Here is a 57,671-nt window from a genome sequence, read left to right on the forward strand (position 1 = left end):
ATTATTATTACTGCGGAACTTTATTCTACATTCAAATACCATATGAAAATCAGGGAGACTATTAGGTGTTGTTCATTTTTTCTAAGAACACATCTAAAAAATTTCCTCTAAGATTTCGATAATTGAGTTTAATATTCAAATTAAATGATGTATAATAGTAACTCCTTCGCGCGAAGCTGAGAAAGACTATCAAGGATATTTCAATTCACCTCCCCACAAGAAGAACCATATTGCTACAACGATGATTAACACCGTACTCTTCAAGATTTCAACTCACATCTTCACGAGGAGGATGACGGCAACTTGCACCAACACGACCGTATCCAACATCATTTCAACTCACATCCTCACGAAGAGGATGACTTTACCGTTGTTTTTACAGTTTCATCCGGTCTGTATTTCAACTCACATCCTCACGAAGAGGATGACATAGGTAATTACAATCATAATACTTTTCCACGTGTATTTCAACTCACATCCTCACGAAGAGGATGACATCACAGAGAAAGGAGAGATCACACATGGCAACAATTTCAACTCACATCCTCACGAAGAGGATGACAGCAATTTTAAACAAAAATAATCTGTTTAAAATCGCATATTATATCAGCAATAAACATTTTATATCTATTGTTGATATCTTTTTTCATTTTCACATATATTTTTAAGCCTAGTTTTCTCCTTTTTTGGTGCGAATGTCCTAGGAAATTTATGTGCACTTATCATTCGCACTAGAATATCAACGTATCCTTAACATCAAAACCAGGCTTAGCACCAATGTGCTCTACTTTATTTTTATATTTTTCACCCAGATAATAAAATCTAAGGCTATCTACCTCTTTATCTATAATGTTCTCTAAAATATTTTTTACTTGTCTACATTTGGTTGCATCCATTTGACATTCAAATACCGAATTCTGTACTCTCTGTCCATAATTAGTACATTCTTTTGCAACTTTTCTCAATCGTTTTCTTCCCGCTGCTGTTTGAGTATTTACATCATATGTAATCAAAACTAACATCTTTCCACCTACTTCCAGAAAAACGGAGGGTATTCATCTAAATCTCCTCTTAAATACCTGGCTAATAACATACTCTGCACATAAGGAGCCATTCCCCACTCTATTTTTTCATCTAAAAATGGATGTTTAATGGTTTCCTGCTTCTTAGATTGCCACGCTGACAAGAAATCCTTTCTTCCTTCATCTGTCATAATAACCGCACCATTTTCTTTTTTTATGAAATATTTTTCTTTCATAATCTTTTTATTAATCAGTGTCAGTACAAATCTATCTACCATAACGCTTCGGAATTCTTCCATAAGATCTAGTGCCAATGACATTCGACCGGGACGGTCTGTATGGAAAAAACCTACATATGAGTCCAATCCTACTGCTTCCAATGCACCTCCGCACATTCCAGCCAATAGAGAATATCCGAATGATAGCATCGCATTTACATTATCCAATGGCGGTCTTTTATTTCTCCCATGGAAATAAAAATTGTCTTTTTGCTGCAAAATCAAATCGTCAAATACCGAAAAATATACTGAAGCTGCTTCTCCTTCTAGTCCAAGTAGTTCCTCTGCATTTTCACATTCTCTTATTTTTCCCATGCTCTGAGCTAAAAACACTGACTTTTTCTTTATCGTTTCCACATCTAAACGCAGCGCATAATCTCTTGCAGCTCTCTCCAGAATCCACCTTGAATTATATACTTTTCCAAGAATAAAATTTCTTGCTATATGTACACTTTCATCCCGATTATCACTGATTCTATATTGTTGTTTTCTTAATGTAACATTCCCTTTTACTTCACCTGTAACTCGGGCTAGAAATCTTCCATTTCCAGACATAAAAGACAAATCAATATTCCTCTGTGCACATACTCCCATAAGCGCCGGACTCGCTCCTGTATAGCCAAATGTAATTATCGCTTGTAAATTATGTAATGGAATTCTTCCGATTTCTTTTTGATCTTCCAATACCACAACATTTTCTCCATCTAAGGACAAATATTTATTTCCAGATGTCACATACAACGTATTTAAAAGTCTTTTCATTCTTTTTCCTCTTCTGAAATAATTTTATCAATATATCCGGAAACTGACTTTTTCTTATTTAGAACAGGTAGACAAATGTCTTTTAATGAGCATGCATTGCATTTTTTACTTATTTTCACTTTTGGAGTATAACATTGCTCATAATACTTATGCATTTCCGCAAACATTTTTCTGACTTTTTCTCGTATTTCATCCGTAAATTCTACTTTTGTACGATGCCTCGTTTCTCCATAATAAATATAGCCATGTGGTATTGTGCAACACAACATTTCTTCTAAACATAATGCCTGTGCCGTTACTTGAAGGATATCGGAATCATCTGTTTTTGGTTTTCCTCTTTTATATTCTATCGGAACTACTTTATAAAACCCTTCTTTTCCAGACAAACTGATTCCATCCTGCACTTTATGAAATTCTACCACATCACATTCACCGCTCACTCCCATTTCCCGGGAGTGAATCGGCATTGCTCTCACAACTATCAAATCGCCTCTTTTTTCTTTAATACTTGCATCGTGAGCATTTTCATGAAGAATCTTACCTTCCACTGTTCTGACATTTTCTTGCCACTGTAGTTCTATATACGCTAGTGCCCATTGTCTCCTGCAAAATTCAAAATGCTGAATTCCTGATAATTGAAGAAAGTCTTCTTCCTTATACAAATTAAAATTCCTCCGGTTGTTTGCATCCTTCTACATCCCATGAAATCTCATAATCCTCGAATTCTCTCGGATGTTCTTTTTTTGCTTTAATAGTGAATCCTCTTTGAATTTTACCACTGGAAACTGCCGGTGTTTTTTCATCATGCTGCCACCAGTACATTTTGCAAACTTCCATACTTCCTTCCGGTCTTGCAGAAGACGCATCATTCTCAAATAATGTCTTTAATGCTTCTTTTAATACTTCCGCATCTTCCTGACTAAAACCTGTTTTTTCAGCAAGTTGTACATTTACACTTCCCATTACCTTATATACAGCAAATCCAACTCTGTGTTTTGTTCCCATCGTATCAGATGCTTTACTTTCTTTTCCAGATTCACTATTCACACTTTTTGTAATCTGCATACTGATAATATCGATTGGTGATAAACTTACTGCCTGATGAATAGAAACAGGTCCCCGTACCCCGAAAGACACCGGAATTCCTTTAAATGCAAAGACTTGTCCAAAAGCTCTTACATCTAACCATTCTTTGCATGCAATTGCTGCACAAGCATCACGATTTGCATTTTTCTTATTTCCCATCTCTGCTTTTAATTCCTCACAGCTATCTGCTCGGTCTTTTAAACTGGTATAAGCATCATCTGTTCTATCATCTGACTGAACAAAAATCTTTTGTCCTAAATCCTGAAAACGATTTCTAATTTTTCTCTTAATACATACATCTGAAATTTCTCCAAAACCATCCATATTAATTCGCGGACGGTTTCCGTTTAATGGATCTCCGTTTGGGTTGGCATTGTTTGCACTGATAAATAATGTGAAATCAATTTTTCCTTTTAATTCGCTCATGGTCTACTCCTCCTCTTTTTACTCTTCTGAACTTTCTTCTTTTTCTTCAGACTTCTCTTTCTTTAATTTCAAATCATATGCCTGATTATGGAAACCAAGTAGATATAAACCTTCTAATCTACTGTTATCAGTAAATGTGCTTTTATCAAACAGCTCATCAATTTCATGCAATAGATTTTCGTAAAATGTCCTTTTTGCAATATCTAGCTTGTTCAAATATGGTCGAATATTTTCCTCTATAACTTTCCACGTTTCATATGGTCTTTGAGAGAAAGTGCTCATATATCTTTTTGCATTTGTAACTCTTCCATTATCTTTCTCGTCATATGTCAAATATTCAATTCGATCTGCAACTGCCAGCAGTCTTCCATACAGATAATTTCTATCTGTTTCCTTTTTATCTAATGCCACGTTCCATTCCTCCTTATATCTATCCTTTTTATCCTTTTTTACAAACGAACATGCTAATGTCAAAACTCTTTCCCAATTTCTTCGTTCCTTATATGCTAATGGATTGGATGCCTTTGATACTGCAAGCATCACGTAATCATACGGAACCCTAGTACCATTCCATATACATGGAAGCAATCTTTGAGCTACTTGTGCATAGAGTTTTTTACCATTGGCATCCACTATAGACACCGTTCCCTTATTCTCAATACCATATAAAATATCTGCAATATCTTTAACACCAATCATTCCCGCAAATTGTATTCTTTCTCCATCTTTCCATTTTGTATGAATCCAGTTACAATCGTTATGCCATTTTTCTATATTTTTCAGATATCTGACAGAATTCAGCTCTTGATTTTCAATCAACGCTAATCTTCCCGGTGTTGCTGCATCAAAAGCAAGCAAAATCATATTCGAGGTATTATCTATCTTTTTTCCATAGCCTCTTAGTGCTTATAGAACTTATCGGCGGTGATTGGATTTCCATCGGATACAATCTCCCCTGTAGACCAGTCATCTTCCCAATCATCCTCAGCATTTCCAACATGTTCCCTTTCATACTCAGATACAATTGCCTCTGTATCCCTCTCCCATTTTGGCATGCTTAATTGATTTGACTCCCATGTCACAATTGTCATAGTATCGAAAAAAGTGCCTTGTTTTCGAATAATCCACTTCAAAGCATTGTGCGCTTTTTGCGAGGTCTCATTTCCTACTGCAAATGCCTCTTCCTTACTTGTAAAACGTCCTCGATAGGTGAAATTTTGACTGTCATTTGCAGAAATCAGCTTTGCTCCATCACCTTCATTTCTAATTTTCTTTGAATGAAGATAAGAAATAGATTCCATATTTCCTGTCAAATAACATATACCTTTTTCTTTTTCCTGTGACCTAACATATTCTATATAACATTCCTGTAAGGTTCTGTCTTTCCAACATTCATCCGGAGTTTCCTGATATATTTTCTCATCAAAAGACCGTATAATAAATCTTACAAAAGCTTTTGGTTGTGGAATTCCTTGAATATTTTCTTTCTCATCTATTTGATTTTCTTCATTAAGTTTTATAATTTTATGTGCAACTAAATCTTGAATTAATGTCGATTTTTTCAAATACTCATAAACTGCTCTGACCTTTTCATGACAATAATCGGATTCTACCCATTTTTCAAGCTGTGAAATATATAGCTTGCTACATACTCCATCGTCTTTATAATATTTTTTATAGTCACCGGCAAGATATCTCAAATTATCACATAATGGATGTGGCTCTTTTCCGGCTGTACGACTTCCCGATTTTTCTGTAACTGGTATAATCGTCAATTTGTCGTTCTGATCCACCTGTTCTGCACGAACAAAATTACCGTCTTGGTCTATCGTTACCGTTATCTGTGCTGTTACAGTTGTATGAAATGTTGGAAGAAGTACATAAGGGATATCTCCTCGATATTCGATAACTCCAATCTTATCGCTATTTTTCTCGTATAAATCAATCAGTTCATTTATCCAACTCAATCTTCCACCTCCTCATCTGTAAACTCTTCTAATCCCACAAAATTATTCTCTTCTTTTCCAAATACTTTTCTTTCCATTGGACGGATATGTCTTTTCTCCGTACAATCCTCCGGTCTGGTAAATTCTATAATTCCACCCTTTTTCATTACCGGCCTCCAGAAACGCACTGTCATTTGGTCTTTATCTTCATCCAGAATTGCCTCTTCCGCATAAGTAATCCCATGATACATAAATCCATAACCCACTTCTCCCGGCATTGTATCGTAATAACTCTCGCCTTCGCCAAATACACATGGTTCCACAAACGCCTGACATTCCCTTGTTCCCAAGAAAATATCTCTGCGGCCACCTCGTTTTACCATCCTTTTTGCAATATTATGATGCTTGTTTTCATTTCTATCCTGCTTAAGTTCCGTATGATTGAGGTTCATCTCAAAATGTGCCCGCACCTGATATCTCACATCTTTTAAATAGGTATAATATGCCAGTTCATTTCCACCATTATATGCAATTGGTCGAATTCCTTTTGTCTCAGTCTGAATTGGATTCATTACTCTTACCGCGTCAATGATCCAAATAATCGTAGGCTTCCAGTAAATACTTTCCGTAATTCCTTTTAATGCTTCATAAGTCGGAATATGATAGCTTGTCTTTTCTCCTCCCACTCTCATAACCGGATCTGAAAAAAGTGCATGTGTTCCATACACTTCAAACTCTATTGTATTTCTGTATCTTTTCAAAAATCTCACCTCCCTCTATAACATTTGCAATTCCATATTAGGTTCATCCACAACACCTACTTCCTTGTTATAATATCCATCACACAATACCAATATCTCTCCATTGCAAATTTCATATATAGCATTTCCGAGTTTTTCTTTTCTTTTTTCAGAAATTCCCACTGTATATCTCTGCAATTTTCTTAAAATCTTTCTCTGCTCTTCTATCTCGAGATAATCCTGCGATAATTTATCCAATAATTCTCTCTCTTCATCATTATATGGAACTACAACACTAACTTTATAATCATTAGAAATAACTTCAAACGCCTCTCCTGCGGTCAAAAAAGCCTGCGGTAATTTTGTCTTTACTTTTTCTCCATTTCTTCTGATATATTGTAATTGTCCTACTTTATTTTCTCCCAATAACTCTATAATCGTGGTTGTTTGTTTATCTATCAAAAATTTCGTTTCATTTGTTCTAAGTTGGGAATAGTAATTTAAATAATATGCTTTTATTGCCTCTTCTGAATCCAATGTATCTCTGAATTTTAAAGAATTATTTTTATAATCTTCCAATACTTTTTGTAATGCTGCCTGCGCATTTCTAATTTCCTGCAAATGACTTAATTTCTCTGCTTTTTCGGACATCTGTACAATGAAAACAGTTCCCATTCTTCCTAATTCCTTATGTCTATTGCATCGTCCTGCTGCCTGAATTATATTATCCAAACCTGCTTTAGACCTCACAACACACCCGAATGAAAAATTCACTCCTGCTTCAACAACCTGTGTACTTACACATATAATCTTTTTCGATTGTTCATTCAAAATTTGTTTTATAGATTTTAATGTATCTAATTTATGTTGTGGACACATATTATTGCTCAAATGAAAAAGTTCATATTCTTGTGGACATATCGCTTTTAATTGTTGAAATGTATTCATTGCACAAGCCGTAGTATTCAAAATAATCAATGTACTTTGATATTGTTCTGTTTTTTCCCTCACAAATTCACTTAAATCTTCTATCTCCATACCGCCAGGATATAATTCTGTTACATCTTTAATATCTGTCCTTTTAAAAGCATCTGCATACTTTTCCGGTCTTCCCGCCATTTCCATACATTCACAAATGTTATTCTCTTTTATTGATGCCAATGTTGGCTGCGTTGCTGAACACAACACAACTGTCGTACCACAAAATTGAGTAAGAAAATTCACAGCCAAATTGAAAAGTTCCATACATTTTATAGGAATTGCCTGCACCTCATCAAATATGATAATACTGTTACATAATGTGTGCATTCTGCGGATACAGCTTTTCTGAGCTGAAAATAATGTATTCAAAACCTGTACTGCCGTGGTCACTATAACCGGTGAATCCCAAGTTTCAGTAAGTTTACGATACCGTTCTTCTTCTCCTTCTTCGCAAACCACATTACAATGATGCTCTAACACAACATCCGCCTTTCCTATTGCTTTTCGAATCTCCTCGGCATTCTGAATCAATATAGAATTAAATGGTGCTATATAAATAATGTGTTGTTTTTTTGTCTTTTTCGCATGATACAGAGCAAAGCGCAAACTGCTAAGTGTTTTTCCTGCTCCTGTCGGTACAGTAAGTCGATAAAGATTTTGTTCTTTGTCTGCAGCTTGTCTACACAAATCCGAAATTTCTTGACGAAAAGTATTTAACACATTTCCATTCGATGGATTATTTTGAATTTCCTTCGACATATATTGTTCAAAATTCTCTATACATTCATTCCAAATCTGCTGCGTCTCCTCCAATGAAATTCTCTTTGATAACGGAATATCTTGAAAAAAACAAGCAGTATCCGTCCAGTCACCATCAATGAGTAAAGATAAAACCAATCTCAGATACATTCCCATAAAGAAATATCTATTTCCACATTTTCGTTTTGATATTTCCGATTCTTTATGAAAAATATTGATTTTTCCTTCCATGTTCTTATATGTTTGAATCGCTTTTTCACAATATTCTTCCAATATCTCTTTATCATAAATCTGAAAGAATTCTTTCTTTATCCAGTCATAATCTATTTGTTTTTCATCCCGTTGTTGCTGTAAACTTTGTCCATTATCTAGATTGATGCAATCTCCCATTCCGTGATGAAAATATATAACCGTACTGATAAATTCTGAAACACTTTTTTCCTTCAGTAACTCCCTGATTAATCTTCCGCCAGCAGTAGAATGATCCAAACCATGTTTATGAGCATCATCCCCATATTGTAGAATCTTCTCAAAATCTTTTTGATTTTCTCTTCCCAGCTTTCCTACATCATGAAACATTCCTATCAAAGTAACCAGTATCTTTAATTCTGAAGGAGAACACGTCTCCGCTGCATAGTTCGCAACATTTTCCGAATGTTCTTTCATCGTCTGATATCTACCTGATTCATAGTCTACATGCGCCAAATCTCTTTTTATTTCGATTTTATTTTCCATCTAGCCCTCTTGTGTTATCTGTGTATATTTTTCTTTATTCAGTTTTCTATTTTATATATTTTTACTATATTTTATCAAATTAAAGAATGCCATACAAGGCAGAATCCAAGAAAGCATTCGCTTTATAAAATATCAAAAGGATTCTGCCTTACCTATGTTTTATTTTCCGGATTCGTTTCACTGGGATATAAATTTCTGTTTTGTATTATATGAGCAATGCCAGTTCTACTGTTGCCGCGGGCATATGTAAGGCAAGAGCGTTCCGAATACACTTTGTTCAGTATGTTAATAAGAGCAAGAACAGGCACCACATACGGTAACTGTTCTTGCTCTTATGTTACATACTTTCAAAGGGATAAGGTAAAGCGGGCCGATGCCCGTGATAATAGTAGAACTGGCATTGCGACCATTTAAAATATAGATCCCAGTTGAAAGAATCCTAATTCAACAAATCTTACTGCACCTTCGCAATATCGATCAGTGACAGTTTCTTAATATCTGTATTCTCAAGACTTGTGATCAGTGCATATGCTGTGTCAATTGCAGTCAGTACATTCACACCTGTCTCGATTGCATTTCTACGGATTACAAATCCATCTCTTGAATGCTCTGCACCCTGTGCCGGGATATCGATAACAAGATCGATCTTATGTCCGAGGATCAGGTCAAGAAGATTCGGTGATTCCTGCTCGATCTTACGAACCGGAGTAGCCTTTACTCCTGCCTCATTCAGTGCACGTGCTGTTCCGCTTGTAGCAAAGATATGGTATCCAATCTTCTCAAATCTTCTTCCGATCTCTACTGCGTCCGCATGGTCTTCGTCACGGACTGTCATGATCATATTTTTATGCTTCGGAAGCTTGATTCCTGCTCCGATAAATGCTTTATAAAGTGCTTCATCAAATGTCTTCGCAATACCAAGACATTCTCCTGTAGACTTCATCTCTGGTCCAAGGCTGATATCAGCACCGCGGATCTTCTCAAAGGAGAATACCGGCATTTTAACTGCTACATAGTCAGCTTCCGGCTGAAGTCCCGGTGTGTAACCAAGATCTTTGATCTTCTTTCCTGTAATAACCTGTGTTGCCAAAGGAACAATCGGGATACCTGTTACTTTACTGATGTATGGCACTGTACGGCTGGAACGTGGGTTTACCTCGATAACATATACGTCATCTTCGCCGCACACAATAAACTGGATGTTGATCATACCGATAACATGGAGTGATTTTGCAAGTCTTCTTGTGTACTCAGCAATCTTTGCTTTCGCTCCTTCTGTCAGGCTCTGTGCCGGATATACGGAAATACTGTCTCCGGAGTGGATTCCTGCACGCTCGATATGTTCCATGATACCCGGGATCAGGATATCTGTTCCGTCGCATACTGCATCGACCTCAATCTCTTTTCCCTGAAGGTATTTATCTACAAGGATTGGGTGATCCTGTGCGATTCTGTTAATGATTCCGATGAATTCATCAATATCATTGTCGTTGATTGCAATCTGCATTCCCTGTCCACCCAGAACGTAAGAAGGACGAACCAATACAGGATATCCAAGTCTGTTGGCAACTTCTTTCGCTTCTTCTGCTGTGAATACTGTTCCACCTGTCGGACGTGGAATCTCGCACTCTTCAAGAATCTCATCAAAGAGCTCACGGTCTTCGGCTTTGTCTACATTCTCTGCAGATGTACCAAGGATCGGTACTCCCATCTTCATAAGTGCTTCTGTCAGCTTGATTGCTGTCTGTCCACCAAACTGTACAACTGCTCCATCCGGTTTCTCAATATCTACGATACTCTCTACATCTTCCGGTGTCAGTGGCTCGAAGTACAGCTTATCAGCAATGTCAAAGTCAGTACTTACTGTCTCCGGGTTATTATTTACAATGATTGTCTCATATCCGTCTTTTGCAAATGCCCAAGTACAATGTACAGAACAGAAGTCGAACTCGATACCCTGACCGATACGGATCGGACCGGATCCAAGAACAAGTACTTTCTTCTTATCTTTTGTCTGTTCAACTTCATTCTCGCTTCCATATACAGAGTAGTAATATGGTGTCTCTGCAGCGAACTCTGCTGCACAAGTATCTACGATCTTATATGCTGCAACGATACCGTTTGCATGACGCATATCGTGAATTTCCTGCTCTGTCTTACCTGTCAGCTGTGCGATTACATTATCCGGGAACTCGATACGTTTTGCTTCTGCAAGAAGCTCCGGTGTAAGTTCCTGTGTCTTCAGAGCTGTCTCCATCTCTGTGATGATCGCAAATTTATCGATAAACCACTCATCAACTTTTGTAATCTCGTGGATCAGATCGTAAGAGATTCCTCTTCTGCATGCTTCTGCAATTCTCCACATACGCATGTCATCTACTTTCTTCAGCTGATCGATCAGTTCATCATCTGTCAGATCTGTGAAGTCATAAGACATCAGACTGTCTACATGCTGCTCCAGAGAACGGATTGCTTTCATAAGAGCTCCCTCGAAGTTATTACAGATGCTCATAACTTCTCCGGTTGCTTTCATCTGTGTTGTCAGCGTTCTCTTTGCACTGATGAATTTATCGAATGGAAGTCTCGGGATCTTAACTACTACGTAGTCAAGCATTGGCTCAAAACTTGCATAGGTCTTCTGTGTGATTGCATTCTTGATCTCATCCAGATTGTATCCAAGTGCGATCTTCGCTGCAACCTTCGCAATCGGATATCCTGTTGCTTTGGAAGCAAGTGCAGAAGAACGGCTTACACGAGGGTTTACCTCGATTACACAATATTCAAATGTCTCTGGGTGTAATGCATACTGTACGTTACATCCACCTGTGATATTCAACTCACTGATAATGTTCAATGCGGAAGTACGTAACATCTGATATTCTTTATCGCCCAGTGTCTGAGATGGTGCAACTACAATACTGTCTCCTGTATGAACTCCAACCGGGTCAATATTTTCCATATTACATACTGTAATACAGTTTCCGGCTCCGTCACGCATTACCTCGTACTCGATCTCTTTCCATCCTGCGATGCAGCGTTCAACAAGAACCTGACCAACACGGGAAAGACGAAGACCATTCTCAAGGATCTCTACTAACTGCTGAGAATCATGTGCGATACCACCACCGCTTCCTCCCAGTGTATAAGCAGGACGAAGAACAACCGGATAGCCGATCTTATTTGCAAATGCAAGTCCGTCTTCTACATTTTCTACAACGAGAGAAGCTGCAACCGGCTCACCGATCTTCTCCATTGTCGCCTTGAACTCCAGACGGTCTTCTGCCTTTTTGATCGTCTCAGATGTTGTTCCGATCAGGCGTACATTATTCTCTTTTAAGAATCCAGCCTCTTCAAGTTCCATTGCAAGGTTCAGTCCAGCCTGTCCTCCAAGTGTTGGAAGTACACTGTCTGGTTTCTCCTTTTTGATCAGCTGCTCAACAACCTCAATTGTCAGTGGCTCGATATAAACACGATCTGCGATATCTTTGTCTGTCATGATTGTTGCAGGGTTTGAGTTGAGAAGTACAACCTCAATCCCTTCTTCTTTCAGTGAACGGCAGGCCTGAGTTCCTGCATAATCGAACTCCGCAGCCTGTCCGATGACGATCGGACCAGAACCGATAACTAATACTTTTTTGATACTATTATCTCTTGGCATTATTTCTCTCCTCCCATCATCTCAAGAAAACGATCGAACAGGTATCCTGAATCCTGTGGTCCCGGGCATGCTTCCGGATGGAACTGAACTGTAAAAATGTTCTTTCCAACATATGCAAGTCCTTCGTTTGTTCCGTCATTTACATTCTTAAATGCAGGAACTGCAACGTTTGGATCAATCTTGTCTTCATCAACAACATAGCCGTGATTCTGTGAAGAAATGTAGACTCTGCCTGTCTGAAGATCTTTCACCGGATGATTTCCACCACGGTGTCCGTATTTTAACTTGTAAGTTGTACCACCTGTTGCAAGTGCCATCAACTGATGTCCAAGGCAAATGGCAAATATTGGGATATCTGTTTCATAAAGCTTTTTGATTTCTTTGATAATTGATGTACATTCTGCCGGATCTCCAGGTCCATTGGAAAGCATAATGCCATCTGGATTAGATGCGATGATCTCCTCCGCTGTTGTATCGGCCGGATAAACGGTCACTTCGCAGCCGCGATCATTTAAAGATTTTGCGATGTTTTTCTTAGCTCCAAGATCAAGAAGTGCAACCTTCTTACCTGTTCCTTCTAAAACGTATTTCTCCTCACATGTAACTTTGGAGACAACACCTTCTACCTTATAATTCTTCAACTTAGAGATTACTTCCTCAAGATCGTAATTCTCGTTTGTTGTGATCATACCATTCATGGTACCTTTTTCTCTTAAGATTTTCGTAAGAGCACGAGTATCAACTCCTGCTATACCCGGAATATCATATTTCTTGAGGAAATCCTGAATTGTACCTTCACATCTGAAGTTACTTGGCATTCTGGATAACTCCCTCACAATATATCCATCTGGCCATGCCTTTAATGACTCCATATCCGGTGTAATTCCATAATTACCAATCAGCGGATATGTCATAACCACTGCCTGTCCCGCATAAGAAGGTCCGTCAGTACCTCAAGATATCCTGTCATTGAAGTATTAAATACGATCTCGCTGATCATATCTCTCGTCGAACCAATGCTTGTTCCTGTAAACACAGTACCGTCTTCCAAAATAAGAAACGCTTTCATCTGTTCACCCTTTCCCTTCGTAAAAATATTTTTTCTCAAAAGGAAGGCGCTCATGGAGTCTTTATTCCAGAGCGCCCTCTTTCTCAAATTGTAAAGATTATACTACAGCATGAGAGACATTTCAACATCATTTTTGATGAATAACTTAGTACTTTTATTAATATATATTGGTATTTTTTACTTATAAATGGTATTTTATGCATTTTTATGAATACCAGAAGATCATTATGATCCGCTTTCTGTCATCCACAGCATACGTATATTTCACTTCTTCCAATTGTCTGAAGTCAACAAGAAACTGCGCCGCCTGTGGAATCAAATTATCTATAATTTTCTCTTTTGCAACTTCATAAACAGCATTTTCCGAAAAACGGATGGCAAACATTTCCTGTCCCTGTTCTATCCCTGCTTTCATTTTTTCATAGATTTCATTCTCATCAAATGTTTCATAGTACAGACCGTTGATTCGATAATATTCCAGATCATTGGAATCGCACACCGGATACGGCACAAAATCATCCTGCTGATGATCTGTAAAAATTTCTTCATCTGTACAACATAGATACTCATAATTCACAAGATCATGAGGTAGCGTTTCTCCCGTCTCATTCTCCTGAAAGATCGGATCTCCGAAAGTCACATCCATCTGATAATACTTATCATCACATTTCACTATATTCCATGCATGTGCCCCCTGCTCTTTTACTGTTCCCACAACGTAAATACATTCTATTCCCATCTGTTTCAACAGATATTGAGCTGCTCTGGAATATCCTGCGCAGACGGATCTTTTTCCAACCAAAGAACTATAAATATTCTGATTATCCAATGCGTTTTGATCATAATCCACCGTATCTACAAGATATTTGAAAATGTACTTGATCTTCTCATACTCTGTCTCACATCCCTGTGCACCTGCAAGTGCCTCTTGAGCCGCATTTTCAATCTGCTCCTGTCTGGATTCTCTCTGATCCTGTGTGCAGATATAAGACGGATGAAACTCAGTATAATCTTTGTATACCGTCATTTTTGAGCTCCCGTCACACCAGAACAATTCCGACCGGTCATACATCAGATATTCGTATATCTTTCCAGCCTCATCATTCTCTCCTGCATGAAGAAGAATGGTCTCTTCCATGGAACGAACCCCCTGCAGGATCTCACGATAAACCTGTTTTTCCTGTTCCGGCAGCTGCTGATAATAAAAACCATCTGCAACGTCTTCTTCTGATACATTTAACTCCGGAAATTCTATTTTCTGACCCGAATCAGACAAAAGTATATTTCCAGACTCGCAGAATAATCCAGGTGTTGCTTTTATCATCTTTAATACACCTGCTACTCCGATTATCACAAGAAGAAGCATAAGAAACACGAATCCTTTTCTTCTTGTTTTTCTATTTCTTCGTCGTTTTTTCCTTTGTCTTCTGTCTCTTTCCATTAATTTCACTGTCTCCTGTCTGAACTGTTCCTGTACTTTATGAAAGTTCCGCTATTCTTGACACGCCAACATAAATTTCCGATATCTTATACCATGTTTTATAATCTATCTCTCCGGTTACCGGAAGACCGAATATAGATTGAAATTTCCGGACAGCCGCTTCTGTTTCAGGTCCATAGATTCCATCTTCCTCCAATTTAGGGATCTCCGGATATGCACCCGCAATTACATTCAGCTGTTCCTGTATCTGGCGCACTTTTGGGCCTTGTGAACCTTGTTCCAGTGTATATCCCGGCCAGGAGGACGGAATACCTGAAATTGCTTCTGCCGTATTGATATACATATCGTCACCATAATAATACCTTAGAATTTCAATCGGAGAAAATCCCTGTTCTCCCAGACTTTTTGACCCCCACTGTGTCAACCAGTTTGGACAACTCACTCTGCGACCATCACAATACTGTGTCAGGATTGGCTGGCGCACATTCGGCCGTGACAGATAGTCTGCAAACAGTTCATCCACAATCACTGAAATAGGCTCAAATATATTGCGCTCCGGGATCCATTTATGGTCAAATGCCGTTGATGATGTAATTGTAAAATCAAACCCTTTATTTCGATACCATTCCGTATAAACCCTGTTTAAAGTGAATGACATAATTGCCAGCACATTTGCCCTTATGGTGTCTGCCGGCCAGGTTGCATAGATTTCACTTGATGCGACATTTTTTATATAATCTTTGTACTTCACATAATAATCCTGTGCTGTAGAATCCCGCGGTGATCCATCATGTACGATAATATATTCCGGTACAACCACACGGCTCAAGACAATTTCTCCTGTTTCATTTACTGGCTTAATCTCTTCCTCTGCAATCTTCGGAGGATAATTTCCATATAAAGTATGAGCAGGGATGACGAATACCTGCTCTTCTTCCCTGCTCTGATCCTTTTGTTTCATGCGTACATTCTGGATTGCCTTTGTGTTTGCCAGGATCTCTGTTCCCGAAACACTTATCGACTCAAATCCCTCTGCTTCAATATTCAATGTATATTCTGAATATGGTTGACGTTCTTCGTTCTCATCCAGACTCCATTCTTCCGGTGGTGCATTCAGTTCAACCACTTCTGTCTGACCGGAAGAATCCGTCACCACCTGTTCTAATATACTTTCCGGAATTCCTGTATAAGAGATGGAAATCCGCGCTTCCTTTACCGGAAATGCATTCACAGAAGATGTAACATTTATCTGCAGCTGACCACGATCGGTCAGATTCTCCTGCGTTTCTTTGCTTTCAATTGAACCTTGTGACCCTTGTATCGGTTGAAAAAGTTTCATGGTTTGTCTCCCACATCTGATTCGTTTCCTTTTTCCAGTATATGCGGGAAACTCCTATTCTTTCCTGTTTTCTACACAAGTTTCAGAATGTCATTAAACATAATAACAACCATCAATGCCATCAGAAGCACAAATCCTGCAAAATGTACCATGCCTTCTTTCTCAGGCGGTACTCTTTTTCCGCGAACAGCCTCAATGATAAGGAATACAAGACGTCCACCGTCCAACGCCGGAAGCGGTAACAGATTCATTACGCCCAGATTGGCGGTCAGAAGTACTCCTATATTGAGAAGATTTAAAATCACTACTACCATGCCTGCCGGAGCTGCTTCCTGATAAACGTTATCTACCGCACTGACAATTCCAACCGGACCGGAAAGATCTTTTACTCCTACCTTTCCGCTGATCAACATTTTCAGACTGTCAACTGTATATGTGATCCAATACTTCACCGTATATGCTCCGTATCGAACTGTTCCAAACAGACCCGGACGAACCATCTCACCACCTGTAATTCCAAGCAGAGGAAAAGCATCTCCCTCGTTCTGTTTTGGTTCCAGCACAACGGTATAATCCTTACCATCACGTTCATACTTAACTTCTACACTTTTCGTCCCGGCATGCATCATATTATACAGACTGATATCATTCCAGATATGAACTGATTTCCCTCCGATTTTCTTAATTACGTCTCCCGGTTCAATGCCTTCCTCCTGCGCTGAATATCCATCTGTCACATTACTGACAATCGGTGCTCGATATCCCGTCCAGCCAATAATAATCATGCAGAGGATCCATGCAAGAATAAGATTAAACACTGGACCTGCAACAATTACTGACATTCTTGCCCAGACCGATTTGCTGTTAAAGCTCCCTTCAGACATATCATCCACATCATCTTCTCCCATCATGCAGGCTCCACCAAACGGAAGAAGCTTTAAGCTGAATTTCGTTTCTCCAAACTGTTTTCCAAAAATAGTCGGTCCAAGCCCCAGAGAGAATTCATCCACACGAATCTTATTCTTCTTTGCAAGCAGAAAGTGTCCTAATTCGTGAAAGATTACAATCGCACTGAATAGCAGAATTGCCAAGATTATGCCCATACATTACCACCTGTTTTTAATAAATTCATATGTTTCCTGTTCTGTCTTTAGTATCTCCTCAACGGTTGGAGCCGCAATATTTTTATGCGCTTCCATACACGCCTGAATAATCTCAGGAATCTGGAGATACTTAATCTTTCTGTCAAGGAACAGCGCAACTGCTTTCTCATTTGCCGCATTTAACACGGTCGGAAGGGAACCTCCTGTTCTTCCCGCTTCAAAAGCAAGCTTCAATCCATAAAATGTTTCCAGATCCGGCTGTTCAAACGTGATCTGCTGAAGTGTCGAAAAGTCCAGTCTGTCACCCGGAAGATAACGACGTTCCGGATAATAGAGTGCATACTGGATTGGAAGTTTCATATCCGGTGTTCCAAGCTGTGCGATCACTGCACCATCTTCGTATTCCACCATTGAATGAATGATACTCTGTGGCTGCACAACAACCTGAATCTGATCTACATCCACTCCAAAGAGCCATTTCGCCTCAATCACTTCAAGACCTTTGTTCACCATTGTAGATGAGTCAATTGTAATCTTGCGTCCCATTGCCCAGTTTGGATGTTTCAATGCATCCTCTACCTGGATGTTCGCCAGATCTTCCAGTTTCTTTCCTCTAAATGGTCCACCGGATGCCGTCAGGAGAATCTTATGCAGAGCCTTCTGCTGTCCTCCCTGAAGAGACTGGAAGATTGCGCTGTGCTCGCTATCCACCGGAAGAATAGAAACCCCTTTTTCCTTTGCCAGCGGCATAATGATATGTCCTGCTGTGACCAGTGTTTCTTTATTTGCCAAAGCAATATCTTTTCCTGCATTAATTGCTTCAATTGTAGGAAGAATTCCAATCATTCCGACAATTGCTGTCACAAGAATCTCTGACTCCGGCTGTCTCGCTACTTCAAGCAGTCCATCCATACCGCTTACTACTTTAACATCCAGATCATTTATTTTGTCTTTTAATTCATTTGCTCTTTCTTCTTTCCAGACTGCTGCCAGTTTCGGCTTAAATTCTCTGATCTGTTTCTCCAGAAGATCAATATTATTCCCTGCTGCAAGTGCCGTAACCTCCAGATCGCCATTTGTCCTGACAATTTCCAATGTCTGTGTTCCTATGGATCCTGTAGATCCCAAAATTGCAATTTTCTTCATCGTAACTTTTTACCTCTATTCTGCATTTATGTTACGATCCACAAAACTGTGGATCAGCAACGCATCTATCACACATGTATCTCCTTTTACAGAAACAAGGAAAGATAGAAAATAATAGGTGCTGTAAAGATTACACTGTCAAAACGGTCAAGAATTCCTCCATGTCCCGGAATCAGTTTGCCATAATCTTTAATATTGTGATATCGCTTGATTGCAGAAGCTGCCAGGTCCCCGATCTGTGAAATTGCTCCACCGACTGCACCAATGATCGCATATTGCAATAAATCTGCCGCCGCATTTCCCCAGTAATTAATTGCAAGTCCATACAATACTCCGATCAATGCCGCACCGAGGATTCCTCCGATTCCACCTTCTATTGATTTCTTCGGACTTAAAATCGGTGCCAGCTTATGCTTTCCGATCAACATACCGACACAGTATGCACAAGTATCACATCCCCAGGAGCATACAAATACAAGCCATACCGAGAAGATTCCTCCCGGAAGATTTCTTGTCTGATAAATGTAAGAGAGCATCACTGCCACATAGAACATTCCGAAAAAGCCTGCAAAAATCTGCTGTGTATTATATTTCGGATAGGCAAATACAAGAACCGCCATCTGACAGATCAAAAAAGCCATAAACAGCATAACAAACCAGTTTAAGGATCTCCCGGAAGAAGCGGTTTAAAATATAATACCCCATAATACAGGATTGCAAAAATATATCCGACAATTCCAGGTGCCTTCTTCTCTATGTGAAATACTTTATACAACTCTGTCATTCCGATCAGGCTGATTAATAACAAAACTGCAAAGAGCAGGTTTCCGCCCGTGATCACTGTGACAAGTGCGATGATCACTAATAGTATTCCACTTAGCAACCTTGTTTTAAACATCTTTATTCCGCCTCCTCTACTCCGCCGAATCTTCTATGCCTGCGGTTATATTCTTCCACCGCTTTTATAAGCTCTTCTTTCGTAAATGCCGGCCACGGAATATCTGTAAAATAAAACTCTGAATAGGCCAGCTGCCAAAGCAGATAATTCGATAATCTTTGTTCTCCGCTTGTACGGATCATCAAATCCGGATCCGGAATGTCATTTGTATCCAGATAAGAATTAAATAATGATTCATCGATCATATCCGGATTTACTTTGCCGGCCACACAATCCTTCGCAAGCTTTCTGGCTGCTCTTGTCATCTCATCACGGCTTCCATAATTCAGGGCAATTGTAAAATTAAGCCCTCCATTGTTGGCTGTTGCCTCTTCCAGTTCTCTGATCCGGCTCTTGATATCCTCATCCAGCGGTTCAATGTCACCGATCACACGGATCTTCATATCATTCTTTGCCGCTGTCTTCAGACATGTTTTCATGTAATTTCTTAAAAGTTTCATCAGTGCATCCACTTCATTCTGTGGTCTGCTCCAGTTTTCTGTAGAAAATGCATAGACTGTCAGGTACTTGATTCCCATACGCCATGCTTCTTCACAGATTTTCTCAACATTCTTGGCTCCCTGTGCATGTCCGTAATTTCTCGGCATTCCTTTTGATTTTGCCCAGCGTCCATTTCCATCTAAAATAATCGCAATATGCTGTGGTACGTTCATTTTCTCATCCTCTCTGTCGCAACTTTTTTTAAGAAGAAATGGAGGCCTTAAATAAGCCTCCATGTTCTTAAAAACTTATCTGCGTACAAATAATCTGTAAACAGTTTTTCCACATTACAATCTGACAATTCAGCTCTGCTGTTTTCGATTTAGACTGTCATGATTTCCTTGGACTTTGCCTCTACCATCTTATCAATCTTAGCAACATACTTGTCTGTGATCTTCTGAAGTTCATCTTCAAGATCTTTGATCTCATCTTCAGAAATTTCCGTTCCTTTCAGTTTCTTGAAAGCAACATTTCCATCACGACGAACATTACGTACAGCAACTTTCGCTTCCTCACCTTTTTTCTTAACATCTTTCGCAAGTTCTTTTCTGCGGTCCTCTGTCAGTTCCGGGAATACCAGGCGGATAGATGTTCCATCGTTTGTCGGGTTGATTCCGATATCAGATGTAAGAATTGCTTTCTCAATTGCCTTGAGCATGCTCTTCTCCCACGGCTGGATCTGGATCATACGTGCTTCCGGTACAGATACATTCGCTACCTGCTGGATCGGTGTTGGTGTTCCGTAGTAATCAACTGCCAGCTTATCCAGTACATGTGGATTTGCACGCCCTGCACGGATTGTAGCAAGTTCTCCATCCAGATTGTTAATTGTCTTTGTCATCTTATCATCATAGATTTTGTTTTTTTCATTCATGCTGTAATTCCTCCGCTATTCAAAATAGTTTATACAGTAACTTTTGTTCCTGTGAATTTTCCCTGCATTGTATTCACAATACTATTCTCTTCATTAAGTCCGAATACAAGCATCGGCATCTTATTCTCAAGACAGAGAATGGATGCTGTCAGATCAACTGCTGCAAGTTTCTGATTGATCACTTCTTGAATAGAAATTTCATCATACTTCACTGCCGCCGGATTCACCTTCGGATCACTGTCATAGATACCGTCAATTGCCTTTGCAAGAAGCATTGCATCTGCCTCTATCTCGATTGCACGGAGAACTGCACCTGTATCTGTTGAGAAATATGGATGTCCTGTTCCGCCCGCAAAAAAGATCACCTTTCCTTCTTCCAGTGCTGCAACTGCCGCATCCTTTGAGAACAGAGATGTAAATGCTCCGCATACAAAAGGTGTGAATACTTCTGTCTTCATTCCTACATGACGGAAAATATCTGACACATAGATACAGTTCATAACTGTTGCAAGCATACCGATCTGATCTGCTTTTGTACGGTCAATTGTCTCACTTGTTCTTCCTCTCCAGAAGTTTCCTCCTCCTGTTACGATTGCTACCTGCACACCTTCATCTACAAGCTGTTTTACCTGCTTCGCAACTCCGATACAAGTTGCCTCATCAAATCCAGTCTTCTTCTCGCCTGCAAGAGCTTCTCCGCTCAGCTTTAACAATACTCTTTTCATACCGTATAGCTCCTTTAAATTCTATCTTTCAGTGCCTGTTCTGTCTTTTCACACAAACCATAATCCAAAGTATAATGGCACTAACCTAACCTAGAGTATAACATAAGTTTCCACATTTGTCATGACCGAAGCGTGAAATCCTTATTTTTTTCAAAAAAAAGAACCGATTTCTTTCAGGCAATGTTTCTATACGAAAAATCCTGATTGAATCGATTCTTTTCATGATTATTAAATCCGCCTACATAATAAGCATTGAAAACAGCACTGTAATAATTCCACAGATTCCGATTGCAAGACCACTCATTGCACCCTCGATCTCACCAATTTCAATTGCCTTTGATGTTCCGACCGCATGACTACAGGCACCGATTGCAAGTCCTGCCGCAACAGAATCTTTTACATGAAATACTTTAATTAATGTCGGAGCCAGAATACTTCCGAGAATTCCTGTGAAAATAACAGCAACCACTGTAATCGGCACTACTCCGCCCGCCGGTTCTGAAACACTCACTGCAATAGGTGTAGTCACTGACTTAGGGATCAGTGAAACTGTCATGCTCTGATCCAGTCCAAATAATTTACACATTGCATAGACACTTCCCATAGATGCTACTGACCCTGCTGTACATCCAACCACGATTGGAAGCCAATACTTCTTCAGGATATCAATTTTTGTGTAAATCGCAACCGCAAGACATACTGTTGCCGGAGCAAGAAACATATTGATCAAAGCTCCACCCACATCATAACTATCGTAAGGAATATCAAAAATCAAAAGGACTCCTACAATTAATACAATCGCAACAATCAGCGGGTTGCAAATCGGTGTCTTTAATTTATTATGCAGCTTTTCTCCTATCCAGAATGCTACCACACTCAACCCTACTCCAAAATAAGGAGATGTCATTAATTCTTTCATGCTTTCTTTCCTCCTTTTTTCTTCTCCATCAATTTCACTGTCAGTGTAACTGCATACGCTGTCACAGCGAAGGTTACAATCGTGGATACAACACAGATTACAAGAAGCTGAAGCACTGTACTTTTTAAAATGTCAAAATAATTAATAATACTTACACCTGCCGGTACAAAAAAGAATGCCATATTTCCTAATAAGAAATCTGCTTTTTCCTGCACATGCTCAATCTTTAAGAACCCGGTCAGCAGACAGAGCAACAATAAAATCATACCGATCACACTCGCCGGGAAAGAAAACGGCAGATAATGTTCGATCACAAGACTGACCCAGCAAACCCCGAATATCACACCAAACTGTTTTAAAATCTTCATTTGTTTTACCTCTTTTTAATATGTAAGCCTACACGTCAAATTCCAGAAACGATTCTTCCGTCAGTTTCTGTCAATCTCATATCAGGAGAACAGTAACAGAAGAACTCTCTCTACACATGACACGCTTTTTAGATTAGCACTGCACGCACTATCCGTCAATGTAATTATTCATGAAATAAACCTGCAATTTTTCATCTTTTTTTGATATATTTCTTCAAATAATCCAAAAGACATTGACATCTTATTGTATATGTTTTATGATACATATGTTTTCGCACTTTAAACAGCTAAAATTTTACAGCACGAATATTAAGGAGGATGATAAAAATGATTATTGTTTTGAAACCTCATACTTCTGAGGAAAATATACATCGTGTCGAAAATCTTGTAAAAAAGCACGGACTTGACACTCATCTGGTTCAGGGAACCGGAATGACGATCATCGGATGTATCGGAGATACAACACTGATCGATTCAAGACAATTTGAAGTTGACACATGTGTTGACAAAGTTATGCATGTACAGGAGCCTTATAAGCTTGCGAATCGCGCATTTCATCCGGAAGACTCTATTATAGATGTTTCCGGTGTTAAGATCGGCGGTGAACATTTAGGACTGATTGCAGGACCTTGTTCTGTAGAATCCTATGAGCAGGTTCTTGAGATTGCTCAAAAAGCAAAAGCATCCGGAGCAAATCTTCTCCGCGGCGGCGCATTCAAGCCAAGAACAAGTCCTTACGCTTTCCAGGGACTCGGACTTGAGGGACTTGATATTCTCTGTGCAGTCAGAGAAGAAGTCGGACTTCCTATTGTCACAGAACTCATGTCTTCCAAGTATCTGGATGTATTCAATGAGAAAGTTGACCTGATCCAGATTGGTGCCCGCAACATGCAGAACTTTGACCTTCTCAAAGAATTAGGACAGGTTGACCGCCCAATCCTGTTAAAGAGAGGACTGAATGCCACATACGAAGAATGGATCATGTCCGCTGAGTATATCATGGCATCCGGTAATGAAAATGTCATTCTCTGTGAACGTGGTATCCGTACTTTTGAGACTTTTACAAGAAACACTCTGGATCTTCAGTGTATCCCTGTTCTTCGCAGCAAGACACATCTTCCAATTGTTATTGACCCAAGTCATGCCGGCGGAAAATGGTGGCTTGTTGAGCCTATGGCAAAGGCTGCTGTTGCTGCAGGTGCTGACGGACTTATGATCGAAGTTCACAACAATCCGGAAGCTGCCCTTTGTGACGGAGCCCAGTCTTTGAAACCTGAGAAATATGATGTTCTGCTTCAGCAAGTTCGTCAAATTGCCGAAGTAGTCGGTAAAAAATTCTAAGGAGATCGTCATGAAATTAACAGTTGATCTTGGACCGAATTCTTATCCGATCCATATTGAAAATGGAATCCTTGCAAAAACCGGAGAACTTGTAAGCGAAGTGTTCTCCGGGAAAAAAATCATGATCGTTTCAGATGATAATGTTTTCCCTCTCTATGGAGAAATTATCACAAAAGCATTGTCTGACTCAGGGTTTGAATGCCACTCTTTTGTTCTGCCTCACGGCGAACCTACTAAGAGTTTTCAGTCTCTTCCTAAGATCTATGAAGCATTATTAAATGCAAAACTAACACGAAGCGACCTGCTCATCGCACTTGGTGGCGGTGTGATCGGTGATCTTGCCGGATTTGTTGCCAGCAGTTATCTGCGTGGAATCAAATTTGTACAGATTCCAACTTCACTTCTTGCGCAAGTCGATTCTTCCGTTGGTGGAAAAGTTGCTGTAGATCTTCCACAGGGAAAAAATCTTGTTGGTGCATTTTATCACCCAAAGGCAGTCATCATTGACCCGGATGTGCTGAATACATTGCCAGATCATTTCATCAGTGATGGAATGGGCGAAGTGATCAAATATGGATGCATCAAAGACAAAGAGCTTTTTGAGCTTTTATGTAGACATACTTCCTTCGATGATTTAAAGCCGAAGCTGACACAGATTATTGCACGCTGCGTTGATATCAAAAGAATCGTTGTCGAAGCCGATCAGTTTGACCTTGGAGAACGTATCCTTCTGAACTTTGGACACACACTTGCGCACACGATTGAACAGCACTTCAATTATGAGCGCGAAAGCCATGGAGAGGCTGTTGGAATCGGTATGTATCAGATTACAAAGATTGCAGAAGAGAAAGGATTAACCACATCCGGATGCGCAGAACAGATCAAAAAGGCATTGGAGATTTATAAACTTCCGGACAACTCTAATTTACCGATTGATGTACTGACTGATGCAATTTCTTTGGATAAAAAGAACCTGAATAATCACTTGAATGTTGTACTTCTTCATGACATTGGAGACAGCTATGTATATCCAACAGATGTCAGCTTCTTTGACGGTGCCGGTATTGTATAACAGAGAATAAAAAAACAGGATCCATCAGTTTTATCTTTCCTGACAGATCCTGTTTTCTATTTTCTGTTAAATTAATCCATAATGCTTCATGGCATATGCAATTCCATCATTTTCCACTGTCTTTGTAACAAACTCAGCATGTGGATCCAATACTGAATCATGTCTGCCCATCGCAATCGCATGCTCCGCATATTCAAACATCGCCAGACATTACTGCTGTCTCCGAAGACATACGCCCGACTTGCATCCAAGCCATATTTTTCCATAATAAACTGACAGGCGGTTGCTTTGGAAAATCCTTTTTGAATCACTTCATAAGCCTTTCCGCCACGGTCAAGTGCTTCCATGTCATCTCCAAGATATTCACGAAAAGAATCAAAATCACTCTTATCATCTACGTAAACAAACAACTTATCATATTCAAATCTTTCGCTCTCTAAAGACTGTTCGATTCCTATTCCTCTAGATGCAAAATATCTTCTTGTAGATTCTAACCTGTCAAATCGTGATATGTGCCCAGGAAAATAACAATCCTCTTGTCCTTCTGCAATAACACCAAGATTACATTCTTTTGCTTTTCGCAGCAGTTCTATACCTCTCTGCTTCTCAATCGAGCTTTTTAGCAAAACTTCATCATGTTCTGTAAGATATGTCCCACAGCCACACAAATACCCATCAAATTGGAATTTTCTCACCTCTGTCGGAATACTACAGATTGTTCTGCCTGTATTAATAAACAGCAGATGTCCTTCCGCTCGTGCTTTTTCCATTGCCTCAATCGCACTTTGCGGTACCTCTTTTGTCACTTCACTCAACACTGTTCCATCAATATCAAAAAACAAGATTGCTCTTTCCATTTTACTTAATCCTAACTCTTATCTATTCTTAAACATTTCTACTATATCAACCATCTCCTGGGACGGATTGGAGATCACAGCAGTTTGTATAACTTTACACGGTGCATTATTTTTCACTTCATCAACCGCTGCTGTTACTGCTGATACACTGCCACCTACAAAAACAAGTGCATGTCCACCACACTTTGTGTCCTGTGTCACATACTCTACTTCTGCAGTCTTTAACATGCGGTCAACTACGATCACCGCATTGGATTCTCCTTTTACCTCTACCAGGCCATATGCTCCATATTTCTTCATCTTATTTCCCTTTCTTTTCCTTCTCTGATTTTCTCACAAAACAATACTCTTCTCATATGTACAACAGACAATTGAACAAATACCTATTTATTAATTGTCATTGCAATTGCTTTTTCCGTATCCTCAGAAGGTGATGCAATCACCGTATGGGAAACAATCTTCGTCAACGGTCTGGCTACATCCAGTGCTGCTTCCATTGCAGCCTTCACGTCAGAGACACTTCCTCTCATCTTCACGCAGGCTCCTGCCGCAAGACGATTTCTCTCCACGCCCTGAATCTTTACTGCTGCTGCTTTTGCTGCCGCATCAAGTGCTACAAAACAGATACACTCACTTTCCAGTTCAAATACGCCGATTGCCTGGTTTCTGTAATCCTCTGCCATATCTTTCTCCTCTTCTTTCTGCTGTTCTGATCTTCCAACAGTTTTTGCATATCATATAGCTTTATTATAATACACACCTGACACTTAATCAACTATAACAGCAACTAAAATTCATCAAAAAGCAACATGAAGAAGTTGCTTTCTTGTGGTTTTGTTACTATTTTGTAACTTTATAAGCTGATAACAGTCTTAATTCCACATTCATTTAACTTCTTCATGATTCATTACTTTCTTCTATTTTAAAATCTGTCTGTTATTTTGCAGACTCCACATTCACAGCCCAAGGTTCATCTTGCGGAAAACTACAACAAGTACTTTTCCAAGTGCCAGAACGAGAATTGCCGCCGCGATTGCTTCCGGAATACCAGATGCTGTCACAGTTCCCATCACCAGACCGAATACTGCTGTAAGAGCAACTTCTTTTGCCTCGGCATACTGCTGTGCAAACAGGAAATAAATACTTCCCATTACAGTGACAGTATTCACCATTGAACCAACAAATCCCACAATCGGAAGTGCAATAAACTGATTTAGTTTAATCTTTGTAAAAAGTACCCACAGCCATCCTGCTACCACACCGATCAGAATTCTGCATCCAACGGAAATCCAGATTGCCTTCAACGCCCCAGGAATTCCGGTTGTACTTAAAAATGGTGAAAATGCAAAGGATAAGAGTGTCGGAGCCATTGTATTACTAACCAGAGAGCATATACCAAAAATTGCTCCAAGAATTGCTCCTGCACCAGGTCCTAACAGAATTGCTCCGAGGATCACCGGAATATGAACTGTTGTTGCCTTAATGATAGGGAGCTGGATCATACCAAGCGGTGTATTGGCCAGTACGATCACGATCGCTGCCATAAGTGCAACACTAACCATCCAACGAGTGTCATGTTTCTTTGCTTTCATTATTCAATTCCTCCTTGTTATCATTCCCAACTTGCGGGATACAATACAATTACCGGATTAGTATACCATTCCTCTGCCTGCTCAACAAGTATAAAAAGAAATACAATTTCATATATTCTATTAACGATTTTCCGAGGTGAACGAATGAAACTCTCTCTTTCCCGGAAATGTATCCATTTTCCCATACACCCTTTGAAATCAAAAAAATATTGCATTTTATTTCTTATCTTCTCTTATTTTTCAGGTATTGGAGCTGGATTTCTTAAAGAACAGATTTTCGCTTTTTCTAATGAGTCAACTTCGGCTCGCCCCTCTCCTGTCAACCAGAACACCGTGACTTCTATTCCCCGGACGATTTCCTGTGCCCTTCCTGATCTCACACTTTCTTCAGAAAGAAACTGGGGGTTAAGTTTTCAGGAAGAAGGCAAAACTCCTGTTGGAAATGCTTCGATCCAGGAACTTGCATCTATGGATGCTTATTACGCACAGGATACGTCTGAAAAAGTTCTGTATCTTACTTTTGATGCCGGTTACGAAAACGGAAATACACCTGCCATCCTTGATGCACTGAAAAAACATCAGGTAAAAGCCACTTTTTTTGTTGTCGGAACCTACATTGACTCTGAACCTGAACTGATCCGACAGATAATAAAAGAAGGACACACCGTGGGAAACCATACCTGGCATCACCCCGACATGTCCCATATTTCTTCTATAGAAGATTTCCAAAAAGAACTGGAATATGTAGAAACTGCCTATAAAAACGTAACCGGAAAGAATATGACCAAATACTATCGGCCTCCTCAGGGAAAATACAGTGAAGCTAATCTTCAAATGGCAAAAGAACTTGGTTACAAAAGTTTCTTCTGGAGTCTCGCCTATGTAGACTGGTATCAGGATAACCAGCCATCCAAAGAAGAAGCTTTCTCCAAACTCCTCAGAAGGATTCATCCCGGAGCTATCGTTCTGCTCCACAGCACATCTTCCACTAATGCTGAAATCCTGGATGAACTACTGACCAGATGGGAAGAGATGGGATACCATGTACAGCCCCTTGAAAATATCATTTCCACTTCATCTACCACCGTCCAGCAACACACGTAACTATAAATTTTCAACCGCTGCTTTCTCGATTGCAAGACCCTTAGCATATGTTTCCATAAATTTCTCGTATCCTTCCACATCTTCCGCAACCGGATCCATTCCTGTTCCCACTGCATCATGGAATACTTTGTTCTCAAGATAATCTGTCAGCGATTCCTTGTCCTCTTTCTTAATAAGGTAATCGGCAAGCAGTGCGATTCCCCATGCACCACCTTCACCTGCTGTCTCCATAACATAAACCGGTGTATCGATTGCTCCTGCAAGGATTCTCTGTCCAACACCTTTTGTCTTAAACAATCCGCCATGTCCCATCATTCGATCCAATGCAACATGTTCTTTTTTCAGAAGGATATTCATTCCTGTCTTCAATGCTCCAAGAGAAGTATAAAGATGTACTCTCATAAAGTTTGCAAGATTAAATTTGCTGTCAGGTTTACGAACGAATAACGGTCTTCCTTCGTTAAATCCTGTAATATGCTCTCCTGAGAAATAGTTGTAAGCCAGAAGTCCGCCACAATCGGAATCTCCTTCTAATGCTTTGTTATAAAGTGTTCCAAAAATCTGGTTCATATCTGCTGTCATTCCCATACTCTCTGCAAATTCACGGAACAGGTTCACCCATGCATTCAGATCTGATGTACAGTTATTACAGTGTACCATTGCTACAAGATCTCCGGCCGGAGTTGTTACAAGGTCAATTTCTTCGTAAGGCTTTGTCAAGTCTTTCTCAAGTACTGCCATTGCAAATACACTTGTTCCGGCAGATACATTTCCTGTGCGGACAGCAACGCTGTTTGTTGCAACCATTCCTGTTCCAGCATCTCCTTCCGGAGGACACATTGGAATTTGGGACTGAAGTGTTCCTGTAGGATCAAGCAGTTTTGCGCCTTCTTCTGTCAATACACCTGCGTCTTCTCCGGCAACAAGAACTTCCGGAAGGATTTCACGGATCTTCCATGGGAAATTCTTCTCTGCTGTAAGTTCATCAAACTGATCCATCATCTTCTCATTAAATTTCTTAGTAGCTATGTCGATTGGGAACATTCCTGCTGCATCACCATTTCCGAGCACCTTCTTGCCGGTCAATTTCCAATGGATATATCCTGCAAGTGTTGTAATATAACGAACATCTTTTACATGTTCTTCACCATTTAAGATTGCCTGGTACAGATGAGCAATACTCCAACGCTGCGGAATATGATAAGAGAAGAGCTCTGTCAGTTTTTCAGAAGCTTCTTCTGTGATCGTATTTCTCCAGGTACGGAACGGAACAAGTAATTCATCATTCTCATCAAACGCAAGATATCCATGCATCATTGCGCTGACTCCGAGTGCTGCAAATTTTGTAAGCTTCACATCATATTTTGCTTCTACATCTTTCACAAGATCCTGGTAACATCCCTGAAGACCATTCTGGATTTTCTCCATGCTGTATGTCCAGACATTGTCTACAAGCTGATTCTCCCAGTCATAACTTCCGGATGCGATCGGACTTTTATCCTCATCAATTAAAACTGCTTTGATTCTTGTAGAACCAAACTCAATTCCAAGCACCGCTTTTCCGTCTTCGATTGTTTTCTTAATCTCTTCTTTTCCTCTCATATTTTTGCCCTCCTGTAAAAAATGCGGCGTCTAACTCCTTTTAATAAGTCATCGCCGCATCCGATTCATATAACACATTGCTTCCGTTTTTTCACAGCAGATTTTGCCGCAAAATGTCACGCAACATGTATTTATAACATATGTTTTCTAAGCTCTTCTCCGCTCTTTGCGCTTAAGTATGCAGGTGCAATATCAAATACTGTCTTGCATCCGATCTGTCCTTCGCTTGCCAGTCTGTAAGCTGCTCTTGCATAAGCGATCAGTACAGATGATGTAAATTCCGGATTGGAATCCAGTTTCAGACTATATTCGATCAGGTGCTTATTCTCACCATCCCATCCTGTCTTTCCACTGCGGAGTACAAATCCACCGTGCGGAATTCCGCTGTGGTTTGCTTTCAGTTCTTCTTCACTGATAAAGTGTACTGTTGTATCATAATCTGAGAAGTAGTTCGGCATTGTCTTGATCTCTTCTTCTACCTTTGCCGCATCTGCTCCTTCTTCCAGTACAACGAAACACTCTCTTGTATGTTTCTGTCTTGTTGTAAGTTCCGGATTCTCTCCGTTTCTTACTGCCTCCAGTGCAGCCTCTACCGGAATTGTGTACTGCTTTCCGTCTTTGACACCTTCAACTCTGCGGATTGCATCAGAATGTCCCTGGCTTACACCTTTGCCCCAGAATGTGTAATCATTTCCATCCGGAAGAATCGCATTCGCATACAGTCTGTTCAGTGAGAACATTCCCGGATCCCAGCCTACGGAGATGATTCCTACGTGTCCGCCTTCTTTTGCGGCTGCATCTACATTTGCAAAATGCTCCGGGATTCTTGCATGTGTATCAAAACTATCAATCACATTGAACATCTTTGCGTAAACAGGTGTCTGTTTTGGAAGATCTGTTGCGCTTCCTCCGCAAATTATCATAACGTCAATCTTATCTTTCCAGTCTTCTACATCTGCCACATTACAAACTACTGCAGTCTCTGTCAGAATCTTAACATCCTCAGGATTTCTTCTTGTGAATACTGCCACAAGCTCCATGTCATCATTCTGCTTTACTGCGCACTCAACGCCTCTTCCAAGATTACCATAACCTAAAATACCAATTTTAATACTCATACTTAAACTCCTTTTTGCTCCGCAGATCCGTCTGCTTTGCATTTTCTTAACGGACAGATTTACGGAGACTTTTTTTCTAATTAGATATTATACCTTTTCGTTTTCTTCATTTCAATGATTTTTCGATGAATTTTTAAGTATTGAAGGTTATCCTCTTAATGATTTTTTATTTTCTAAATGCAAGTTCATTCCATCTGAGTTCATTTTTCAGATTACGGATTGTTGTATCTTTATCAATATATACAGCTTCGATTCCCATCATTGCTGCCCAGTCACCCATCTGTTCTGCAGTGATATCATAAGAGAATGCTGTATGATGTGCACCACCGCAAAGAATCCAGGCTTCAGCTCCTGTTGCGAGATCCGGCTCCGGTGTCCAGAAGTTTGTTGCTACCGGAAGTTTCGGCATTGGTTTTTCATTTTTCTTACAATCAACTGTATTGATGATCAGACGGAAACGGTCTCCAAGATCGATCAGTGATGTTGCGATACCTTTTCCTTCTTTTGATGTAAATACAAGTCTTGCAGGATCTTCTCTGTCTCCCATAGAAAGTGGATTTACCTTGATACTGATCGGGCCATCTGCGATAGATGGGCAGATCTCAAGCATATGAGCCTGAAGGATTCCTTCTTTTCCCGGTACAAAATTGTATGTATAGTCTTCCAGCATGGAAGTTCCCTTTGCATCCTTCATACCCTCTGTCATGATCTTCATGATACGAACCATAGCTGCCGTCTTCCAGTCTCCTTCCGCTCCAAATCCATATCCCTTCTGCATCAGACGCTGGATTGCAAGTCCCGGAAGCTGTTTGAGTACACCGAGATCTCCAAAGTGTGTAACGATTGCCTGGTAGTTCTTCTCCTCAAGGAAACGCTCGAATCCAAGCTCGATCTGTGCCTGAACAGCAACATGTTTTCTGAACTCTTCCGGATCTCTTCCTTCAAGAAGGATCTCATATTTGTCATAATACTCTTCTACTAATGTATTTACATCAGCTGCACTTACTGCATCTACAGACTCTGCGATCTCATTTACCGGATAAGCGTCTACTTCCCATCCAAATTTAATCTGTGCCTCTACTTTGTCGCCTTCTGTAACAGCAACATTTCTCATGTTATCTGCGACTCTCATGACACGTACATGGCTGCTTTCAATCACACCAACTGCTGTACGCATCCAGGAAGCGATCTTCTCCTGAACCTTCTCATCTGACCAGTGTCCGACAACAACTTTTCTCTCGATTCCAAGTCTTGTGAAAATGTGTCCGAACTCACGTCCACCATGTGCTGACTGGTTCTCATTCATAAAGTCCATGTCGATCGTATCATAAGGGATCTCCATATTGAACTGTGTGTGAAGATGAAGCAGTGGTTTTCTGAACTCCTGAAGTCCAAGAATCCATGATTTTGCAGGTGAAAATGTATGCATCCATGTGATAACTCCTGCACACTCGTCATCGATATTAGCCTCGTTAAATGTCTTACGAATCAGTTCGTTTGTGATCAGTGTTGGTTTCCATACAACTTCATATGGAAGAACTCCAGACTCATTGAGCTTCTCTACGATGATTTTTGCATGCTCTGCTACATGCGCCAGACATTCATCTCCGTAAAGATCCTGTGAACCTGTGCAAAACCAGAATTTGTACTCTTTCTTCTTTAACATTTTTGTGTCCTCCTTGTAATAAAATGTTTATAGTTATTTTTTATTTATCACTTAATTTGTTACTATGTTATACTTGACAGTTATTATTTTGCTGTATTCTGTCCGTAATAGGCATTCGCACCATGTTTTCTATAGTAATGCTTATCCTGAAGTTCCTGCGGAGCCGGTTTTATCTGCGGATTGATCATCTCACATCTTGCTGCCATCTTTGCAACTTCTTCTGCAACAACTGCATTGTGAACTGCTTCATGTGCATCTTTACCCCATGTAAATACACCATGATTCTTACAAAGAACTGCCGGAACTGCAATATAATCTTTCTTCTTTGCCTCAAATTCATCTGCGATCAGAACTCCTGTGTTCTTCTCATATGCTTCCTCGATCTCTTCTTTCGTCAGATTACGCACGCATGGGATTTCTCCATAGATGTAATCTGCATGTGTTGTTCCGTAACATGGAATATCTCTTCCTGCCTGTGCCCAGCTTGTTGCCCATGCAGAATGTGTATGTACAACACCACCGATTTTTGGAAAACGATTATAAAGAACAACATGTGTCGGTGTATCGGAAGATGGATTATAACGTCCCTCTACTTTATTTCCATTCAAGTCAACAACTACCATATCTTCCGGAGTCAGCTTATCATATTCAACTCCACTTGGTTTAATAACAAAAAGTCCACTCTCTCTGTCGATTCCACTTACATTTCCCCATGTAAATGTAACCAGATCGTATTTTGGAAGCAGCATATTTGCCTCATACACTTCTTTTTTTAACTGTTCTAACATTGTTCTTCTCCTTTCGTCTGCTGTCTACATGACTTCATTATATAATTTCACAGAATTTCGCATCACAAGTTCCGGTGCAAATTCCGCTGAGTACATTTCCATATTTTTATCAATCTTATCTAATATAATCTGTGCTGCACATTTTCCAATCTCATTCGCTGGATTATTCACCGATGTGATCGGTACTTCACAAAATCTTGCAAGACTGGAATTGTCGATTCCAATAACGGAAATCTGATCTGGGACTTTGATTTCCGCACTTTGCAATACCTTGACCAGTTTACTTGCAATCTCATCATTGTAACAGACACAGGCCGTACATCCATCTAAACGTTTCAGGATTCTGTCACTTTCCATCTCCATTTCCCGGATATCTTCCGAATCAACCCATAAAATCTGACGATTTTTAATCTTAAGTGAATGCTCCATGAGTGCCTTTGTGTATCCTGCATATCGCATTCTTCCCTGCCCGTCATCCGCCTTGAAGATTCCGGCGATTCTTGTATGTCCACATTCTAAAAGATGTTTTGTTGCAAGATATCCAGCTTTCTCATCATCCAGACTGACATGCGGAATTGTGAGATTCTCATAGAAACTATTCACAAACACAACCGGTATTCCTGATTTCTGTAATTTCTGATATAAATCTAAATTCGGATTCGGAAGCCCACTTTTTACAGGCTCTGCGATCAAACCATCAATTCTTCTTGTTCTCAAAAATTCTTCCAGATGCATCCGCTCCTTTGCTACAGAATTGTCTGTCATTGCAATCTGAAGGATTCCGCCTGCCTGAGTAACTTTTTTCTCAATTTCCCGAACAATAATTGGGAAAATATAGGTATCGATATACGTCAGCATTACTGCGATTCGTTTTTCTTCATGATCTGCTCTTCTTTCTGTATTTCCAAGAAGCATTCCCGCATCTTCACATATATAAGAGCCACTTCCGCGTCTGCTCTCCACAATATTCTCTTTTACTAATTCTTCCAATGCCCGTCGTACCGTCTGACGACTGACCTGGAATTGTTCGGATAATTCCTGTTCTGAAGGAAGTTTCTCCCCGGAAACCTTTCTTCCCGACCTGACTTCCTCCTGAATCCAGGTTACGATTTTTTCAAATTTTTTCATTCGCTTATGACCTCTCTATACGATCGACCATCATTACCATCATACGACACTCTGATTTTTATCGATCTGATCAGTACATTCTCGTTATGCACTTAATATACAATAATACATGTTACAATACAATTCGCAGGATACCCAATCTTTTTCACTTGAAAATGTATATAAATTCAAAGTTGTATTGTTTTTGTTCCTGTTTTTCAATACAAATTATTATGATATGAAACCTTAGTTAAATTTTTCCGTCTCTTCCTCTTGCATGTCTCGGGATTTTGGCATATTCATGCCAAAACATCTCGCGGGATAGTGATGTGTGAACAGCAACGATACATTCTCTGAAATATTATATTTTCAAAAAATGTCTTGAAATTTATGTAATTTCAGTTCATAATAACAACAGACAACAAATTAATATTGTCAAAGGGGAGCTGGTCAGAACCGGCTGAGAGGAGACGTGTTACCGTTTCGACCCATTTAAACCTGATTTGGATAATGCCAACGGAGGGAATTGATACCATGTAATGATTGAGATGCCCTTGCATCTCTTTTTACTTCGGACAGCTGGTAGGATCTTCACTCAGGTGAGGATCCTTTTTTTACATTTGAAAGGAGACTCAAGTTATGAAACAGACAACAAACACAAAAAAACTGGCACTTGCAGGTGTTCTCACCGCTCTTGCCATCGTTGGAAGCTTTTTAAGCTTTCCTGTAGCCGGAAGTAAATGTGCACCGGTTCAACATATGGTAAATATCTTTGCAGCCGTACTTCTTGGTCCCGGCTGGGGCGTTGGAATTGCATTCTGTGCAAGCCTTCTGCGCAATATACTTGGAATCGGAAGTCTGATGGCTTTCCCGGGTAGTATGATCGGAGCTCTCTGCTGTGGACTTGTTTACAAGAAATGTAAGAATTTAAGCCTTACTTGTCTTGCAGAAGCACTTGGAACAGGTATTCTCGGAGGAATTGCTGCTTATCCGGTTGCTTTATTCCTTATGGGAGCAGCACCGGCAGGATTATTTATCTATGTGATCCCATTCCTGATCTCAACAGTAGCCGGAAGTATCCTGGCATTCCTGCTGATTTCAGTATTCCAGAAAAGTGGAGTAATGGCACAGCTTTTTCCGACTTCTTAATCCGTAACTGCAAAATTTCCGAACAGTTACATGCGATACATTGGGGACACCACCTTGTACCGCACAAGAAAATGCAGAATCAATCTGTAATCACCGGAGTATTATGTTAACAACTCCTTTATCTTGTAGTTATTAACATTTCTCCGTGAAAGCGTCAGCATAATCTTATATTCGCTGGTAGTGTAGCTAAACAGTTACCATTCCTTTCTGCATCTATTCATATGCATGGAACCGTAGCTTTTCTCGTGTACGCTGTCCGTGTTTTGCTGACGTCAAAATTATATAATTCACATATACGAATGGAGGCAAAACAACATGAGAAACTACACAACCCAGATGGATGCAGCTCGTAAGGGGATTCTCACCCCGGAAATCAAAACAGTTGCTGAAAAAGAGCATATGGACACTGACAAACTGATGAAGCTTGTCGCTGAAGGAAAGGTCGCAATCTGTGCCAATAAAAATCACAAGTCCCTGAACCCGGAAGGTGTCGGAAGCATGCTCCGCACAAAGATCAATGTCAATCTCGGAGTTTCCCGTGACTGCAAGGATTATGATATTGAAATGCAGAAGGTAATGAGCGCAGTAGAACTTGGAGCCGAATCTATCATGGATCTTTCCAGCCATGGAGATACACAGCCGTTCCGTCGCAAACTGACTTCTGAATGTCCTGCTATGATCGGTACAGTTCCTGTATACGACAGTGTCATTCATTATCAGAGAGACCTTGCTACTCTGACTGCACAGGATTTCCTTGATGTAATCCGTATGCATGCAGAAGACGGTGTTGACTTCGTTACACTTCACTGCGGAATCACAAGAAAAACAATTGAGCAGATCAAAAAGCATAAACGTAAAATGAACATTGTAAGCCGTGGTGGAAGCCTTGTATTCGCATGGATGAGCATGACAGGAGAAGAGAATCCATTCTACGAGTACTATGATGAGATTCTTGATATCTGCGAAGAATATGACGTGACAATCTCACTTGGTGATGCGTGCCGTCCTGGATGTCTGGCTGACGCTACAGACGTATGCCAGATTGAAGAGCTTGTGCGTCTCGGTGAGCTGACAAAACGTGCCTGGGATCATAATGTTCAGGTTATGGTTGAAGGACCTGGACATGTACCGCTTGATCAGGTTGCAGCTAACATGAAAGTACAGCAGACCATCTGTATGGGAGCTCCTTTCTATGTACTTGGACCTATCGTTACAGATATCGCGCCTGGATATGACCATATTACTTCCGCGATCGGTGGAGCTGTTGCAGCAATGAACGGTGCTTCCTTCCTCTGCTATGTAACACCAGCTGAACACCTTGCTCTTCCAAATGTTGAAGATACAAAACAGGGAATCATTGCTTCTAAAATTGCAGCTCATGCTGCTGATATTGCCAAGGGAATTCCTGGTGCAAGAGATATCGATGATAAGATGGCAGATGCCCGCCGTGTTCTTGACTGGGATGCACAGTTTGAATGTGCTCTGGATCCAGAAACTGCAAAAGCAATCCGCGACAGCAGAAAACCGGAGGATGACCACAGCGATACTTGTAGTATGTGTGGAAAATTCTGTGCAGTAAGAAGCATGAATAAGGCACTGGCTGGGGAATATATTGATATTCTGTAAGTATCCGAAATACGTATAGCATTTGGGGAGATTAATTCCAAACAATTATAACTATGAGAAACACGCTCCGTGAGTTTCTCAAGTTATCGCGACAGTCACCAAGGTCTCGTGCAAGCACGGACTTTGGCTCGTTGTTCGCGTAAATTAAGGGAAAGCGGTTAAAGAATCGCTTTCCCTTTTTATTTCCAATATGTTTCCAGATATTTCTCTGCATCTTCCTTTGAAAGCTCATATTCTCTCTGAATATTATTAAGAGTATCCTCCTTTGAAACATTTAAATTCCGACATGTTCTAATAACTGCTGCTATTCCACGCTCTACACCTTGCCGAATTCCATCTTTCACTCCATCATCATACATTTCCTGTATTGCCTTACACATATCAACCATCTCCTCCTTATGTTCCGCTTCACCTGGTATTTGTTTCATGTTTAGAAAAGCTTTCATTGCCTGACTCGTTTCATAGTCAACGTTCTGAAAGAACTTTTTATTCTCGTTAATGTAATCTGTTAATTCTTCCTTACTATCCCTATATCTTAGCATAGTTAGTATCACTTGTAAATCATCCGAAAATTTTTCAACATCTTCCACTCGTTCTGCATCTACAAGATTGATCTTATAATTCGGAAGATATTTCTCCAAAATTTCTTTCTCTTCTTTCGTTCCTTCCAACTGAAACATATCATATAAGTCAACAGGTCCATCCCACGGCTCTGAACCATAGTAAAAGACTAATGAAATAATCGGTATCAATCGATCCTTTTTTCGAAATCGCGACAGATATTCTCCTGCAGTAAGATGCTCTAACGGCTGTCCTGCTTTTTTGTTCTGCTTTCGTCGGTCATTAAAGTTTTTCCAATTATTCCGAATTTGTGTTTCGTAATCCATTCCATCGTAAAGCATCACCTTGTGCGGCATCGCATAATGAACCTTACCCTGTGATTCATTCGCAAGTAGCACAAGCGTAGCCTGATTTCTCCATTTCATAATAATATCGCGGTATCTTTTCATGTTCTTTGTTTTCCCGGCCCGATTTTTCACACTGACAGATGAAACAGAATTCACTTCTACCAAATCCTCCGGCAATATCACCTGCCTTCCACCATAAATCACACCATTAAATAAATTTGCAAATCTTTTCTTCTCACTTAGCCAGATATTCACATTAACATCTGCTTTTCCCATAGACTCTTCCTCCTGGTTTTTTATTCTTTTGTTATTTTGTAACTTATCAAAATGGAATCTCCTGCTGATGCAGCCTTGAATATGAGATAAAGTTATCCTTTCGATAACACATTCAGACAAATGAAATATAGAAAATATATGTCTGAGATTTCGATGTGAATTAACTATAACAAAATCATTCGAAGGTGTCAATTAGAAAAACAGTTACAACAATTTTTAAAAAGCTATCGATTACAACACATTTCATCTTAATTGTTGTAATCGATAGCTTTTTATATTTCCTTCTTATTCCGGATTCACAATCTTCCCGGCAACTGCACATGTTGCTGCTGTTCTCGGGCTTGCAAGATAAATCTCTACTTTAGATGTTCCCATACGTCCAAGGAAGTTTCTGTTATTCGTTGCTACAACTCGTTCTCCATCAGAAAGGATTCCTCCTGTTCTTCCGCAGCACAGTCCGCAACCCGGATGTGTGATGATTGCACCTGCTTCTGCCAGAATGTCCAGCGTCCCGTCTGCCAGTGCCTGTCTGTAGATCTTGCGGCTTGCCGGTGTAACGATCAACTTCACAAAGTCTGCAACTTTCTTCCCTTTGAGTACTTCTGCTGCAGCTCTAAGGTCTTCCAGACGACCGTTTGTACAGGATCCGATAAATACCTGGTCAATCTCTGTTCCTTCCAGTTCACTAACATTTCTGATCTTATCAACCTGGGACGGACATGCCATAACCGGAACAAAATCCTCTGCCTTATATGTCATAGTTTTCATATAGACAGCATCTTCATCTCCAACAAGGCTTTTCTGGTAGTCGTTGAGTTCAATCTCACAATATTCTGCCGTCTTCTCATCCGGTGTGAAAAGAGCACATTTTGCTCCTGCCTCGATTGCCATATTCGCCATTGTCATACGGCTTGCAACTGACATATTCTCAATCGTGCTTCCCGAGAATTCCAGTGCTCTGTAAGTTGCTCCATCCGCACGGAGATCTCCGATCAGTCGAAGAATGATATCCTTGGACATTACATTTTCCGGAAGTTCTCCATCAATCACAACTTTAATTGTCTCCGGAACTTTGATCCACATTGTACCGGTTCCGAGAATACTTGCCATTTCTGTGTAACCGATTCCAGATGAAAATGCGCCGACACAACCATAAGTTGTCGTATGGCTGTCTGTTCCGAATGCGATATCTCCAGGTTTCACATATCCGGCTTCTGTCATCAACTGGTGACAGATTCCATCGCTTCTATGTACGTGAGTCAGTCCATATTTTTCTACAAATTCATCTCCTTTGTGGAAATGTCTTGTGTCATCCTGCTGGCTTGCCGGAACCAGGTGGTCATAAATCAAAACCACTTTATCCGGATCATGAAGTTTTGTAAATCCCATCTCTTCAAATTTATCTGCTACAAAAGGAATGAAAATATCATGGATCATGCATCTGTCAACATTAACTGTCACGATATCTCCCGGCTTTACTGCCTTTCCTGTATTATGTCTGATAATCTTTTCAATAATCGTCTCGCCCATCATGCTCTCCTTTCTGCTCAATCCTCAAGTCCATTCAGCTTGCGCATAGCTTTTACAAGTCCGCCTGCCTGAATGATGCTCATCAGATTCTCCGGCAGAGAAGCGATCGGATATTCTTTGCCATTATAGTCTACATGCTGATTCATCACGACATCAATTGTGTCGCCTTCTTTCATATCATCATACAGATCCGGCTGCTCAATCAAAAGCAGACCATTGTTGATTGAATTGCGGAAAAAGATTCTTGCAAATGATTTTGCGATCACACACTGGATTCCAAGTGCTTTGATGATCTCCGGTGCCTGCTCTCTAGAAGATCCACATCCAAAGTTCTTTCCTGCAACGATGATATCACCTTTCTGGATCTGTCCTGCCAGCTCCGGACGAAGCGGACTGAATCCATACTGTTTCATATCGTCAATTGTTTTCAGTGCAAGATACTCTGTCGGGATGATGATATCCGTATCGATATCATCTCCGAGTACCCACACCTTTCCTGTAAATTTATCCATAGTTCACCTCAAAATATATAAGTTCTTCTCTGTGTAAGTTACCTCTTGTTCCTTTCATCTTACAGATCAGATGCAAGTGCGATCTCACCCTTAATTGCTGATGCAGTAACTGTTGCTGCGGATCCAAGATATACTTTTGAACTTGGGTGTCCTGCACGACCCTTGAAATTACGTGTTCCTGTACTGATCAGAACTTCATTTTCACCAATAACTCCCTGGCAGCTTCCCCAGCAGACGCTGCAATTCGGATTCATTACAATTGCACCTGCCTCCATGAAAATGTCAAGAAGTCCTTCCTTAAGAGCCTGACGGTAAATTGTCTGGCTTGCCGGAACAACAAGGAAACGGACCTTATCTGCAACCTTCTTTCCTTTGATAACTTCTGCTCCGACACGAAGATCTTCAATACGCCCATTATTACAGGAACCCAAAAATGCTTCATCAATCTTAATTCCACGCACTTCCTTTGCCGGACTTAAATTATCTACAAAATCAGGTTTTGCCACAACTGGTTCCACGTTAGAAAGATCGATTGTATACTCTCTGATATAATGTGCATCCGGATCACTGTGGAATACAGCTTTCGGCTCACGGCCATGCTCTTTCAGGTATTCCATTGCTTTTTCATCTGCCTCGAAGATACCTGTCTTGGCTCCGGCTTCTACTGCCATATTGCAAAGTGAGATACGATCACTGATGCTCAGTGTCTTTGCCCCTTCTCCGGTGAACTCCATTACCTGATAGTTACATCCGTTCGCACCGACCTGACCGATAATTGTCAGAATCAGGTCTCTTGCATAAACACCTTCCGGAAGTTCTCCGATCAGATTGAATTTCACTGATTCCGGAACAAGTACCCAGGACTGTCCTGTCACCATTCCATAAAGAAAGTCTGTACATCCGACACCTGTACCGAACGCTCCGAGTGCTCCGTAGGAACAAGTATGGCTGTCAGCTCCGAAGATCAGTTCTCCCGGACGGACATAGTTCTCCATCATAACCTGATGACAGACACCCTTTCCTTCCCAGAAGTCAATTCCGTTCTCTTTTGCAAAATCTCTCATCTTCTTCTGAGATGCCGCTGTCTTCGGACTATCAGATGGCACATTATGATCCACAATGAATACCAGTTTCTTCGGATCTGCAATACGAGGATTCTTTAATTTGTTATTATACATATCCACAGTAAGGTGTGTCGTTCCATCATTACTCATCATTCTGTCCAATGTTACTGTATGGATGTCTCCCGGTTTTACGCTGTCCACACCGGCGGCAGCAGCGATGATCTTCTCTGCGATTGTCATTCCCATAGTTCTAGTCCTCCTTATTCAGTGAAGCGATCAGTCCACCCTGATTCAGAATATTCTGCATATACTCCGGCAGCTTTGTACAAGAATAAGTCTTTCCATTCGCCTCAGCTGTTCCGTCAGACATGCGAAGTTCCATTGTATCACCTGTCTTCACCTCATCCGGAAGCTCCTTACAGACAATCACCGGAAGTCCGATATTAATCGCATTTCTATAGAAGATTCTTGCAAATGATTTCGCAATGACAGCCTGTACTCCAAGTGCTTTGAGCACACCTGGTGCCTGCTCTCTGGAAGAACCACACCCAAAGTTCTCTCCTCCGACTACGAAATCTCCCGGTTTTACTTTCTTTGCGAAATCCGGATCCAATGATTCAAATGTATGACTCTTCATCTCATCTAAGTTCGGCAGAAGCAGATACTGGGATGCGATGATCTGATCTGTATCAAGATCATTATGAAATTTAAAAATTGTACCTTTTTCCATAATAATAATGTCCTTTCTGTTGTCCTGTGGATAAATTGTATCAATTTAACGTGATGAAGTCCATGAACTTTTTTAACAAATCTTCATCTTATTTTGCATTGATTTTCTATATTGTTTGGAATTCATTATACACTATCTTCAGAGTTCAATCATTACAAATCATACAATTATTTTCCGTTTGTCTCATTATTCCAACCATCTGGTTACCCAATTCCATGTAAAATCATTAAAAGTGCAAAAAACGAGACAAACCTGTTCACACTATTTGCAGGAGGGATTAGAACTATGCCAAAACGAACACCTATTACCGGAGAGAAGAATCTGATCAGCAAAAGGCTCATTGAACTTCGTCGGCAACGCCATATGTCACAGAGACTTTTAGCTTACAAACTCCAATTGCGCGGATATGATATGGACAAAAATGTAATTACAAGAATAGAAACAAACAAACGTTACGTTACAGACATAGAATTGAAAGCTCTAACTGAGATCTTCGACGTTTCTTATGAATATCTCATTGAGGGAAAAGACATCCTTGAACCTTAACGGATGATAGAAACGGAGGTGAAACTATGGCAAATATTCAACTTGCGGATAATCTACGGCGTTTGAGAAAGCAATATAACTACACACAGGCTCAGATCGGCGAAAAGCTGCATATCACTCATCAGGCTTATTCAAATTATGAAACCGGCGTACGTGAACCAAACCTTCAACTTCTTGCTGAACTATCCTGGATCTATCACACCTCTGTCGACTCGCTTATCACTCAGTACTGCAATGCAAAGAATCCATCATCAGTTGAAGTAAAAAACTATTTCTGTATTAAAATTGAAAATAGTGAAAACGACATTCTTCTTACAAAAAATGAAGTGAATTTTCTTTTGAAATACCGTTCTGCTGGTGAAGCTGACCGTAAACTCGCACATGAAGCTTTAGATTTTACTGAACATTGATTTCTATTTCAAAAAGAACTGAACCCATTGACATTAATCATCTGGGTTCAGTTCTTTTTTATCTCTACTTTCTTCTATGCTGATATTGCATTTCCTGTATACAGCTGATAATACTTACCTTTCTCTTCAATCAACTGGTCGTGTGTACCTCTCTCGATGATTCTTCCCTGTTCCAAAACCATGATACAATCGGAATTACGTACCGTTGACAATCGGTGGGCAATCACGAATGTCGTACGGCCATGCATCAGCCGGTCCATACTTTCCTGGATAATACGCTCTGTGCGAGTATCAATTGAACTCGTTGCCTCATCCAGAATCAATACCGGTGGGTCTGCTACTGCCGCACGGGCAATCGCAAGAAGCTGTCGCTGTCCCTGACTTAAGTTTGCTCCATCTCCGGTGATCACCGTGTCATACCCTTCCGGAAGTCTGCGGATAAATCCATCTGCATTCGCCAGTTTTGCTGCCGCAACAATTTCTTCATCTGTTGCATCCAGCTTTCCAAAACGAATATTGTCTTTCACTGTACCAGTAAACAAATGTGTATCCTGCAATACGATTCCAAGAGAATGTCGAAGGTCTGCTTTCTTGATCTTGTTAATATTAATTCCGTCATAGCGGATCTTACCATCCTGAATATCGTAGAATCGATTGATCAGATTTGTAATTGTCGTCTTACCGGCTCCTGTTGAACCTACGAAAGCAATCTTCTGCCCCGGTTCTGCATATAGTTTCACATCATGAAGAACGATTTTGTCATCATTGTATCCGAAATCTACTCCGTCAAATACAACATTTCCTTTTAGCTCAACATAATCAACAGAACCGTCTGCCTGATGTGTATGTTTCCATGCCCATCGGCCAGTACGTTTCTCACTTTCTGTCAGTTTTCCATTCTCTTCTTTTGCATTAACTAATGTAACATAACCTTCATCCACTTCCACTTTTTCATCCAGAAGTGTAAAGATACGCTCCGCACCTGCAAGTGCCATAACAATCGCATTCAGCTGCTGGCTCACCTGGTTGATCGGCATACTGAAGCTTTTATTAAATGTAAGGAAACTTGCCAGACCGCCCAATGTAAATCCACCGACATGGTTAAGAGCAAGTGCACCTCCAACGATCGCACACATTACATAACTGATATTTCCAATCTGCGCATTCATAGGGCCGAGGAAGTTCGCATAAGTATTTGCACGGTCTGCGCTCACAAACAGGTCCTCATTCAACTTTTGAATTCTGTCTTACTTTCTTCTTCATGACAGAATACCTTCACAACCTTCTGGCCGTTCATCATTTCTTCAATATATCCGTTGACCTTACCAAGATTCTTCTGCTGCTCAAGGAAATATTTTCCACTCTGTCCGGCAGCTTTCTTTGTCCCCCAGATCATGATCGCAACCATAACCATCGTCACTGCTGTCAGTGGAATATTCAAGATCAGCATACTGATAAATACACTGACAATTGTGAATCCACTGTTGATAATCTGCGGAATACTCTGGCTCACCATCTGTCTGAGTGTATCAATGTCATTCGTGTAGATTGACATAATATCGCCATGTGCATGTGTGTCGAAATATTTGATTGGAAGTTTCTCCATGTGACTGAACAGATCATTTCTCATGTTCATCATCATTCCCTGTGTCACATTGATCATAATTCGGTTGTAAGCATACGTTGCCACGATTCCGACTCCATAAAAGCAGGCAACTTTTCCGATTGCATGTGCAAGTGGTGTAAAGTTCAGTGTATCACCGGACAACAAGAACGGTGTAATATATTTATCAATCAAATCTCTTGTGAACATCGTTCCCTGAACATTTGCAATAACTCCTACAAAAATAAGGATGAATACTATAATGCAATGAAATTTATAATCCCGGAAAATATAATCCATCAGACGTTTCAGTAATTTCCCAGGATTTTCCACTCTATTCTTTGGTTTTCCCATTGGTCCGCGCATTATGCTTCACCTCCATTTTCATCAAAATCTCCGCCTCCCTGTGTCTGAGACTCATATACCTCGCGATAAATCTCATCTGACACAAGCAGTTCATCATGTGTTCCGAATCCATGAATCTTTCCTTCATCCATCACAATAATACGGTCTGCATCCTGAACACTGGATACACGCTGTGCAATGATCAGCTTTGTTGTATCTGGAATTTCTTCACGGAATGCACGTCGGATCTTCGCATCTGTTGCAGTATCAACAGCACTTGTACTGTCATCAAGAATCAGGATCTTCGGCTTCTTTAGCAATGCTCTTGCAATACAGAGTCTCTGCTTCTGACCACCGGACACATTGTTTCCGCCCTGTTCAATATGCGTATTATATTTATCCGGGAAGCGCTCGATAAATTCATCTGCACAGGCCAGTTTACATGCCTGGATACACTCTTCATCTGTCGCTTCTTTATCTCCCCAACGGAGATTGTCTAAAATACTTCCTGTAAATAAGACATTTTTCTGAAGCACTACAGACACCTGATTACGAAGCACCTCAAGATCATATTCTTTTACATTTTTTCCACCAACCAGAATCTCTCCGTCCGTCACATCATACAGACGACTGATCAGATTGACCAGACTTGTCTTTGCACTTCCGGTTCCTCCGATAATTCCAATCGTTTCTCCGGAATGAATTTCCAGATTGATGTCTTTGAGTACCTTCTCTGCACTGTCTTTCTTATAAGAAAAGTCTACATTTTTAAATGTGATGCTTCCATCTGCGACTTCGTATACCGGATTCTCCGGATTGTGAATATCTGTTCTCTCTTCCAGCACTTCCGCGATACGACGCATACTTGCCATACTCATGGAAATCATAACGAAAACCATCGAAAGCATCATCAGACTCATAAGAATATTCATACAATAAGCAAGAAGACTCATCAGTTCCCCGGTTGTAAGAGAATCCACAACAATCATCTTCGCACCGAACCAGCTGATCAAAATGATACAGGTGTAAACTGTAAACATCATGATTGGCGCATTCCAGATAACATTCTTCTCTGCTTTTACAAAAATATCATAAATATTCTTACTTGCACGTTTGAATTTGCTTGTCTCCTCGTCCTCTCGTACATACGCTTTGACAACACGGATTGCAGATACATTTTCCTGAACAGACTCATTCAATGCGTCATATTTTGGAAACGCCTGCTGAAAATATGCAGTTGCATGGCGGATAATAAAAAACAAAATAATTCCAAGAATCAAGACTGCCACAAGATAAATACTTGCCAGCCTTGCATTGATCGCAAATGCCATCACCATCGCACAGACCATACTTGCCGGTGCTCTCATCATCATGCGTAACATCATCTGATACGCATTCTGCACATTTGTTACATCTGTTGTCAGACGCGTTACCAGTCCTGCTGTACTGAAATGATCAATATTTGCAAACGAATATGTCTGAATCCGATCAAACATTGCATTTCTCAAATTCTTTGCGAAGCCTGTAGAAGCCTTTGCTCCATAACGTCCTCCTGCCATTCCGGCAAGAAGACCCAAAAATGCTGCTACGATCATGATTCCACCCACTTTGTAAATGTGATAGATATCACCCGTATTAACTCCTTTATCAATAATCGATGCCATTAAAAATGGGATCAATGTCTCAAATAGAACTTCAAGAATCATGAAAATCGGTGTCGCGATCGATGCTGCCTTATACTCTTTTACTTCTTTTAATAAAGTACGAATCATGAATTCTCTCCTCTCATTTTTCTTAGATTGAGATGGACCTTATGAGTCACTCTCAAAAATGCCTGTAATTCTTCTTCGGTAATTCCTTCTTCCAGTTCTGCGTCCATTCGCTTGAAAATCTCTCCAAGCTTTTCGTGGCTTTCGCGTCCTGCCTCTGTCAGCATAACCTTTTTCAGCCTTGCATCACTCGCGACCGAAGCACGATAGACAAGTCCTTTCTTCTCTAAAGCCTGAATGATATTCGTTACTCCCGAACGGCAGATTCCGAAATACTTCTCTATGTCTTTCTGATAAATCTCTGCATCCTGATGTTCATAGAGATAACGCAAAATCCATCCATGCATAAGGGTTCCTTCATCCAACCCTTCCGCTTTTACTCTCGCCTCAAGTAATTTTGAAATGGAACGATCCATTTTATGTACCTGTGGAGCGATATGAAAATGTTCTTCACACAAAATTGTAATCCTCCTTTCCATCTTCACATGCAGGAACTGTTTGTTAATGAACTGTTCATCAATGAACAGTTCCTGCGTAAACAAGTTTATCACATTGGTTTTTAATGTCAATAGAAAATATTGAGTTGTCTTCTATTTTTATTTTGCAAAAGAAAAGCTCACAGCTGATCGTCTACAACCAGCTGTGAGCTTTTTTACTCTAAGTTTCATAATATAAATCTATGTTCACATTCTATCTCTCAGCACATGATACAACTCTGCCTCTGTATAATACTGATAAGGATTTACATAAAGAAAAGTTAAGATTCCAAACGTACATGCTCCCAGCAAATGCCATCCGATAAAGGAAAGATCCAACACGAATGCATCCCATTTATTCCCCATCATTAATCGTTTGCTCTCCGCAAAAATCTCCTGTCTGCTCATCTCTGGATGATCGAGCAGAAGATACGGTACCATCGCATATTCATATCCTTTGATCACACCTGGAACAATAAATAATAGTGACCACAATGCAAGATAAATTGTTTTCAAAAACATCGTCATACGAATTGTCTTATTGCAATCTCTTACCATGCGGAAAATATCTTTCACATCCTGTCTTCCGTCTCTTCCATTTTTGAAAAATTTACAACAGCCGACAGTCATTGGATTCCATAGGAAATAGGCAATAGCCAGATATACAATAAATGAAATTACAACCACAACTGCTACAGTTGCTACAATCCCCAACATTAGAATCGGATGAAAACCTTGTATCGAAGTTTCCACCTCACTATTCTTATTCTTTATTGCATTATAAGAATACGTAAATCCATTTCCCAAAAGAAACGTATAAATCAATGCCGCAAGAACAGAATACCAATAATTCTGTTTCAACAGGAATTTCGCTCTTCCTTTTAATTCACTTCTCGTCCACAACATAAAAAATCCCTCCTGATGTCATTCTGTTGATTGAACTAATTGCTACATAATCATTATAGCATATTCCATCTTCCAGAAATACCTCAAGAGGGATATTTTTCTTAATCTTTCGATATCTACATACCTTCCGGATACTCTACTCCTTCCGGTAGTGGATCCCAGTCATTCAATCCCAATGACTGTTTATATCTGGCACGATCCAATGTCAGTATTTCCACAGGCTCATTCAGATAATCCATGAGTTCTTTAATTCCTTCACGTGTCTTATTATTTACTTCGAAAATGCGTTCACATCCGGCATTCTTCATCCAAAGTCTCACCATATCAACATTCGCATAAGGTGAATCTACTTTCGTAATAACTCCGATCAACGGGCGTTGAATAAAGCATCTGCTCCCAGGTCCGAACAGATTGAACGGTTCGTCCGCAGCCTGCACCATAGCGATCACGTCTGCTTCAAATGAAAAACAGGCAAGTCCAACACTAAAATGCTTAGACTCTGCATACTCTCCCGGAGAGTCGATCGTGTCATCTTCTGTATTCGTATACTGTGTCTTCACATAATGCAGTTCTTCTCCCTTAAGAGCCTGCGTCAGTGAAGTCTTCCCCGCTTCACTTCTCCCCATTAAAAATATCTTTTTCATTCTGTTACGCCTCTGTTTTCTTAACTTCTATGAACCTCGCACACTGCAAAGCCAAGTCTTTCATCAAAAAATCGAACTACATCCTCCACAGCTGTCTGCACCTGTGTCAATCCGCCAGTCAGAATCAGTGTTCCGCAGAATCTATCCATAAAACCGATCTCGACATCTGCACTCTTGAATGCTACATCTGCAGCAACTACAACTGCTTCCCACGGTGTAAAACGCAGAAGTCCGATAGACTCTCCTGTGTGATTCTCACCTTCATGAGTTCCAATATGTAATCCTAGATTCTGGTAAATAACCTCATCTGATCTGCTAATAATATGCGCCATGCAGACTTCCTTCCCCGGCACGCGCACACGAGTCATACGAAGCTTCTTTCCTTTCAGATTCTCATAGTCATCATGAAACAGACGCTCCATAAGCTCTTCTCTCGTTATACGTTCCCGTTTCATAAGTGCACTTCCTATCGTTTTGTAATATCACAGACTACATAACCAAGAGAATCTCTGAAATAATCCACAACTTCTGTCAATGCAGATGTAACATCAGAAATCTCTCCTGTAATGATCAATGTTCCTGTAAAGCGGTCTGCGAATCCAAGATAAACATTACCGCTTTTCACTGCAATATCAGATGCGATAACTGCTGACTCTGGTGGAGTCATATTCATAATTCCAATTGCAGAAGAACGATAATCCAGATGTGGATTCAATCCAAGTTTCTGATAAATAATCGGAGCCGGACCTCCCATTACATGTGCAAATGTAATCTCCTTACCTGCAACTGTTTCCTGTACAATTCTAATCTGTTCTCCGTGATCATTCGCCATCTGTCAGTTCCTCTCTTTCACATAGATTCTGTAATTCTCATTCATACAATCCTGTATGTTAATCCACTAACATTCTCTGTTCACAGCCAGTCTCGTTACTGTTCACACGATGTGACCAGCAACCCAGTCTCAGCCATAAACTCTCTTACTATAAATAATACTATCTATATGCCTTTCTGTCAAGGAGATTCCAATAAATCTCAACACACTTCAATCAAGAATCAACAAAATCCAACTGTTTCATTTGCGAAAACAACAGAAACGCAAGCTTTTTATTTTCATACATAAGTAAAAAGAAAAGTTTTTCACCTGCAATACACCAGCTCACTTTGTGTAATTTCTGCAAATGAAAAACTTCCCTTTATTTTAACTATTAACTTCTAGCAATTCATACTTCTTCCGCAATCTCTCTCGCTACGAATACACCACTTGCTGATGCGTGGGACAACGAATGTGTCACTCCACTTCCGTCTCCGATCACATACAGGCCCTTGTGTTTTGTTTCAAGATGTTCATCCAGTTTCACTTCCATATTGTAGAACTTAACTTCTACACCGTAGAGCAGTGTATCATCATTTGCTGTTCCAGGTGCGATCTTATCCAAAGCGTAGATCATCTCAATGATTCCATCAAGAATACGTTTCGGCAATACAAGACTTAAGTCTCCCGGTTCTGCGGAAAGTGTCGGTGTCAGAAAACTCTCTGCAATACGTGCCGGTGTACTTCTTCTTCCTCGAATCAGATCACCAAAACGCTGTACAAGAACACCACCGCCAAGCATATTAGACAGGCGCGCAATACTTTCACCATATCCGTTACTGTCTTTGAACGGCTCTGAGAAATGTTTCTCAACAAGAAGCGCAAAGTTTGTATTCTCTGTCTGCTTTGCCGGATCTTCATAGCTATGTCCGTTTACTGTAACGATTCCGTTTGTATTCTCATTTACAACGATTCCATTCGGATTCATACAGAATGTTCTGACTTTATCTTCAAACTTCTCTGTTCTGTAGACAATCTTACTTTCATACAGTTCATCTGTAAGATGTGAGAAAATAACTGCCGGAAGTTCCACACGGACTCCGATATCTACACGGTTGGATTTTGTTGTGATGTCAAGATTCTCACACACTTTCTCCATCCATTTACTTCCGCTTCTTCCTACAGAAACGATACATTTCTTACATTCATCTACGCCATCTTTTGTAATCACGCGATATCCGCCGTCAACCGCTTCCACATCATCTACATGACAGTTAAAACGAAACTCTACAGTATCTTTCAGCTTTGCATAGAGATTCTCAAGAACAACATAGTTGATATCTGTTCCAAGATGACGAACAGATGCATCCAAAAGATTCAGCTTATTCTGCATACAGAGTTTCTTAATATGTGTTCCTGATGTGGAATACATTTTTGTACCCTCACCACCGAATTTCACATTGATCTCATCTACGTAATTCATTAAATCGATTGCTGTCTCTTTACCGATATACTCATACAATGTTCCACCAAAATTATTTGTGATATTGTATTTTCCATCTGAAAATGCTCCTGCTCCACCGAATCCACTCATAATCGCGCATGTCTTGCAGTTCACGCAGCTCTTAATCTTCTTTCCATCGATCGGGCATTTTCTCTTCTCCAGTGGATTGCCGGCTTCAAATACCGCCACCTTCAATTCCGGTGCTTTCTCTGCCAGCTCATAAGCTGCAAAGATTCCCCCAGGTCCTGCACCGATAATAATTACATCATAATTGCTCATATATTTTTCTCCTTTCAATTACTTTCTTTCCATCTTTTAGTTACATTACTCTTCATCTCTTAATTTCAGAATTCCGATAATAAGAATCTTTATATCATCAAAAATATAATCAAATGCACCTGCCTGACACATGTTTATGAGGACCATTCCAACAGGAACGGCAAGTATCATCCAGATCACACCACCAATTCGATATCCAATATAAATTAAAAGTAATGTAACCAGTGGATTCAGACCAACACTGTCTCCGACAAGTTTCGGCTGAATCAACTGTCTGACGATCTGTGTGATCGCGTAAATCACAACAAGTACCACAGCACGCTTATAATCTCCCATAAAGACCGCATATATCGCCCACGGAATCATCGCAGTTCCTGTTCCAAAAAATGGTAGGAAATCTAGAAATGCGATCAAAAATGCAGACAATACAAAGTAATGAACTTTCAAAAAACCAAGTCCTACAACCAAAATCAGAAATATAATTCCCATGATCTTAAACTGTGCTTTGAAATATCCACCAACCGCATATTTCAGGTTATCTATCACCATAATCATTCGTTCAGTTACTGACTTTGGCGCAATCTGTTTGACCCATGTCACAACTTCTTCTCGCTCTGAGATAAAGAAATAGGAAGACATAACCGCAACGATTGTTGATACCAGATAACTCGGCACACGCTTTGCGATATTTCCTGCGGCACTTACCGTTGGCTCACTGATTTTTGACATCAGACTCCCCATCGTGTCATCCAGATTCGCAACAGTTGTCGTCCATCCATTCTGGATTCCATCCGGCAGTTTGCTAAAAATTCCGGACATAGAAATTCCAATTTGATGGAGTCCTTTTTCGAGCTGCACATACATTTCCGGAAAGTCTTTGATCAGACTGCTGACTTCTGAAACCAGCCAACTGACAGCAAAGTAACCCAGCGTCCCCATCAACGCCAGGACTCCGATAATGATCAATGCAGATCCTAATTTTTTCCTGATCTTCAGACGTTTTTCTAACCAGTTAACAACCGGTGTGGCGATGGATGCAATGATCCATCCAACCACAAACGGCATGAGAAATCCAAGTAATTTCCATCCGATCAGTACAAATCCAACTGTTGCTGCTATGCTGAAAAGCAAGCTTACGGCAACTTGCCAGTATGGACGCTTATTTGTCATCCTCTGCCCCCTCGTCATTTCCATATCCGAGATATTCTGTCTCAATCAATTTCCAAATCTCATCTCTTCCCTGTTTTGTCTGGGATGAGAATGGAATTACTTTTGTTCCAGGAACAAGCTGCAGACCTGTCTTCAGCATTTTAATATGCTTCTGTACCTGACTGCGTTTGATCTTATCAAGCTTTGTTGCGATAATGATTGGCTGATATCCCTGATCCAGGATCCACTGATACATCATTTTATCATTCGCAGACGGATCGTGACGGATATCGATCAAAAGAAATACCGCCTTAAGCTGCTTGGATGTATGCAGATAACGCTCAATCAGTTTTCCCCACTGAATCTTTTCCTGCTCGGAAACCTTTGCGTATCCATATCCCGGAAGGTCGACCAGATACATTTCCTCATTAATCGTATAGAAATTGATTGTCTGTGTCTTTCCCGGTGTTGCTGAAATTCTTGCATAAGACTTACGGTTCATCAGTGCATTGATCAGTGATGATTTTCCGACATTTGATTTTCCTGCAAATGCAATCTCAGGCTTATCATTTTCCGGAAGAACACTTGTGATTCCACAAACCGTTTCCAGATTTATATTTTTAATGACCATGTCGTTTACTCCTCCTTTCTTTCTATTCTATTGCAATATGCTCTCAGAAGCAATCTTTTTATCTTGTCAGTGATTTCTTTAAGACTTCTTCCATTGTCTCAACCGGAATGATTTCCAATCCTTTTGTAATTTCAGAAGAAAGTTCTTCCACATCTGCTGTGTTCTCTTTTGGAATAAGCACGGTCTGTATTCCGGCATTCTTAGCAGCAAGAAGTTTTTCTTTCAATCCTCCAATTGGAAGCACACGACCTCTCAAGGTGATTTCTCCTGTCATTGCAAGATCTGCGCGAACTTTCTTGCCTGTCACAGCAGAAAGCATTGCTGTCGCCATTGTGATTCCGGCTGATGGTCCGTCTTTCGGAACTGCACCTTCCGGAATGTGCACATGAATATCATGCTTCTCGAAGAAATCTTCTGCGATTGCATATTTTTTGCTTACAGATCGAATATAACTGATTCCGGCACGGGCGGACTCTTTCATTACATCTCCAAGCTGTCCTGTCAGCATGATTTCTCCCTTGCCCGGCATTACGTTTACCTCAATCTGAAGCGTATCTCCTCCGACGCTTGTCCATGCAAGTCCACGTACGATACCGACCTCCGGTGCTGCATTTGCCATCTGATAAGAATATTTCTCTTTTCCAAGGAATTTATGAAGATTTCTATCTGTCACAGTAATCTTCTCTTTCTCGGTTGTAAGAAGCTCTTTCGCCGCCTTACGGCAAATATTTCCGATTTCACGTTCTAACTGACGAACACCTGCTTCTTTCGTATAGTTATGTGCGATTTTCCAAATTGCTTTCTTGCTAAAGCTGAGCTGTTCGGCTGTAATCCCATGCTTTTCCAGCTGCTTTGGAATCAGATGTTCTATTGCAATATGAAGTTTCTCGTTTTCTGTATAACTTGTAATCTCGATGATCTCCATTCTGTCCAGGAGTGGTCTTGGAATCGTCTGTAAGGTATTCGCTGTTGTAATAAATGTAACCTCTGACAGATCGAGCGGCACTTCCAGATAATGGTCACGGAACTTGCTGTTCTGCTCACTATCCAGTACTTCAAGAAGTGCAGAGAACGTATCCCCTTTATAGTCTGTACTTACTTTGTCAATCTCATCCAGAAGGAGTACCGGATTCTTCACACCTGCTGTACGGATTCCATTTGCAATTCTTCCAGGCATTGCCCCTACATAAGTCTTGCGGTGACCGCGAATCTCAGCTTCGTCACGTACTCCTCCTAAAGAAATGCGCACAAACGGTTTCTTAAGAGAACGAGCCAAAGACTTCGCAATAGAAGTTTTACCTGTTCCCGGAGGTCCCACCAGACAAAGGATCGGGCTTTCCCCCTTCTGTGTCAGTGTTCTGACAGCCAGGAATTCCAGGATTCTTTCTTTCACCTGTTCCAATCCATAATGATCTGCCTCTAAAACCTCTTTTGCATAGTTGATATCTGTATTATCTTCGGCACGTTTATTCCACGGCATCTCCAGGATTGTCTCAATATAAGTACGGATCACTCCATTTTCTGCCTGAGAACCGATCGTGTTCTTAAACCGTCCAATTTCCTTATGAAGCTTTTCTTTTACCTCTTCTGGTGCATCTAATTTGCTACATGCTTCTTCGAACTCATCTGCATCTGAAAATGTAGTATCCTCACCTAATTCCTCGCGAATCACCTTCAGCTGTTCTCTTAAAAGATATTCTTTTTGATGCTTATCTACTTTATTTTTTACTTTCCTTTGGAGTTCTTCTTTGATCTCCATGATCTGCATCTCATTCACAAGCTTCAATGATAATTTCTCATATCTACTCCAGAAATCCAGTTCTTCCAGAAGTTCCTGCTGATCCTTGTACTTCAATGGAATATTCGCAGCCACTTCATTTACCAGACGTTTTAAATCAGTAATATCGAGAAATTCTGCAACAGATTCTTTGGAAATCTTTCCATTCTTTGCTGCATATTCTGTAATAATCTCCTTCAATCCGCGCATCATTGCTTCCGCATTCAGATCATCCGGAATCGTGATCTCCTGTTCTTCCAGAACTTCTACTTCTGCACGAAGATAAGGATCTGTCTCTTCAATTTTCTTAAGAACCGCACGGTTCTTTCCTTCCACGAGAACCCTTACAACTTTCTTTGACAGCTTGATCAGCTGCTTCACAGATGCAACTGTTCCAATCTCATAGACATCGTCCTGTCCGGGGTTCTCTGTCTCTATTGATTTCTGGGCAACCAGAAATATCTCCTGCTCTTCAACCATTGCCTGTTGAATTGCAGCGATGGAGCGTTCTCTGCTCACATCAAAATGAACGATCATCTCCGGCATGATTGTTAATCCTCTTAAGGCAACCATAGGGAGACTTCTTGTCTCGTTGTCCAATTCAATTCCTCCTCGTTAGAAAAGGCGGGTAGGATGGATATCCCATCACTCCCGCCTCGTTTTATACTCCGCAACTGTTTGCAGGATTCCTGTATCCAGTTACTATTTGCTCTCAGATGTCAGGAATGATTTTCTATCCTCACCATCACGAGTATACTTCGGTTCTTCCAATCCAAGAACCGCTTCCTTCGTAATGCGACATTCCTTGATTGTCTTATCTGACGGTACTGTAAACATCGTATCCATCATGATATTCTCCATGATCGCACGGAGACCTCTCGCACCTGTCTTACGCTTCAATGTTGTCTCTGCTATTTCTAACAGAGCATCTTTATCAAATTCAAGCTTCACGCCATCCAGCTCCAAAAGTTTCTGATACTGTTTTACGATCGCACTTTTTGGCTCTGTAAGAATGCGGATCAATGCATCCTTATCCAGAAGATCCAATGATACTGTCACCGGAAGTCTTCCGACCAGCTCAGGGATCAGACCAAACTTTACAAGATCCTGCGGAAGTGCTTCCTGAAGAAGTACATCCATATCGTACTCATGTTTTGATGCGATCTCTGCATTGAATCCGATTGATTTTCTATCAATTCTTGTCTCAATGATCTTATCGATTCCTTCAAAAGCACCACCACAGATAAATAAGATGTTCGTTGTATCAATCTGGATCAACTCCTGATGTGGATGCTTTCTTCCGCCCTGCGGTGGAACAGACGCAACTGTTCCTTCGATGATTTTCAAAAGTGCCTGCTGAACACCTTCTCCGGAAACATCTCGTGTAATGGATGGATTTTCTGATTTTCTTGTGATCTTATCAATCTCATCAATGTAAATGATTCCGTGTTCTGCACGCTCGATGTCTCCGTCTGCTGCCTGAATCACCTTAAGGAGAATATTTTCAACGTCCTCTCCTACATATCCTGCCTCTGTCAGTGCTGTAGCATCTGCGATTGCAAATGGAACATTCAGCACTTTCGCAAGTGTCTGTGCCAGAAGTGTCTTACCACATCCTGTTGGTCCAAGCATCAGGATATTACTCTTCTGAAGTTCTACTCCAAGATCCTGTTCTGCCAGAATTCTCTTATAATGATTGTAAACTGCAACAGAAAGAACTTTCTTCGCCTCATCCTGTCCAATCACATATTCGTCCAAAAAAGCTTTCATCTCTTCCGGTGTCAGGAGATTAATATCGTCAAGTGCAGCTCTGTCATTAAAATCTAATTCTTCCTCAATAATCTCGGTACAAATAGCAACACAGTCATCACAGATATAGGTTCCGTTCGGTCCTGCGATCATCTTACGAACCTGGGACTGTGTCTTATTACAAAACGAGCATCTTACGATATCCTCAGTCTTTT

General features: G+C 40.4%; 52 protein-coding genes, 3 pseudogenes, 1 CRISPR repeat array and 1 riboswitch (1 of these 57 running past the window's edge). Of the genes and pseudogenes, 7 read left to right on the forward strand and 48 right to left on the reverse strand.

Going from position 1 to position 57,671, the window contains the following annotated elements:
* Positions 1-265: 265 nt before the first annotated feature.
* A CRISPR array of direct repeats spans positions 266-562; the repeat unit is 32 nt; unit sequence ATTTCAACTCACATCCTCACGAAGAGGATGAC.
* Positions 563-731: 169 nt separating this feature from the next.
* The 21 genes and pseudogenes from cas2 to DXB52_RS05245 all read right to left on the reverse strand — a co-directional run bounded on the left by cas2 (position 732) and on the right by DXB52_RS05245 (position 22,815).
* Positions 732-1,022 (reverse strand): CRISPR-associated endonuclease Cas2, encoded by a 291-nt coding sequence (cas2, locus tag DXB52_RS05150; RefSeq protein ID WP_055161640.1) that lies wholly within the window; start codon positions 1,020-1,022, stop codon positions 732-734.
* 8 nt (positions 1,023-1,030) lie between these two features.
* Positions 1,031-2,062, reverse strand: coding sequence for a type I-C CRISPR-associated endonuclease Cas1c (cas1c, locus tag DXB52_RS05155; RefSeq protein WP_117962133.1), 1,032 nt, complete (start codon positions 2,060-2,062; stop codon positions 1,031-1,033).
* Positions 2,059-2,724: a CRISPR-associated protein Cas4 gene (gene cas4, locus DXB52_RS05160; RefSeq protein WP_118106676.1), complete on the reverse strand. Its 666-nt coding sequence runs from the start codon at positions 2,722-2,724 to the stop codon at positions 2,059-2,061. The genes cas1c and cas4 overlap by 4 nt, the downstream gene beginning before the upstream one ends.
* Position 2,725: 1 nt before the next feature.
* Positions 2,726-3,574 (reverse strand): type I-C CRISPR-associated protein Cas7/Csd2, encoded by an 849-nt coding sequence (gene cas7c, locus DXB52_RS05165; RefSeq protein ID WP_118106677.1) that lies wholly within the window; start codon positions 3,572-3,574, stop codon positions 2,726-2,728.
* 18 nt (positions 3,575-3,592) lie between these two features.
* A complete protein-coding gene (locus DXB52_RS05170) occupies positions 3,593-4,456 on the reverse strand; it encodes a type I-C CRISPR-associated protein Cas8c/Csd1 (protein WP_472519970.1) in 864 nt (287 codons plus the stop codon).
* Between the two features lie 17 nt (positions 4,457-4,473).
* Positions 4,474-5,541 (reverse strand): type I-C CRISPR-associated protein Cas8c/Csd1, encoded by a 1,068-nt coding sequence (locus DXB52_RS05175; RefSeq protein WP_118106679.1) that lies wholly within the window; start codon positions 5,539-5,541, stop codon positions 4,474-4,476.
* Complete coding sequence (cas5c, locus tag DXB52_RS05180; RefSeq protein WP_117569982.1) at positions 5,538-6,281, reverse strand: type I-C CRISPR-associated protein Cas5c; 744 nt, start codon at positions 6,279-6,281, stop codon at positions 5,538-5,540. Before cas5c ends, DXB52_RS05175 begins: the two co-directional genes overlap by 4 nt.
* A 15-nt stretch (positions 6,282-6,296) precedes the next feature.
* Complete coding sequence (gene cas3, locus DXB52_RS05185; RefSeq protein WP_118106680.1) at positions 6,297-8,735, reverse strand: CRISPR-associated helicase Cas3'; 2,439 nt, start codon at positions 8,733-8,735, stop codon at positions 6,297-6,299.
* Between the two features lie 454 nt (positions 8,736-9,189).
* Positions 9,190-12,393, reverse strand: a complete 3,204-nt coding sequence (gene carB / locus DXB52_RS05190; protein ID WP_015529665.1) for a carbamoyl-phosphate synthase large subunit — start codon at positions 12,391-12,393, stop codon at positions 9,190-9,192.
* Positions 12,393-13,462 (reverse strand): annotated as a pseudogene (locus DXB52_RS05195) (carbamoyl phosphate synthase small subunit). Before DXB52_RS05195 ends, carB begins: the two are co-directional and overlap by 1 nt.
* A gap of 205 nt (positions 13,463-13,667) precedes the next feature.
* Entirely contained in the window at positions 13,668-14,903 is a 1,236-nt protein-coding gene (locus DXB52_RS05200; RefSeq protein WP_118106681.1) for a transglutaminase domain-containing protein, read from the reverse strand.
* A gap of 37 nt (positions 14,904-14,940) precedes the next feature.
* The gene (locus DXB52_RS05205; RefSeq protein WP_118106682.1) at positions 14,941-16,242 is read right to left on the reverse strand and encodes a peptidoglycan-binding domain-containing protein; all 1,302 of its coding nucleotides are present in this window, start codon (positions 16,240-16,242) and stop codon (positions 14,941-14,943) included.
* A 71-nt stretch (positions 16,243-16,313) separates the two neighbouring features.
* The gene (gene rseP / locus DXB52_RS05210) at positions 16,314-17,345 is read right to left on the reverse strand and encodes an RIP metalloprotease RseP (protein WP_118106683.1); all 1,032 of its coding nucleotides are present in this window, start codon (positions 17,343-17,345) and stop codon (positions 16,314-16,316) included.
* 3 nt (positions 17,346-17,348) lie between these two features.
* Positions 17,349-18,491: a 1-deoxy-D-xylulose-5-phosphate reductoisomerase gene (gene dxr, locus DXB52_RS05215; RefSeq protein ID WP_020436664.1), complete on the reverse strand. Its 1,143-nt coding sequence runs from the start codon at positions 18,489-18,491 to the stop codon at positions 17,349-17,351.
* Positions 18,492-18,577: 86 nt separating this feature from the next.
* The gene (locus DXB52_RS05220; protein WP_472519967.1) at positions 18,578-19,132 is read right to left on the reverse strand and encodes a phosphatidate cytidylyltransferase; all 555 of its coding nucleotides are present in this window, start codon (positions 19,130-19,132) and stop codon (positions 18,578-18,580) included.
* Between the two features lie 20 nt (positions 19,133-19,152).
* Positions 19,153-19,389, reverse strand: a complete 237-nt coding sequence (locus DXB52_RS16715; RefSeq protein WP_472519968.1) for a phosphatidate cytidylyltransferase — start codon at positions 19,387-19,389, stop codon at positions 19,153-19,155.
* A 2-nt stretch (positions 19,390-19,391) separates the two neighbouring features.
* A complete protein-coding gene (locus DXB52_RS05225; RefSeq protein WP_227159791.1) occupies positions 19,392-20,165 on the reverse strand; it encodes an isoprenyl transferase in 774 nt (257 codons plus the stop codon).
* 86 nt (positions 20,166-20,251) lie between these two features.
* On the reverse strand, positions 20,252-20,803 hold the full coding sequence (gene frr / locus DXB52_RS05230) for a ribosome recycling factor (protein ID WP_015529657.1): 552 nt from the start codon (positions 20,801-20,803) through the stop codon (positions 20,252-20,254).
* A gap of 29 nt (positions 20,804-20,832) precedes the next feature.
* Positions 20,833-21,528, reverse strand: coding sequence for a UMP kinase (gene pyrH / locus DXB52_RS05235; RefSeq protein WP_117836079.1), 696 nt, complete (start codon positions 21,526-21,528; stop codon positions 20,833-20,835).
* 238 nt (positions 21,529-21,766) lie between these two features.
* Positions 21,767-22,447, reverse strand: a complete 681-nt coding sequence (locus tag DXB52_RS05240; RefSeq protein ID WP_118106684.1) for an LrgB family protein — start codon at positions 22,445-22,447, stop codon at positions 21,767-21,769.
* Positions 22,444-22,815, reverse strand: a complete 372-nt coding sequence (locus DXB52_RS05245; protein WP_117569974.1) for a CidA/LrgA family protein — start codon at positions 22,813-22,815, stop codon at positions 22,444-22,446. The genes DXB52_RS05240 and DXB52_RS05245 overlap by 4 nt, the downstream gene beginning before the upstream one ends.
* A 327-nt stretch (positions 22,816-23,142) precedes the next feature.
* Between DXB52_RS05245 and aroF the strand changes: the two genes are divergently transcribed.
* Positions 23,143-24,156 (forward strand): 3-deoxy-7-phosphoheptulonate synthase, encoded by a 1,014-nt coding sequence (aroF, locus tag DXB52_RS05250; RefSeq protein ID WP_117860993.1) that lies wholly within the window; start codon positions 23,143-23,145, stop codon positions 24,154-24,156.
* Positions 24,157-24,166: 10 nt separating this feature from the next.
* Entirely contained in the window at positions 24,167-25,228 is a 1,062-nt protein-coding gene (gene aroB / locus DXB52_RS05255) for a 3-dehydroquinate synthase (protein WP_118106685.1), read from the forward strand.
* A gap of 66 nt (positions 25,229-25,294) precedes the next feature.
* Here aroB and DXB52_RS16720 read toward each other — a convergent pair whose 3' ends face one another.
* The 5 genes and pseudogenes from DXB52_RS16720 to DXB52_RS05275 all read right to left on the reverse strand — a co-directional run bounded on the left by DXB52_RS16720 (position 25,295) and on the right by DXB52_RS05275 (position 27,677).
* A complete protein-coding gene (locus DXB52_RS16720; protein ID WP_472519969.1) occupies positions 25,295-25,429 on the reverse strand; it encodes an HAD hydrolase family protein in 135 nt (44 codons plus the stop codon).
* Positions 25,430-25,497: 68 nt separating this feature from the next.
* Positions 25,498-26,085 (reverse strand): annotated as a pseudogene (locus DXB52_RS05260) (HAD hydrolase family protein); the annotation flags it as partial.
* 18 nt (positions 26,086-26,103) lie between these two features.
* Complete coding sequence (locus DXB52_RS05265; RefSeq protein WP_015529650.1) at positions 26,104-26,385, reverse strand: BMC domain-containing protein; 282 nt, start codon at positions 26,383-26,385, stop codon at positions 26,104-26,106.
* A gap of 83 nt (positions 26,386-26,468) precedes the next feature.
* On the reverse strand, positions 26,469-26,768 hold the full coding sequence (locus DXB52_RS05270; RefSeq protein ID WP_015529649.1) for a BMC domain-containing protein: 300 nt from the start codon (positions 26,766-26,768) through the stop codon (positions 26,469-26,471).
* A 273-nt stretch (positions 26,769-27,041) separates the two neighbouring features.
* Positions 27,042-27,677, reverse strand: a complete 636-nt coding sequence (locus tag DXB52_RS05275; protein WP_118106686.1) for an ECF transporter S component — start codon at positions 27,675-27,677, stop codon at positions 27,042-27,044.
* A 468-nt stretch (positions 27,678-28,145) separates the two neighbouring features.
* Here DXB52_RS05275 and DXB52_RS05280 point away from each other — a divergent pair, with 468 nt between their 5' ends.
* Positions 28,146-28,781, forward strand: coding sequence for a polysaccharide deacetylase family protein (locus tag DXB52_RS05280; protein WP_330362819.1), 636 nt, complete (start codon positions 28,146-28,148; stop codon positions 28,779-28,781).
* Here DXB52_RS05280 and DXB52_RS05285 read toward each other — a convergent pair whose 3' ends face one another.
* The 5 genes from DXB52_RS05285 to DXB52_RS05305 all read right to left on the reverse strand — a co-directional run bounded on the left by DXB52_RS05285 (position 28,782) and on the right by DXB52_RS05305 (position 35,083).
* The gene (locus DXB52_RS05285) at positions 28,782-30,383 is read right to left on the reverse strand and encodes a xylulokinase (RefSeq protein ID WP_118106688.1); all 1,602 of its coding nucleotides are present in this window, start codon (positions 30,381-30,383) and stop codon (positions 28,782-28,784) included.
* Between the two features lie 131 nt (positions 30,384-30,514).
* On the reverse strand, positions 30,515-31,501 hold the full coding sequence (locus DXB52_RS05290; protein WP_118106689.1) for a diaminopimelate dehydrogenase: 987 nt from the start codon (positions 31,499-31,501) through the stop codon (positions 30,515-30,517).
* 166 nt (positions 31,502-31,667) lie between these two features.
* Complete coding sequence (araA, locus tag DXB52_RS05295) at positions 31,668-33,167, reverse strand: L-arabinose isomerase (protein ID WP_015529644.1); 1,500 nt, start codon at positions 33,165-33,167, stop codon at positions 31,668-31,670.
* Positions 33,168-33,250: 83 nt separating this feature from the next.
* The gene (locus DXB52_RS05300) at positions 33,251-33,955 is read right to left on the reverse strand and encodes an L-ribulose-5-phosphate 4-epimerase (protein ID WP_015529643.1); all 705 of its coding nucleotides are present in this window, start codon (positions 33,953-33,955) and stop codon (positions 33,251-33,253) included.
* A gap of 24 nt (positions 33,956-33,979) precedes the next feature.
* Positions 33,980-35,083: a GntR family transcriptional regulator gene (locus DXB52_RS05305; RefSeq protein ID WP_118106690.1), complete on the reverse strand. Its 1,104-nt coding sequence runs from the start codon at positions 35,081-35,083 to the stop codon at positions 33,980-33,982.
* Between the two features lie 408 nt (positions 35,084-35,491).
* Positions 35,492-35,605, forward strand: a riboswitch (TPP riboswitch).
* A gap of 96 nt (positions 35,606-35,701) precedes the next feature.
* Between DXB52_RS05305 and thiW the strand changes: the two genes are divergently transcribed.
* Positions 35,702-36,211 carry an energy coupling factor transporter S component ThiW gene (gene thiW / locus DXB52_RS05310; RefSeq protein ID WP_015529641.1) on the forward strand — a complete coding sequence of 170 codons (510 nt, stop codon included), beginning with the start codon at positions 35,702-35,704 and terminating at the stop codon, positions 36,209-36,211.
* A 315-nt stretch (positions 36,212-36,526) separates the two neighbouring features.
* Complete coding sequence (gene thiC / locus DXB52_RS05315) at positions 36,527-37,837, forward strand: phosphomethylpyrimidine synthase ThiC (RefSeq protein WP_117569346.1); 1,311 nt, start codon at positions 36,527-36,529, stop codon at positions 37,835-37,837.
* A gap of 179 nt (positions 37,838-38,016) precedes the next feature.
* Here thiC and DXB52_RS05320 read toward each other — a convergent pair whose 3' ends face one another.
* From DXB52_RS05320 to DXB52_RS05340, 5 genes are all read right to left on the reverse strand, one after another.
* A complete protein-coding gene (locus DXB52_RS05320; RefSeq protein WP_118106691.1) occupies positions 38,017-39,021 on the reverse strand; it encodes an Rpn family recombination-promoting nuclease/putative transposase in 1,005 nt (334 codons plus the stop codon).
* Between the two features lie 285 nt (positions 39,022-39,306).
* The gene (locus tag DXB52_RS05325; protein ID WP_118106692.1) at positions 39,307-40,551 is read right to left on the reverse strand and encodes a 3-isopropylmalate dehydratase large subunit; all 1,245 of its coding nucleotides are present in this window, start codon (positions 40,549-40,551) and stop codon (positions 39,307-39,309) included.
* A 17-nt stretch (positions 40,552-40,568) separates the two neighbouring features.
* Positions 40,569-41,063 (reverse strand): LeuD/DmdB family oxidoreductase small subunit, encoded by a 495-nt coding sequence (locus tag DXB52_RS05330; protein ID WP_015529637.1) that lies wholly within the window; start codon positions 41,061-41,063, stop codon positions 40,569-40,571.
* 59 nt (positions 41,064-41,122) lie between these two features.
* Positions 41,123-42,373, reverse strand: a complete 1,251-nt coding sequence (locus DXB52_RS05335; RefSeq protein ID WP_118106693.1) for a 3-isopropylmalate dehydratase large subunit — start codon at positions 42,371-42,373, stop codon at positions 41,123-41,125.
* 4 nt (positions 42,374-42,377) lie between these two features.
* Positions 42,378-42,857, reverse strand: a complete 480-nt coding sequence (locus DXB52_RS05340) for a 3-isopropylmalate dehydratase small subunit (protein ID WP_015529635.1) — start codon at positions 42,855-42,857, stop codon at positions 42,378-42,380.
* Positions 42,858-43,142: 285 nt separating this feature from the next.
* Here DXB52_RS05340 and DXB52_RS05345 point away from each other — a divergent pair, with 285 nt between their 5' ends.
* Positions 43,143-43,403 carry a helix-turn-helix domain-containing protein gene (locus tag DXB52_RS05345; RefSeq protein ID WP_117540680.1) on the forward strand — a complete coding sequence of 87 codons (261 nt, stop codon included), beginning with the start codon at positions 43,143-43,145 and terminating at the stop codon, positions 43,401-43,403.
* 26 nt (positions 43,404-43,429) lie between these two features.
* Positions 43,430-43,813, forward strand: coding sequence for a helix-turn-helix domain-containing protein (locus DXB52_RS05350; protein ID WP_117540678.1), 384 nt, complete (start codon positions 43,430-43,432; stop codon positions 43,811-43,813).
* A gap of 74 nt (positions 43,814-43,887) precedes the next feature.
* Here the strand turns inward: DXB52_RS05350 and DXB52_RS05355 are convergent.
* The 12 genes and pseudogenes from DXB52_RS05355 to clpX form a co-directional block, all read right to left on the reverse strand.
* Positions 43,888-45,782, reverse strand: a pseudogene (locus DXB52_RS05355) (ABC transporter ATP-binding protein).
* Positions 45,782-47,533, reverse strand: coding sequence for an ABC transporter ATP-binding protein (locus DXB52_RS05360; protein ID WP_118106694.1), 1,752 nt, complete (start codon positions 47,531-47,533; stop codon positions 45,782-45,784). The pseudogene DXB52_RS05355 and the gene DXB52_RS05360 overlap by 1 nt, the downstream one beginning before the upstream one ends.
* Entirely contained in the window at positions 47,530-47,988 is a 459-nt protein-coding gene (locus tag DXB52_RS05365; protein WP_020436465.1) for a MarR family winged helix-turn-helix transcriptional regulator, read from the reverse strand. Before DXB52_RS05365 ends, DXB52_RS05360 begins: the two co-directional genes overlap by 4 nt.
* Before the next feature lie 225 nt (positions 47,989-48,213).
* Positions 48,214-48,912 carry a DUF975 family protein gene (locus tag DXB52_RS05370; RefSeq protein WP_118106695.1) on the reverse strand — a complete coding sequence of 233 codons (699 nt, stop codon included), beginning with the start codon at positions 48,910-48,912 and terminating at the stop codon, positions 48,214-48,216.
* A 116-nt stretch (positions 48,913-49,028) separates the two neighbouring features.
* The gene (locus tag DXB52_RS05375) at positions 49,029-49,556 is read right to left on the reverse strand and encodes a EutP/PduV family microcompartment system protein (protein ID WP_117540670.1); all 528 of its coding nucleotides are present in this window, start codon (positions 49,554-49,556) and stop codon (positions 49,029-49,031) included.
* A 20-nt stretch (positions 49,557-49,576) separates the two neighbouring features.
* The gene (locus DXB52_RS05380; RefSeq protein ID WP_117540668.1) at positions 49,577-50,011 is read right to left on the reverse strand and encodes a BMC domain-containing protein; all 435 of its coding nucleotides are present in this window, start codon (positions 50,009-50,011) and stop codon (positions 49,577-49,579) included.
* 11 nt (positions 50,012-50,022) lie between these two features.
* A complete protein-coding gene (locus DXB52_RS05385; protein ID WP_020436463.1) occupies positions 50,023-50,388 on the reverse strand; it encodes a BMC domain-containing protein in 366 nt (121 codons plus the stop codon).
* Between the two features lie 388 nt (positions 50,389-50,776).
* Complete coding sequence (locus DXB52_RS05390; protein WP_117569339.1) at positions 50,777-52,150, reverse strand: NAD(P)/FAD-dependent oxidoreductase; 1,374 nt, start codon at positions 52,148-52,150, stop codon at positions 50,777-50,779.
* Between the two features lie 45 nt (positions 52,151-52,195).
* Complete coding sequence (gene ytvI / locus DXB52_RS05395; RefSeq protein ID WP_117861004.1) at positions 52,196-53,320, reverse strand: sporulation integral membrane protein YtvI; 1,125 nt, start codon at positions 53,318-53,320, stop codon at positions 52,196-52,198.
* Entirely contained in the window at positions 53,310-53,930 is a 621-nt protein-coding gene (gene yihA, locus DXB52_RS05400; RefSeq protein WP_117826646.1) for a ribosome biogenesis GTP-binding protein YihA/YsxC, read from the reverse strand. Before yihA ends, ytvI begins: the two co-directional genes overlap by 11 nt.
* A 58-nt stretch (positions 53,931-53,988) precedes the next feature.
* Entirely contained in the window at positions 53,989-56,307 is a 2,319-nt protein-coding gene (gene lon / locus DXB52_RS05405) for an endopeptidase La (protein ID WP_117836030.1), read from the reverse strand.
* Between the two features lie 102 nt (positions 56,308-56,409).
* A protein-coding gene (clpX, locus tag DXB52_RS05410) for an ATP-dependent Clp protease ATP-binding subunit ClpX (protein ID WP_117540658.1) crosses the window boundary here: on the reverse strand, positions 56,410-57,671 show its 3' portion. Its footprint extends 10 nt past the window's final position; only the last 1,262 of its 1,272 coding nucleotides appear in the window; the start codon falls outside the window, past its right edge — the gene reads right to left on this strand; it ends in the stop codon at positions 56,410-56,412.

This window comes from Ruminococcus sp. OM04-4AA, from assembly GCF_003462585.1.
In the GTDB taxonomy this organism is placed as follows: Bacteria; Bacillota; Clostridia; order Lachnospirales; family Lachnospiraceae; genus Mediterraneibacter; species Mediterraneibacter faecis.

Bases quoted from the DNA above. Each gene is read 5' to 3' on its own strand.
- DXB52_RS16715 (WP_472519968.1), bottom strand. From the start codon at position 19,389: ATGTTTAAAACAAGGTTGCTAAGTGGAATACTATTAGTGATCATCGCA.
- DXB52_RS05325 (WP_118106692.1), bottom strand. From the start codon at position 40,551: ATGGGCGAGACGATTATTGAAAAGATTATCAGACATAATACAGGAAAG.
- DXB52_RS05345 (WP_117540680.1), top strand. From the start codon at position 43,143: ATGCCAAAACGAACACCTATTACCGGAGAGAAGAATCTGATCAGCAAA.
- aroF (WP_117860993.1), top strand. From the start codon at position 23,143: ATGATTATTGTTTTGAAACCTCATACTTCTGAGGAAAATATACATCGT.
- DXB52_RS05245 (WP_117569974.1), bottom strand. From the start codon at position 22,815: ATGAAGATTTTAAAACAGTTTGGTGTGATATTCGGGGTTTGCTGGGTC.
- cas3 (WP_118106680.1), bottom strand. From the start codon at position 8,735: ATGGAAAATAAAATCGAAATAAAAAGAGATTTGGCGCATGTAGACTAT.
- ytvI (WP_117861004.1), bottom strand. From the start codon at position 53,320: ATGACAAATAAGCGTCCATACTGGCAAGTTGCCGTAAGCTTGCTTTTC.
- DXB52_RS05300 (WP_015529643.1), bottom strand. From the start codon at position 33,955: ATGTTAGAACAGTTAAAAAAAGAAGTGTATGAGGCAAATATGCTGCTT.
- DXB52_RS05305 (WP_118106690.1), bottom strand. From the start codon at position 35,083: ATGAAAAAATTTGAAAAAATCGTAACCTGGATTCAGGAGGAAGTCAGG.
- DXB52_RS05380 (WP_117540668.1), bottom strand. From the start codon at position 50,011: ATGAAACGGGAACGTATAACGAGAGAAGAGCTTATGGAGCGTCTGTTT.
- DXB52_RS05240 (WP_118106684.1), bottom strand. From the start codon at position 22,447: ATGAAAGAATTAATGACATCTCCTTATTTTGGAGTAGGGTTGAGTGTG.
- DXB52_RS05390 (WP_117569339.1), bottom strand. From the start codon at position 52,150: ATGAGCAATTATGATGTAATTATTATCGGTGCAGGACCTGGGGGAATC.
- cas7c (WP_118106677.1), bottom strand. From the start codon at position 3,574: ATGAGCGAATTAAAAGGAAAAATTGATTTCACATTATTTATCAGTGCA.
- DXB52_RS05280 (WP_330362819.1), top strand. From the start codon at position 28,146: ATGGATGCTTATTACGCACAGGATACGTCTGAAAAAGTTCTGTATCTT.
- aroB (WP_118106685.1), top strand. From the start codon at position 24,167: ATGAAATTAACAGTTGATCTTGGACCGAATTCTTATCCGATCCATATT.
- DXB52_RS05225 (WP_227159791.1), bottom strand. From the start codon at position 20,165: ATGGAGGCTTATTTAAGGCCTCCATTTCTTCTTAAAAAAAGTTGCGAC.
- cas1c (WP_117962133.1), bottom strand. From the start codon at position 2,062: ATGAAAAGACTTTTAAATACGTTGTATGTGACATCTGGAAATAAATAT.
- thiC (WP_117569346.1), top strand. From the start codon at position 36,527: ATGAGAAACTACACAACCCAGATGGATGCAGCTCGTAAGGGGATTCTC.
- DXB52_RS05385 (WP_020436463.1), bottom strand. From the start codon at position 50,388: ATGGCGAATGATCACGGAGAACAGATTAGAATTGTACAGGAAACAGTT.
- DXB52_RS05340 (WP_015529635.1), bottom strand. From the start codon at position 42,857: ATGGAAAAAGGTACAATTTTTAAATTTCATAATGATCTTGATACAGAT.
- DXB52_RS05265 (WP_015529650.1), bottom strand. From the start codon at position 26,385: ATGAAGAAATATGGAGCATATGGCCTGGTAGAGGTAAAAGGAGAATCC.
- DXB52_RS05335 (WP_118106693.1), bottom strand. From the start codon at position 42,373: ATGGGAATGACAATCGCAGAGAAGATCATCGCTGCTGCCGCCGGTGTG.
- yihA (WP_117826646.1), bottom strand. From the start codon at position 53,930: ATGGTCATTAAAAATATAAATCTGGAAACGGTTTGTGGAATCACAAGT.
- dxr (WP_020436664.1), bottom strand. From the start codon at position 18,491: ATGAAGAAAATTGCAATTTTGGGATCTACAGGATCCATAGGAACACAG.
- thiW (WP_015529641.1), top strand. From the start codon at position 35,702: ATGAAACAGACAACAAACACAAAAAAACTGGCACTTGCAGGTGTTCTC.
- DXB52_RS05270 (WP_015529649.1), bottom strand. From the start codon at position 26,768: ATGGCAGAGGATTACAGAAACCAGGCAATCGGCGTATTTGAACTGGAA.
- DXB52_RS05360 (WP_118106694.1), bottom strand. From the start codon at position 47,533: ATGATTCGTACTTTATTAAAAGAAGTAAAAGAGTATAAGGCAGCATCG.
- DXB52_RS05220 (WP_472519967.1), bottom strand. From the start codon at position 19,132: ATGGCTTTTTTGATCTGTCAGATGGCGGTTCTTGTATTTGCCTATCCG.
- pyrH (WP_117836079.1), bottom strand. From the start codon at position 21,528: ATGAAAAGAGTATTGTTAAAGCTGAGCGGAGAAGCTCTTGCAGGCGAG.
- DXB52_RS05200 (WP_118106681.1), bottom strand. From the start codon at position 14,903: ATGGAAAGAGACAGAAGACAAAGGAAAAAACGACGAAGAAATAGAAAA.
- DXB52_RS05285 (WP_118106688.1), bottom strand. From the start codon at position 30,383: ATGAGAGGAAAAGAAGAGATTAAGAAAACAATCGAAGACGGAAAAGCG.
- carB (WP_015529665.1), bottom strand. From the start codon at position 12,393: ATGCCAAGAGATAATAGTATCAAAAAAGTATTAGTTATCGGTTCTGGT.
- DXB52_RS05350 (WP_117540678.1), top strand. From the start codon at position 43,430: ATGGCAAATATTCAACTTGCGGATAATCTACGGCGTTTGAGAAAGCAA.
- DXB52_RS16720 (WP_472519969.1), bottom strand. From the start codon at position 25,429: ATGTTTGAATATGCGGAGCATGCGATTGCGATGGGCAGACATGATTCA.
- araA (WP_015529644.1), bottom strand. From the start codon at position 33,167: ATGTTAAAGAAGAAAGAGTACAAATTCTGGTTTTGCACAGGTTCACAG.
- DXB52_RS05375 (WP_117540670.1), bottom strand. From the start codon at position 49,556: ATGAAAAAGATATTTTTAATGGGGAGAAGTGAAGCGGGGAAGACTTCA.
- cas2 (WP_055161640.1), bottom strand. From the start codon at position 1,022: ATGTTAGTTTTGATTACATATGATGTAAATACTCAAACAGCAGCGGGA.
- DXB52_RS05370 (WP_118106695.1), bottom strand. From the start codon at position 48,912: ATGTTGTGGACGAGAAGTGAATTAAAAGGAAGAGCGAAATTCCTGTTG.
- DXB52_RS05330 (WP_015529637.1), bottom strand. From the start codon at position 41,063: ATGGATAAATTTACAGGAAAGGTGTGGGTACTCGGAGATGATATCGAT.
- DXB52_RS05205 (WP_118106682.1), bottom strand. From the start codon at position 16,242: ATGAAACTTTTTCAACCGATACAAGGGTCACAAGGTTCAATTGAAAGC.
- rseP (WP_118106683.1), bottom strand. From the start codon at position 17,345: ATGGGCATAATCTTGGCAATTCTGCTATTCAGTGCGATTGTAATCTTT.
- DXB52_RS05320 (WP_118106691.1), bottom strand. From the start codon at position 39,021: ATGGGAAAAGCAGATGTTAATGTGAATATCTGGCTAAGTGAGAAGAAA.
- DXB52_RS05275 (WP_118106686.1), bottom strand. From the start codon at position 27,677: ATGAAAGCAAAGAAACATGACACTCGTTGGATGGTTAGTGTTGCACTT.
- DXB52_RS05290 (WP_118106689.1), bottom strand. From the start codon at position 31,501: ATGAGTATTAAAATTGGTATTTTAGGTTATGGTAATCTTGGAAGAGGC.
- frr (WP_015529657.1), bottom strand. From the start codon at position 20,803: ATGAATGAAAAAAACAAAATCTATGATGATAAGATGACAAAGACAATT.